Origin of the sequence: Delftia deserti (assembly GCF_042653485.1) — a bacterium.
GTDB classification, from domain to species: Bacteria; Pseudomonadota; Gammaproteobacteria; order Burkholderiales; family Burkholderiaceae_C; genus Comamonas; species Comamonas acidovorans.
This window is the reverse complement of record NZ_JBHSIH010000001.1, coordinates 5,337,686-5,394,402: the sequence shown is the minus strand read 5'-3', so window position 1 is coordinate 5,394,402 and position 56,717 is coordinate 5,337,686. Positions and strand designations below refer to the sequence as shown.

The window sequence follows — 56,717 nt, the reverse complement described above, 5'->3', positions numbered from 1 at the left end:
TGCCCAGGGGTCTGCGCAGCACGGCGCAGGCGGCCAGCGCCACCGTCAGGCCCACGTAGATATGCAAGGCGTCCTTGGACAGCCCCGAGGCACCCACGACGGCCATTTTGATGGCCTGGACAGCCGACGGCTCCATCCGCAGCTTTCAGCCGGCCAGCCTGGCCACCACGGCCGGGGCGATGACGCGGTGCGCCGGCGTCACGCCCAGCATGTAGATGCGGCCCAAGGCATTGTGCACATGGACCACGGTGGACATGGCGGCGGTGAAGGTGCCGGACGGCGCGCCCTCGGGGCCGGGCAGCCGCATGAGGGAGACCTGCACGTCCAGGTGCCGGTCGCTGTCGCCCAGCACCACTTCGCTGTCGCTCAGGGCATGGACACGGAAGATGCCGGCGCGGTCGCCCACGCGGTAGCTCGATGGCTGGCGCTGCGCATCGACGCCGCTGAGCGTGCCCAGGTCCTTGATGCCGAAGGGCGCCACCACGCGGTTGCGCAGGCGCATCAGAAAGTCGATCCAGCCCGGCGTGCGGCCCACGCAGCGCAGGTACAGCGCCATGGGACTGCTGCCGTCGTCCGGCAATTGCAGCTGGTAGCTGTCGTGGAAATAGGCGGTCTTGAGGCGGTCCTGCAGGGCGCTGCCCGCGGGAACCGGAGAGAGAATGACTTGTGCCATGGAGCGGAGGGTGATGAAAAAAGGGGGCGGTCCTGCAGCCATCATAGGCCGCAGGGCCGCCCCCTTGTCAGGGCGCCATCAACGCTGCATCAGCGCTTGTCGCCCACCTTGATGCGGGCGTTGGGAACCTCGCCGAACATCTCGGGCGCATACAGCGCCTCCACCCGCGTGGGCGGCAGCGCGAAGTCGCCGGCATTGTTCAGCCGCACGGTGTACTCCACGCGCGTATTGCCCTTGGGCAGGTACTGGTAGTAGGCGCGGTAGGCCTCGAAGCTGCGCTCTTCATAGGCCAGCCAGCCCGAGCCTTCGGCGCGCTCGCCGCCCGAGGCGATCTCCGAGTCGCGCCCCAGACCACCGCCCAGGATGGTGGCGCCCGTGGGCACGGGGTCGGTGATGGCCACCCAGGTCATGTCGGTGCGGGCCTGTACCTCCAGCGTGACGCGCAGCACGTCGCCGCGCGAGTACTGGCCTGCGGGCAGGCTCTTGTCGGCCTGCTCCACGGGCTTGACCGTGCGCGTGACGGTGTAGCCGGCACTGAACGGCGCCTTCAGCTGCACGGCCGCCACCGACTGCAGCGTGAGCCAGGGCTTGCCGGTGCCCTGCTGGGTCACCGTCAGCTGGCCCTTGCGGGCATCACCCACCGCGCTCCAGGGCAGGAACATGGTGTTGTTGCGCAGGCCGCCGACCACCGTGGTCGCGCCGAAGCTGGACGCCTGGTGGGCCGCGCCCTCGGTGTCGCTGGCGCGCATGCGCGTGACCTGGCTCCACTCCACGCGGGCCTGGGACGCGCCCAAAGCCGCCTGGGTGGCGCCCGTCACGGGCGTGGCCTCGAACTGCTGCGAGAAGCGCTGCAGTGCCAGCGCGCCCCACAGGTTGGCCGTGGTCGTGCCCCAGGCGCCGTTGCTCTGGCGCGAGATGAAGCCGTTGGCCAGGCGCGGCAGCTCTTCCTTCCACGTCGGGTCGTCCATGTTGACCAGCATCAGGCGGGCCAGGTTGACCTCGGGGCCCTGCATCAGCCACCACCACTGGTCGTCCTGCTCGTTGCTGAAGGCCACGCGCGTGCCCTGGTAGCTCAGGCGGGCGCGCAGGATCTGCTGGGCCTGGGCCAGCTGCTGTTCGCGCTGGGGCAGCTCGCGCATGTGCTTGAGCAGGGCCACCCAGTCGATGACGGCATGCGTGGGCCAGTCGTTGGGCGCGATGGTGATGCTGTCGAGCATGCGCGGATTGGCGCGGCCCGTCAGCGCCAGCGCCTGGATGGCGGCCAGCTTGCGCATGTCCAGATCCTTGCGCGGGCTCCAGAAGCTGCGCTGGATGCGGCCTTCGACGAAGGCGATCAGGCCGTTTTCCATGCGCTCGCGCTCGGCCGCCGGCAGCACGAAGCGCTTGTCCACGCCCTGCGCCAGTGCCGAGAGGTTGAGCAGGTGGGCCGTCAGCGTATCGCTGCCGCGGGCCGCACGGCCCGAGCCGTCGCCTGCCAGCGGGAAGTAGCTGGCCAGGCCGTCGCTGTCCAGGTAGCTGGGCAGTTGGCCCATGGTGGACTGCCACAGCGTGGCGTCGCTCATGCCCACGGCCTTGCTGGTGACCTGCTCCAGGCAGCTGTAGGGATAGCGCGCCCACCAGTCGCGCACGCCAGGCAGGCCTTCGGCCAGCTTGGGCGCCAGCGACATGCGCAGGCCGCCGCGGCCGGCCAGCGCATCGGCCGGCAGTTGCACGGGCAGGTTGATGCTGCCATCGACCTGCATCAGCGTGCCCTGCTGCACCGTGAGCGGCACGGCCGGGATGATGCGCTGGCTGACCTTCAGCCTGTCGCTGGCCGGCTTGTCACCGCCTGCGGTGTCGCGGGCCTCGATCTCCCAGATCAGCGCCTCTGCGCGCGTCTGGCCCAGCTGGGCCGGCGCCGTGACGTTCCAGGCCACCTCGCGCGCCTCGCCCGCGGGAATCTCCACGGTCTGCGCTGCCAGCTCCAGCAGCGTGGCACGCGGCGTGACCTGCACCTTCATGGCCTTGGCCGAGGTGTTGCGCAGCGTGACCATGGCACGGAACTGGTCCTCCTCGCGCACCAGCGGCGGCAGGCCGCTGATGATCTGCAGGTCCTGGGCCGTGCGGATGGGCGCCTGGCCCGTGCCGAACAGCGCCACGCCATGGTCGGCCACCGCCACCACCTGGAAGGTGGTCAGCGAGTCGTTGAGCGGCACGCTGACCTGGGCCTTGCCCTGGGCATCGAGCACCACGCTCGGATTCCACAGCAGCAGCGTCTCGAACAGCTCGCGCGTCTGGCTGCGGCCACCGCCGCCGCCAGCGGCCACGGCCTTGCGGCCGTAGTGGCGCCTGCCGATCACCTCCATCTGCGCGGTCGATGTCTGCACGCCCCACTCGCGGCGGCGCAGCATGGCGTCGGCCAGCTGCCAGCTGGTATTGGGCATGAGCTCCAGCAGGGCCTGGTCCACGACCGCCAGCGCCACCTCGGCGCCAGCGGCGGGCTTGCCGTCGGGCAGCGTGGCGCTGATGGTGAGCTTGGCGGTGCCGCGCACCTGGTAGCTGGCCTGGTCGGCCGTGACCTTGACGTCGATGCGATGGGCCTTGGTGCCCACGCGGATCTCGGCCATGCCCAGGCGGTAGGCGGGCTTGGACAGGTCGACCAGGGCCGTGGGCGCGATGTACTCCTTGCCCTCGTGCCAGAAGGCGTTCCACCACTCGCGCGGCGCCTTGAAGCCCCAGGTGAAGAAGCTGTACCAGGGCACCTCGCGCAGTCGCCCGCGCAGGGCCAGCACGCTCACGTAGACGTTGGGGCCCCAGTCGGGCTGGACCTTCAGCTCCACGGTAGGGTTCTGGCCATTGAGCTGCATGACCTGGGTGCTGACGATGCCTTCGCGCTCCACGGCGACCAGGGCCGTCGCATAGCGGAAGGGCATGCGCACCTGGAAGCGCGCGGTCTCGCCAGGCTCGTAGCTGCGCTTTTCGGGCAGCACGTCCATGCGGTCATGGTCCTCGCCGCCGAACCACAGTTCGCCCTGGCGCGTGACCCAGACGCTGGAGGCGGCCTGGGCGGGCCGGCCATCCTTGTCGGAGGCGGTGACGATCAGCTCCACCTCGCCGGGCTGCGACAGCTGGGCTTCGCACTGCACCATGCCCTGGGCATCGCTGTTGCCCGTGCATACCGTGCCCATGGACTTGAGCGTGGTCTGGTTGTCGTAGCTGTAAAAGCCCCCCACCAGGCGCTTGCGGCTGCTGGTGGTGACGCGGGAGATGGCCTCCACCTTGACCGGCACGCCGGCCTGGGGCTTGCCGTCCACGCCCAGCGCCAGCGCCTGGAACTGGAGCTTGCGGCCCGTGGTGATCCAGCTTTCGGCGCGCACGCCGGCCACGATGGCCGCGGGCCACAGCATCTGCGTGCTGCGCAGGGTCTGCACCTCGCCGTTGGGATCGGCATAGGTGGCCTCGATCAGCAGCTCGCGCGGCTCGCGCAGCTTGGGCAGGTTCTCGATCTTGAGCTTGCCCAGTCCTTCACGGTCCAGCGTCACGGGCAGCTTGTCGGCCACCACCTTGCTGTCCTGGGAGGCCGTGGCCTCCTCGTCATCGCTCTGGCCCGTGTCCTGGGCGCTGCGCGGTGCCGAGAAGCTGAAGCCCTGCCAGTCGCTGCGGTCCGTCCAGGTGGAGCGCACCAGGGCGGACACGCGCACCGGCAGGTTGGCCGCCGGGCCGCCGGAGACGTAGTTCACCTGCACCTGCACCGGCAGGCTGGAGACGCCGACCAGGGCCTGCTTGCCTTCGGGGCCCACACGGCCTTCGAGCACGGGCAGGCGGAATTCCTCGACACGGAAGCTGCCCGTGCCGAAGCGGTTGTTGCGCCCGCGCGAGCCGTTGCCATCGCCGCGCAGCTCCACGGAATACGAACCGAGCTTGGCGCCCTTGGGCACGGAGAAGCTGTTTTCCGCGCTCAGGCCGCCGGTGCCCGTGGAACGCCACTGCAGCGGCTGCGTGTACTGCTGGCCGCTGCCTTCATGGGTGATGACCAGTTGCGTGGGCCGCTGCTCGGGCAGCGCAAAGCCGCCCTGCCCCTGGCCGATGCCGGTCTGGGTGCGCATCAGGTGCTTCATGGACACGGTCTCGCCGGCGCGCAGCAGCGTGCGGTCGAAGATGGTGTGGGCCACTTCGTCGCGCTGGGCGCTGCGGCTGGTGGGCACGTTGAAGCGCCAGGACTCGATGCCGCGCTGCCAGTCGCTCCAGGTGAAGGCCAGCTCCTGCTGGCCGTCCTTGCCCTGGGCGCGTGCGCTGACGAAGTAGGCCGGCGAGCGGTAGCCGACACCGCCCGTGCACTGGGGCGGCTCGGGCGACAGGCCGTCCAGGCGCGCCACGCCGCTGGCGTCGGTGGTGGCCGAGGTCAGCACCTTGCCATTGCAGTCGGAGACCTGGATCTTGGCATTGGCCACGGCCTGGCCCTTGTCCAGCGTGGTCACCCAGGCGGCCGCGTTCTCGCGCCCGAGCTTGAAGTGCACGGACAGATTGGTCACCAGGGCCGAGGTGCGCACATACATGCTGCGCGCCGAGCCGTAGCGCTCATCGAGCAGCGACTGGCCCAGCAGCGGCGAGGCGATCTCGACCACGTGAAAGCCCGGCGTGAGCGGAATGCCCACCACCTCGAAGGGGCGCGGATCGCCCTTGACGGGCTTGGGCAGCTCCAGCGTCTTGACGTCGCCCTGGCCGGCCAGCAGCGACAGCATGCGCGTCTGCACATAGTCGCGGTTTTCGTTGTCGATCACGGGCGGCAGCGGGCCCTTGATGTCGCGAGAGGCGCGCTTGCGGTCCATGTCGGAGGACTCGTAGTCCGCCACACGGCGCATCCAGGCGATGATCTCGGCATCGCTGCCGGGCTGCTTGGTGCTCACGCGGCTGGCATCCAGGGACCTGGTGGCCAGCTCGGACTCCACATTGCGCAGCGTCACGGGCAGCAGGGCCGGGCCGTCCGGGCCTTCGGCATAGCGCTCGACGATGCCGAAGGGCGAGGCCGCGAACTTGGCCAGCGGCGGCAGCGCGCCCGTGGCCACCTGCAGCGGGAACATGTCGCCATTGCTCAGGCTGCGGCCCGCCGCGTCCTTGAACTGCGGCGGCAGCTCCACCGTGTAGCGCGCCTGGGCCTGCATGGTGGGCGGGAAGCTCAGGTTCTGCACCAGCGAATCCTCGCCGAGCTTTTCGCCGTATTCGCCGTCGATCACGGGCGCCACCTTGGAGGCGCCGCTGCTCAGGCGAATGCCCTCGGCCAGCTTGCGCGGCACGGGGGCATTGAAGCTCAGGCGCATGGGGCGGATCGGCAGGCAGGCGGCCTGGGCGTTCTCGCGCTCGCAACTGAACTCGGCCGCGAAGGGCTCGCGCACGCGGTACTCGAAGCGCTTGTCCTGGCGGCTGGCCACGCCGTTGGGCGTGGCAATGCCGGCACCGAAGACCAGCTTCATGGTCGTGCCCGCCGTCAGCCGGCGGTTGCAGGCCAGCGTGGCGTACTGCAGCGGGTTCTTGGCGGCGGCCTTGTCCCAGCCGCGGTGCTTGAGCAGCTCGTCGCGCTCCTTGCCGTCGATCAGGCGCACGGGAATGCGCTCGCCCACGCCTTCGGCCGTGCACCACATGTGCTGCTGCAGGCTTTGCACGGTGGCCGGGCCCGACAGGCGCAGCGCGAAGTACTGCTCCTCGTCGATCTGTTCATAGGTGTCGGGCGCCATGTCCAGCACGGCCGGGCCGCCGGTCTGGAACTGGTAGCTGGCAGCGCCCGTCACGGCCGTGCCCGCAGGCGACTTGTAGCCGGCCACCAGCTGGGCCGTGCAGCGCACGCCGGGCGGCAGGGCCTGCTTGAAGTCGAACACCCATTCGCGGTCGCTGTTCCAGCGGCCCGTGCCCTGGGTGGCCGCCGCATCGCTGCAGCTGAGCGTGACCGGCGCGGCCGCCTTGGGGTCGCCAAAGCGCACGGCCGTGCCATCGAACTGCACCACCACCTGCTCGACCTTGGCCACCTCGCCCTGCGGGCTGAACTGGCGCACGCCCACGGCCTGCGCCGTCAGCGCCACCGATCCCAGCAGCAGCCCCAACCCCCACCGGCCCCAGGGCCGGCTGTGCGCCGGAGCCCCCTGCAACCCACTGATCGCTTTCGTGCGAAGCACCCCCATGGCAATCCCTTCTGTCGGACTCAGATGGCCCGCTGTTTTCTTGGAATGAGCAGGCTTTCAGCACTGCGATGCGAGCTGCCCGCATGACACGCTGCAAATGCAAATGAAAAACCCTGCGCTGCAGGCAGGGCTCGGCGGCAAGGGCTGGAACAAGGCGCTGGCCTGTCGCCCGCATGCACCGAATGCAGGGCCGCATCCACTGCGGCTGAAAACCACTGCGCGGGATGATACCGGGCCGCATCCGCTGCAGGCCCTGCTGCGGGTGCACGGAACCGCGTCTGCGGTGTATCCATCTGTAAGACATCGACGCATGAAAGCGTCATATATGTCCGATCACAAGGATTCGCGCCACCCACTGGCGCCACCCACTGCGCTGCCGGCTCCGGCGATGGCCGTACCAAAACACGGCGCTTGCCGGCAGCGGGGACCAGTCCGCAGGTCTTACTGAGGCTGGAAGCCGCTGGTCCGGATGATGCGTTTCCAGACCTGGGTATAGGCCTGCTCGCGCTCGGCCAACTGTGCGGGCGGCATGTGGCCCACGGTCAGGCCCAGGGCGGTGAGCTGCTCGTGCACATCGGGCTGCTTGAGCACGGCGGCCACGGCGGCGGAGAAGCGGTCGACGAAGGCCTGGGGCGTGCCGCGCGGCGCGTAGATGCCGTAGTAGGGCGTGTCCTCGAAGCCCTTGACACCCTGCTCGGCCAGCGTGGGCACTTCGGACATGGTGGCCTGGCGGCGCGTGCCCAGCACGCCGATCACGCGCAGCTTGCCGGCCTTGTGGTTTTCCATCAGGTCCTGCACCGAGGCGATGCCGGCAGGAATCTGGTTGCCCAGCATGTCGGCCAGCATGGGCGCGCTGCCCCGGTAGGGCGCGGCCACCAGGTCCAGCTTGTAGTGCTCGGCCAGCAGTCTGACCAGGAATTCCGGCGTGGAGGCCGGCGCGGGAATGCCGATGCTGCCGCGCTTTGCGCCCTGGCGCACCCACTCCACATACTCGGCGAGGTTGTGCGCCGGCGTGTTGGCGGAGACCGCCAGCGCGTTCACGAAGGTGGCAAAGCCGGCCACGGGAACGAAGTCATGGGCAGGGTCGAAACCCGGCTTCTTCACCACCTGGGGCAGGATGGAGATGGTGTGGTCGTGCGTGAGGAACAGCGTGTGGCCGTCGGCCGCAGCCGCCTTGAGCTGCTGCGCCGCGATCTGCCCGCCCGCGCCGGGGCGGTTGTCCACCAGCACCGTGGTGCCCAGCACGTCCTTGAGCCGGTCGGCCAGCAGGCGCGCGATGGCATCCGTGCCGCCGCCCGGCGGAAAGCCCACCAGGATGCGTATGGCCTGCCCGGGCTGTGCCCAGGCCAGCGGAGCCAGGGCCGACGAGGCGGCAACGGCTGTCACTGCGCCGGCAGCGCGCAGCGCCCCGGTCAGCAGTTGGCGGCGGGAGGATGTCATGGCGTGGCTCCGGCGAACGGGGGAATCAGCCCAGGCGTGCGTTCAGGCGTGCATTCAAGCGCGCCTGGTGGCCAGCGAGCTGCTTGCGCACCTGGGCCGGCGCCGTGCCGCCCAGTGTGTTGCGCGCATTGAGCGAGCCTTCCAGGCTGAGCGCTTCGAAGACATCGGCCTCGATGCCGGGGTTGAAGGCCTGCAGTTCGGCCAGTGGCAGCTCGGTCAGGTCCACGCCCTTTTGCGAGGCCAGCTTGACGGCATGGGCCACGGTCTCGTGCGCATCGCGGAAGGGCAGGCCCTTCTTGACCAGGTAGTCGGCCAGGTCGGTGGCCGTAGCGTAGCCCTTGAGCGCGGCGGCGCGCATGGCTTCGGCGTTGACGGTGATGCCGCCCTTCTTGCCGCCCGTGGCCGGGTCGGCCTGGCCGCCGATCATCTCGGCGAAGATGCGCAGCGTGTCCTTCAGGGTGTCCACCGTGTCGAACAGCGGCTCCTTGTCTTCCTGGTTGTCCTTGTTGTAGGCCAGGGGCTGGCCCTTCATCAGGGTGATCAGGCCCATCAGGTGGCCGACCACGCGGCCGGTCTTGCCGCGTGCCAGCTCGGGCACGTCGGGGTTCTTCTTCTGCGGCATGATCGACGAGCCCGTGGTGAAGCGGTCGGCGATGCGGATGAAGCCGAAGTTCTGGCTCATCCAGATGATCAGCTCCTCCGACAGGCGGCTCACGTGCACCATGCACAGGCTGGCGGCCGAGGTGAATTCGATGGCGAAGTCGCGGTCGCTGACGCCGTCCAGCGAGTTCTGGCAGACGCCTTCCATGCCCAGGGTGCGGGCCACGCGCTCGCGGTCCAGCGGGTAGGTGGTGCCTGCCAGGGCGGCGCTGCCCAGCGGCAGCACGTTGACGCGGCGGCGCAGGTCCAGCATGCGCTCGGCGTCGCGCTTGAACATTTCCACATAGGCCAGCAGATGGTGGGCGAAGCTCACGGGCTGGGCCACCTGCAGGTGGGTGAAGCCGGGCAGGATCACGTCCACGTTCTTCTCGGCCACTTCGACCAGGGACAGCTGCAGCTCGCCCAGCAGGCCCTCGATGAGGTCGATCTCGCCGCGCAGCCACAGGCGCACGTCGGTGGCCACCTGGTCGTTGCGGCTGCGGCCTGTGTGCAGGCGCTTGCCGGCGTCGCCGACCAGCTGGGTCAGGCGGGCCTCGATGTTCAGGTGCACGTCTTCCAGGTCGAGCTTCCACTCGAACTGGCCGGACTCGATCTCCTGCGTGATCTGCGCCATGCCCTTGCGGATGGACTCGTGGTCGGCGGCGGCGATGATGCCCTGGGCCGCCAGCATCTCGGCATGCGCCAGGCTGCCCGTGATGTCGGCCTGCCACAGGCGCTTGTCGAAGAACACGCTGGAGGTATAGCGCTTGACCAGATCGCTCATCGGCTCTTCAAAGAGGGCGGACCAGGCCTGGGCCTTGGTGTCGAGCTGGTTGTGCGAGGCGGACGTTGGTTGATTGGCAGACATGTGAGGGCGACGGGCGTCGAAAAACCGCGGACGGCAACGCGGCCGCGCAAAGCAGGAAACCTGGATTCTATCGGTCCGCACCAGGCCGACGCGTCCAGGGGCCTGTTCAGGCGGGCATGGGGTGCTCCCCTAGAGGCCCCCGGCCCCATGCCGCGCCATCAGCGCGCGCATGCGGCGCGCCACTTGCTCCTGGCGTTCGCGGCCCATGCGCTGCTTGATCGAAGCCACGCTGATGCCGCCGACGATGTTGCCCAGCGGATCGCGCAACGCCACGCCCACGCCCACGACGCCCGAGACGGCATAGTTGCCGATCACCGCATGCCCGGCACTGCGGGCCTGCCGGACCATGTCGCGCAGGGCCGAATCGGTCAGGTTGCGGTAGTAGGCCAGCCGGTCCCGGTTGGCGCGGATCAGGGCCTCGGCATCGCGCGCGGGCATTTGCGCCAGCATGGCCAGCCCTCCTGCGCCCACGCCTATGGGCTGGCGGTGCCCGACGCTGACGGCCAGCGCCTGGATCATGTAGGTGCCGATGGCGCGCGCAATGCACAAGGTATCGAAACCGCTTTGCACCACCAGGAAGGTGGCATCGCCCGTGTCCTGGGCAATCTGCTCGAGCAGCGGCCCGTAGGTTTCCTGGATGGGCGCCTCATGGGCGGCCGCCTTCGCCAGTTGCCCGCAGTACCGGCCCAGCACGTAGCGCTTGCCCGTCTCCTGCTGGCCCACCAGCCCCTCCCGCACCAGACTGGCCAGCAGCCGGTGGACGGTGGGAGGCTCCAACCCGCTGAGTTGCACCAGATCCGTCAGCCGGACCCCCGACGGATGGTGAGCCGCCACGAGCTTGAGCAGCTCGACCCCGCGTTCCAGCGTTTGCGTTCCGTGTGCCATTTTCCAAATGCTGGAAGTTTGTGGTTGAACCAGCGACAAATTCTATTCTTGCCTTCAGGCGGAATGGCAAGTCGGGCATCAAGGCTTCCACATTCTGGAAGAAAACCCAAGGAGACAGGAAGGCATATGGAAGTTTTCATCGCAGGCATTGCGCACACCCGGCTGGGCCGGCATCCGGACCAATCGGTCAAGCAGCTGACGCGCGAGGCCGTGACGGCGGCGCTGGCCGATGCGGGCCTGTCGCGGGGCGACATGGATGCAGCCTGGTTCGCCAACGTGCGCCAGGGACAGATGGAGGGGCAGAACTCCATCCGCGGCCAGTGCGCCCTGACGGCCATGGGCTTTGGCGGCCTGCCGATCTTCAACGTCGAGAACGCCTGCGCCAGCTCCAGCTCGGCGCTGTACCTGGCCTATGCCGCAGTCAAGGCGGGACTGCACGACGTGGTGCTGGTGGCGGGAACGGAGAAGATGTACTACCCGGAAAAGCGCCAGGCCATGATGGAAGCCTTCTTCGGGGGCACGGATGTCCATGATATGCAGGGCACCTGGGATGCGCTGCAGCACCTGGGGGCGGGCGTGGGGCCGGCCACGGCCGGGGGCGGCGACTGGCGCCAGCAGAGCTTCTTCATGGACGTGTATGCCTCGCTCGCCCGCATGCACATGAAGATGTACGGGACGACGCAGGCGCATTTCGCGCATGCGGCCGCGAAGAACCACGGGCATTCGGCGCTGAACCCGCTGGCACAGTACCGCACGCCCATGAGCGTGCAGGACGTGCTCGATACACCGCCCATCGCCTGGCCTCTGACCCGGGCCATGTGCGCGCCGATCTCCGACGGTGCCGCGGCCGCCGTGGTGTGCAGCGAACGGGCGCTTGACAGGATCGCCCGCGCCCGCGCGGTGCGCATCCGGGGCATGGGTGTGTCCAGCGCCACGCACCGGCCCGCCGAGGCGCTGGCAGCCCATTGCGTCAGCCTTGCGGCCGGGCGTGCCTACGGCGCTGCGGGCATTTCGGCCGGCCAGATCGATGTCGTGGAAGTGCACGATGCCTCGAGCTTCGCCGAGATCCTGCAGATCGAGAACCTGGGCCTGTGCGCGCGCGGCGAAGGCGGCCCCTACACGGCCAGCGGCGCCACCACCCTGGGCGGCGAGTGCCCGGTCAACGTCTCGGGAGGCCTGGTCTCCAAGGGGCATCCAATCGCCGCCACGGGCCTCATACAGCTGCATGAGCTGGTCACGCAGCTGCGCGGGGAAGCCGGCGCGCGCCAGGTGCGCGGCGCCCGGATCGCGGTGGCCGAGAACGGCGGCGGTTTCCTGCGCGTCGAGGATGCGGCCGCCGTGGTCACCGTCCTCGACAACCCCTGGGAAGGCCGCCCATGACGCCCATAGACTTCCTCTGGGCCGGCGTGCGCCGACAGCCCGACGCCGATGCCGCCATCGAGCTGGCCGCCGACGGCTCCATCGCCGGGCGCCTGAGCCATGGCGACCTGGCCCGGCAGGTCCATGCCGCGGCCGCAGCCCTGCAGCGAGTCTCGGGCCGCGCCCGCCCGACCGTGGCGCTCGCCAGCCACAACAGCCTGGCCATGCTGGTGTGCATTCTCGCCACCTACCACTGCCGCGGCGTGCTGGTGCCGCTCACGCCCGGCAATCCCCAGCCCGAGCTGCGCCAGCAGATGGACACGGCCCGGCCCGACCTGGTCGTGCTGGATGGCAGCGCCCGCGAACTGGCCCGGGGCCTGGACATTCCCGTGATCCATCTGGCTCCCGTCCCCGGGCAGACGCCGGAGTTCGCGCAATGCCAGGGGCTGCAAACCCGGATCGAGGAGGCCGGCGGCGAAGACACCATGGCCATCAAGTTCACGGGAGGCTCCTCGGGACGTCCCAAGGCCGTGCTGCAGTCGGTGCGCTGCCTGAACACCATGGTCTCCTCGCTCATGCAGGTGTTCGGGTTCACACCGGACGAGCGCTTCGTGCTCGGCCCGCCGATGACGCACGGCGCGGGCACCTTCGTGCTGCCCGTGCTCGCGGCCGGGGGCTGCCTGGTCATCATGGACGGAGCCAAGGCCGACCGGCTGCTGGACGCGCTGCACGCGCACCAGGCCACGGGCTGCTGGGTACCGCCCACCCTGCTCTACCAGTTGCTGGACCTGCAGGCCGAACGGCCACGTCCCCTGCCCGGGCTGCGCAACCTGCTGTATGGCGGGGCCGGCGCCACCTTGCAGAGGCTGCGCCAGGCGCGGACCCTGCTGGGGCCGGTGGTCGGCGTCACCTACGGGCTGACCGAGGCACCGGTGATCATCGCCGGCATGCCCGGCCATGCCGGCGCCGATGACGCCAGGCTGGGCAGTGCCGGCCGCGCGGGGCCACTGACGCGGCTGGCCGTCATGGACAGGGACGGCCGGCTCTGCCCGCCGTTCGAGTCCGGCGAGATCGTGGCCCGGGGCGACCTGCTGATGAGCGGCTACCTCGGCATGCCAGAGGAGACAGAGGCGGTGCTGTCCGACGGCTGGCTGCGCACGGGCGATGTCGGCCACCTCGACGACCAGGGCTACCTGTTCATCAAGGGCCGGTCCAAGGACGTCGTCATCTCGGGCGGCTTCAACGTCTACCCCGGCGATGTCGAGGAGGCGCTGTCCCAGCACGCAGACGTCGCCGAAAGCGTGGTCTTCGGGATTCCCGATGCCCATTGGGGCGAACGCGTGGAGGCGGCGGTGGAACTGCGCCAGGGGCGCCAGGCCAGCGCCGAGGAACTGCGCAGCCATGTGCGCGCGAAGCTGGGCGCGGTACGCACGCCCAAGGCCATCCACATCGTGGAGCAGTTGCCGCGCAATACCCTGGGCAAGGTGCAAAAGCGCCAGCTCAGGAATGAATTCATCCAGAAATACAGCGCGCCATGAAGCCGCTGGCACCCGCAGGAGACCAAGACATGCAAAAGCGCACCCTCATCCAGACAGGCCTGGCCATGCTGGCCGGCGGACTGCTCGCCGCCAGCCCCGCGGCGCAGGCCCAGGACTACCCCGCCAGGCCCATCAAGTTCATCGTGGGCTTTCCCCCGGGCGGCTCCACGGACCTGGTCACGCGCATCGTCGCGGCGCAGATGTCCGAGACGCTCAGGCAGCCCATCGTGGTGGAAAACCGGCCTGGCGCGGGAGGCAACATCGCCTCGCAGTTCGTCGCGGGCTCAGCGCCCGACGGCTACACCATCTACCTGGGCACCCTGGCCACCCACGGCATCAACCCGGTGCTGCAGAAGAACCTGCCCTTCGACCATATCAAGGGCTTCACCATGATCAGCCAGATCGGCTACTACACCAACCTGGTGCTGGTGAATCCCTCCACGCCCGCCAAAACCCTGGGCGAGTGGATCAGCCTGGCGCGCAAGGCGCAACGGCCCATGAACTATGGCTCGCCGGGACCGGGCACCTCCCCCCACCTGACCGGCGAGTACTTCCGGATCCTGACCGGCGTGGACCTGACCCACGTGCCCTACAAGGGCAGCGCGCCCGCGCTCACCGATCTGGTCGGAGGCCAGCTCGACGTGATGTTCGACAACCTGCCTTCCGCGCTCGGCCTCGTGCAGTCGGGCAAGCTCAGGCCGCTGGCCATCACTTCGCGCGAGCGCGTCGCCCAGTTGCCCGAGGTTCCCACGGCCATCGAATCGGGGCTGCCCGACATGGTGGTCGATGCCTGGGTGGGCGTCATGGCACCGGCGGGACTGCCCCAGCCGATCCTGGACAGCCTGCACAAGGCCATCGTCTCCAGCGTGAACACGCCGCAGGTCCGCAGCCGACTGCAGGAGCGTGGCGTCACCATCCGCACCTCCACGCCCGCCGAGTTCCTGGCCTACGTGAAGTCGGAGAACGAAAAATGGGCCAGGGTGGTGCGCATCTCCGGAGCCCAGGGCAACTGACGCCTTGCCCGGCCAGGGGCGGCACGGGCGGCGGGCGCTGGCCAGTGCGCCGGCGCATGACCATAATCCGGGGCATGCGGCCCGTGGGCCGCGCCCATCCTGTCCGACCGCCAGCCCGCACGTGCCGCCTTCACCACCGACCGCCCCGCCGCCGGCCACCCCGCCTCCATACGCCCCGCACCCGGCGCTGGTCTTCGACGCCTGCAACGTCGGCGTGGTGCTGCGTGCCGTGCTCTTCGTGCAGGCCGTGGCGGCCACGGCTGCGATGTTCGGCGCCGACTCGCCCCTGCAGTGGCTGGAGAACATGGCCCTGCTGACCGGCGCCAGCCTGCCCGGCACCCTGGTCTGGCTGGTGGCCGCCTGCCTGCTCAAGCACCCGCTGCAGCGCCTGCCCTCCACCGGGCAGTATGCGGCCGGCGTGCTGCTGGGCATGGCGGCCGGGCTGTATGCCTGCGCCATGCTGCAACTGGCCGGCGGCACCAGCGCACCCTGGCTGGCCAGCGCCATGTCCGGCGGACTGCTGGCGGCCCTGCTGGTGGCCGCCCTGGTGCTGCGCGCACGCGGCCACACCCCAGCCGACACGCAGGCGCGGCTGGCCGAGCTGCAGTCGCGCATACGCCCGCATTTCCTGTTCAACACGCTCAACAGCGCCATCGCCCTGGTGCGTGCCGAGCCCGCCAAGGCAGAGGCCCTGCTGGAAGACCTCAGCGACCTGTTCCGCTACGCACTGGCCGAGCCGCACAGCACGACCACGCTGGCCGAGGAGATCGAGCTGGCCCAGCGCTACCTGGCCATCGAGCAGGTGCGCTTCGGCGACCGGTTGCAGGTGCGCTGGCAACTGGACCCCGGCGCCCATGGCGCCCTGCTGCCGCCCTTGCTGCTGCAGCCCCTGGTGGAGAACGCCATACGCCATGGCGTGGAGCCCAGCGCGCGCGGCGGCAAGCTGCAGGTGCGCACCGAGCGCCGTGGCGATCTGGTGGAGGTGCGCATCACCAACACCCTGCCCACCGAGACCGATTCCGCCAGCGCAGCTGGCACGCGCGGCAACGGCATTGCGCTGGCCAATGTGCGCGCCCGGCTGTCGCTGCTGCACGACCTGCAGGCCCACCTCACGGCGCGCACGCTCAAGGGCCATTTCGTGGTGCGCATCAGCCTGCCGCTGGCTGCGCCTGCCAGCCCTCCCACGAAGACCGTATCGAAGAAGAAGGACCATGCACATCCTGATCGTTGACGACGAAGCCCTGGCCCGCGCGCGGCTGCGCACCCTGCTGGCCGATGTGCAAGCCTGCACGGGCAGCGGCCCGCACCAGGTCAGCGAGGCGGCGGACGCGCGCCAGGCCATGGCCGTGCTGCAGTCACCGGGCCCGCGCGCCGTGGAACTGGCGCTGCTGGACATCCACATGCCGGGCCAGGACGGCCTGGCCCTGGCGCACGCACTGCGCCGCCTGCCGCTGCCGCCCGCCGTGGTCTTCGTCACCGCCCATGCCGGCCATGCGGTCGAGGCCTTCGACCTGGACGCCGCCGACTACCTGACCAAGCCTGTGCGGCGCGAGCGCCTGCAGCAGGCCCTGGCCAAGGCTGCACGCACGGCGGTGCACCAGACGGCAGAGCGCGACAGCGGCCCCGTGCTGCTGATACAGGACCGGGGCACCACCGTGCGCCTGCCCCTGTCCGAAGTGCTCTACCTCAAGGCCGAACAGAAGTACGTGACCGTGCGCACCGTGGGCCGCAGCTACATCCTCGACGGCGCCCTGGCCGACCTGGAAACCCGCCACGCCGACCACCTGCTGCGCGTGCACCGCAACGCACTTGTCGCCCGCAGCGCCCTGCGCAGCCTGGAGCGCCACGACGACCCCACCGAAGGCGAAGGCTGGGCCCTGCGCCTGCACGGCATCCCCGAACTGCTCATGGTCTCGCGCCGCCAGCTCCCCCAGGTCCGCGCCGCCATCCGCGACGAAGGACAGCCCGGCTGACGATGAAAGGCTGCGGACAGCGCTCCGCGCCAGAAAGCACGCCCCCAACACAAGCATGGCCCAACGCGAGGGACACCGAGCAAGGGCCGCCCCGCAGCGAGGGTGTCGTCCCCCTCCCCCGCGAAGCGGGTAGAGAGGCGCCGTGCAACGGGGGAAGGCGCGTAAGCGCCTCAGGGGGTCAAGCCATCTTTCTAGACAAATCCCACATCGCATCCACCAGCAGATCGATGTCCCGCGCGTCATGCCACAGGTGCGTGGAGACGCGCACGCCGTAGTGCTCTGCCGCCGCGCCGATCACGGGGAAGTTGGAGTTGCGGATCACGAAGCCCTGCGGATAGTCGCTGAGCATGCGCGCCACGAAGGTCGATGACTTGGTCCCGTTCATCACGTCGTCCTTGTTCTGGAACGGGTTGAAGCAGGTCAGCGCCGACAGCAGCTTGGGATCGTCCTTGGGCGAGTACAGCGAGTCCACGCCCCAGCGCTCGACGATCTTTTCCTTGAGGTAGGACGACAGCGTCAGGTCATAGGTCTCGATCTTCTTGCGGCCGATGCTGTCCCACTGCGAGCAGGCCTGAGCCAGCGCCAGGAACATGGGCGTGTGCACGCTGCCGCAGGAGGTGACCGAGGCGGCGATGTCGTAGGTCTCCTTGGCCGTGGTCGTGCGCTCCAGCGCCGGGTAGGCACTGGTGTGCACCGGGTACCACTTGGGCAGGGGCAGCGGGTTGGAGGCGCGCATCTTGTTGCGGATGATGAGGATGCCCGTCGAGCCCGGGCCGCACTGCCACTTGTGGCCCGCGCCGGACATGAAGTCCATGCCCAGCTCCGCATAGTTGTAGGCCATCATGCCCGGCAGGTGGGCGCCGTCCACGATGCTGATCAGGCCATGCGCCTTGACCACGCCCATCAGGTCGGCAATGGGCAGCATGGTGCCGGTCTTGTAGGTGGGAGAGGACCACATCATGGCGCGCACGCGCTTGCCCTGGGCCTTGAGCGCGCGGATGCGCTCGTCGAACAGGTTCACGTAGGTGGCGGCCGTCTGGTTGTTGCCCACGGGCAGGGCAATGCGCGAGACCTCGATGCCGTAGCGGTCCTGGGCGATCTTCAGGGGCGTGTCGCCGCCGCCGTGCTCGTGGTTGGTGGTGACCACCACGTCGCCGCGCTGCCAGTCGATGCCCAGGATGGCGTGGCACATGCCCGAGGAGGTATTGGCCGAGAAGGCCAGTTCGTCGGCATCCACGCCAAAGCCCGGCGCCACCTGCTTGCGCAGGTCCAGCAGGTTGCTGTAGCCGTTGCCCGAGTCGGCGGCCTTCTTGCGGTTTTCGGTATCGAACACATCGAGCACCAGCTTGGGCATGGAGCCGGCCGTGCCGATGTTCATGTAGGTCTTCTCGGGCTTGAGGATGAACATGTTCTGCACGTCCGTCCAGAAGGCCTCGTCGCGCATGAGCTGCTCGCGCAGGGCCTCGGCCGAGGTCTGGGCGTTGCTGCTGCCGCAGGCGGCCAGCAGCGGCCCCAGCGTGGCCGCGCCGGTGCCGTAGCCCAGCATGCGCAGGAAGTCGCGGCGCTTGGAAGTCCAGCGCGCGGGATAGCCGGATTCGCCGGCGGCCGCAGTGGCGGTCAGGGATGTGGCCTGCTCGGCCGCGATCTGGGGGTGTCGTGCGTTCATGCGGTCCTCCTGTCGTTGCGCAAGCGGTCAGCGGCGGCCGACGATGGCCGAGATTTCGATCTTCACATCGCGCGGCAGGCGCGCCACTTCCACCGTGGCCCGAGCGGGGGCGCCGGTCTTGAAGTACTCGCCATAGACCTTGTTCATGGCGGCGAACTCGTTGAGGTCCTTCATGAAGACCGAGGTCGAGAGCACATCCTCATAGCCCAGGCCCTGGGACTTGAGCTTGGCGCCGATGTGGTCGAGCACGGCGCGCGTCTGCTCTTCGATGGTGGCGCCCTGGATGGCCGTGCCCTGTGCGTTCAGCGGCAGCACGCCCGAGAAGTAGATGGTGTTGCCATGCGCCACCATCTGCGAGTACGGGCCGATGGCCGGGTAGATCTGCGTGGTGGACAGCACCTCGCGCTTGTTGGGCGCAGCGCAACCCACCAGCGCCGCGGCCGTCACCACCACCCCGCATGCCAGCGCCACGCGCCGCAGGTTCATTCGAATATCCATGGTATTGCCCTTCTCAAAAAAAATACAAGCTGCCACTGCCGTGCCACGCATTACTGCATCGGCACCCTGGAAACACTTTGTCACCACTAACCCACTCATCAGAGCTGACCTGAATCACCGATACAAAATGATTCAAACTCGTGATTTCACGGAGAAATTCTAGGCATGGATCAGGAGCATTCGATAATGAATTTTCCCCTACGCACCACTACGCAAACGGACCCACGCAGTGCTACGCAGCGCTTCGACATTCTTTGAAAACAAAGGCTTGGCATGGAATCTGCTGGTCTACCACCGGCACATCAGGCATCAGAGGTACGGCGCACCACAATACGGCAAAACGATTATCCAAAACCCCAAAAAGGGGAGTACGCACCAAGAAATGGCATCTCGCCTCTCCAGTATTCACGGGATATTTCTTTCGCGCCCGAAAATCATTTTCCATGGTGTTTTCCTTGGGATATTCAAACGTCTTTTCACGCGCGCGTGAATCCGCGTGAATCCGCATGGATATACAAGGCGCACAGGCCACTGGGAAATACGGCGCCCGCCATTCAAAGGCCGCCACCCTGGCGCCGGCGGCATGCGCGCAAGCCCTGTTGACAAGGCCCGGCCCCTGGGCGGAAAAGATCGTCGGTGCACCCCACACAGGCTCCCATGCAACTTCCGCTGAAACTTGCACTTCTGTCGATTGCCGCCATCGCGCTCGCCCTGGGCCTGGTCGCGGCGACCGTGCAGCACCAGACCCTGGAACTGGCCCACCAGGAACGGGAACTGGTCGAGACCGCCTACCTGCACAGCAAGGAGACGGAGCTGCGCCACTACGTCCAGCTGGCGACCACGGCGCTGACGCGCATCAAGTCCAGCGGCGAGGAGCAATCCGTGCAGCGGCGCCAGGCGCTGGAGATGCTGTCGCGCATGCAGTTCGGCGAGGACGGCTACTTCTTCGTCTACGACGAACACGGCAACGTGCTGCTGGATGCGCGCCAGATGGGCCTGTCGGGCGTGGACCTGTGCGATCCCAATAGCCCGGGCGGCGCAGGACCCGCAAGGATCATCCTGGACGCCGCGCGCAGCGGCGGCGGCCTGGTGCGCTACCAGTGGCAAAAACCGTCATCGCTGCGTACCGAGGCCAAGCTCGCCTACGTGGCCACGGTGCCCGAATGGGGCTGGTCGCTGGGCACGGGCCTGTACCTGGACGATGTGGAGCAGGCGCTGCGCCAGATCGACGAAAGCGCCCAGGCCAACATCGCGGCCACGCGCTGGCGCATCTTCGGCATTGCGGCGCTGTGCATCGTGCTCATCGGCGTGGCCGGGCTGGTCTTCAATCTCAGCGATCACCGCGTGTCCAGCAACAAGCTGCAGCGGCTGGCCCAGCGCGTGGTGCATTCGCAGGAAGAGGAACGCACGCGCGTGGCGCGCGACCTGCATGACGGCGTGGTGCAGGTGCTGGTCTCCTCCAAGTTCCTGCTGGAGACGGCCCAGGCCCAGCTCAGGCGGCTGGCCGCGCAGGACCCGGCCACGGCCCAGCGCATGGTGGACCAGGGCCTGGAGCAGCTCAATCACGCGCTGGTGGAGATACGGCGTGTCTCCCACGGCCTGCGCCCCGCCCTGCTGGACGACCTGGGCCTGGCCCCGGCCCTGGCGCTGATGAGCCAGCAAATGCAGGCCGAGGACGGCCTGCGCATGCAATTCGGCTGCCGCGGCGAGACCCGCTTTCTGCCGCCCAGCCACGCCACGGCCCTGTTCCGCGTGGCCCAGGAGGCCGTGACGAATGCGCAAAACCATGCCCAGGCCACGCGCATCGATGTCAGCCTGCACTTTCAGCGCCGCCGCGTGGTGCTGCAGGTCAGTGACGACGGGCAGGGCTTCGACATGCGCCGCGTGCAGCGCGACCGCCAGGGCGGCATCGGCCTGCGCAACATGCGCGAGCGCATCGAAGGCCTGGGCGGCCACCTGTCCATCAGTTCGGGGCGCCGGGGCACCCGGCTGGTCGCCGTGCTCTACCGCGATGGCGGCATGCCGCTGTCTCCCTCACCGGAATTCGAACTCCAACGGGCCGCTGCATGAACCCCATGATCCGCATCCTCCTGGTGGACGACCACCCTCTCGTGCGCGACGGCGTGTCCATGCGCCTGCAGGCCACGGACCATATCCGCGTGGTGGGCGAGGCCGCCAGCGTGGACCAGGCCCTGCCGCTGGCCCGTGCGCTGTCGCCCGACCTGGTGGTCACCGACATCCGCATGCCGGGCGCCAGCGGCATCGACCTGGCCGCGCTGTTCCGCGATCAATTCCCGCTGGTGCGCGTGCTGGTGCTGTCCATGCATGAGGACCCCGAATACGTGCGCCGCGCCGTGGCGCTGGGCGCGCGCGGCTATGTACTCAAGGACGCGCCTGCGCAGCAGCTCATCGAGGCCATAGACCGGGTCTACGCCGGCGGACTGTATTTCAGCCCAGGCCTGCAGCCCGTGGCTGAGGACGACGGCGATGCGGCCGGGCCCCGGCGCGCCCTCACTCCGCGCGAGGCCAGCGTGCTGCAGTGGATTTCGGAGGGCCGCTCCAACAAGGAAATCGCAGCGCTCATGGGCACCTCGGTGCGCACCGTGGAAACCCACCGGCTGCACCTGCGCCGCAAGCTGCGCATCGACGGCCATGCGGCCTTCATCAAGTACGCGGTGGATTACGCCGACCTGCTGGGGCCGGCACCCCAGGAGGCCCGCGCAAGCTAGGGCCCGCGCCTCCACATCCGCTTCAGTGCGCGTGCGCCGCGCGGCTGACCACGGTGACCAGCACGATGCCCAGAATCAGCCAGCCCACCTGAGCCATGGTCTCGCGTGCGCTCAGGCGCTTTTGCAGCTGGGGAATCAGGTCGGCCAGCGCCACGTAGATGAAGCTGCTGGAGGCCACGGCCAGGAAGTACGGCAGCAGTTCCTGCAGCTGTCCCACCAGGAAATAGCCGCCAATGCCGCCCAGCGTGGTCACGGCCCCGGCCATGGACACCTTGATCAGCGCCACGCGCCGGTTGGAACTGGACTGGCGCAGCACCACGATGTCGCCCATGTGGTGCGGCACCTCGTGGGCCAGCACCGACACCGCCGCAATCAGCCCCAGGCGCATGTCGGCCATGAAGGCGGAGGCGATCAGCACGCCATCGCCGAAGCAGTGCACGCTGTCGCCGGTCAGCACCGCCCAGCCGCCGTGGCGGTGGCCGTGGTGGTGTTCGTGGGAATGGCCATGGTCATGATCGTGGGGGTCGTGCTCATGGGCCGGCGGCGCGCCATGCTCATGCCCGTGGTGCCACAGCTCGGCCTTGGACAGCAGGAAAAAGAACACCAGGCCCACCAGCAGCGTCACGAACAGGTCATGCGCCCCGGCCTCGCTCTCGAAGGCTTCGGGCAACAGGTGCATGAAGGCCGTGGCCAGCAGCGCGCCCGCCGCCAGGCTCAACAGCCGCTGCGGCATCATGCCCGGCGAGCGATTGCCTCCCAGCCCCATCAACAACGCGGCCACCCAGACGCTGCCAATACCGGCGGCCAGGGTGGCCAGAATGATTGCTACCAATGTCATAGCGATTTGTGCTTCAACCGTATGCCCTTGCAGGCGAAACCCGCGAATTCTCGCAGAAAGACGGGTCCCATCGCAGCCGTGGCCTGCGATCCCATGAAGAAAGCAGGCCACGGTGTCGGGTGCCCTCGGTTTCAGCCTACAGAAGCTGTCAAGCCCCCCTGCGCGAATAAAGTTGAAAGCTAGTCAGCAATACCTTAAAAACTGGCGCGTCCTCACACCAGGGACACCGAGTAAGGGCCTACGCCGGCCGCACCGCCCCGCACCGAGGGTGTCGCCGGTTGCCCGGACGCCCCCCTCCCGCGAAGCGAGAGAGGGCGCCGTGCAACGGGGGAAGCGGCGCAGCCGCTCAGGGGGTCACCCCATGCTTGTTGAACCAGGCCAGCATTTTTTGCCAGCCGTCGCGTGCAGCCTGCTCGCGGTAGCTGGGCCGGTAGTCGGCATGGAAGGCGTGTGGCGCCTCCGGGTAGATCACGAACTCCGAGGCCTTGGCCGCTGCCGAGCCCTGCTTGAGCGCCTCGCGCATGCGCTCCACGGATTCCAGCGGAATGCCCGTGTCCTGCCCGCCATACAGGCCCAGCACCGGCGCCTTGAGGCTGGAGACCAGCTCCAGCGGATGGCGTGGCTGCAGCGCCGTCTTGGCGCCCTCCAGCCGGCCGTACCAGGCCACGCCGGCCTTGACCGGGCCATGGGCCGCATACAGCCAGGTGATGCGCCCGCCCCAGCAAAAGCCCGTGATGGCCACGCGTGCCGTATCGCCACCCTGGGTGCCGGACCATTGCACGGCTCCGTCCAGGTCGGCCATGACCTGCTCGTCGGGCACCTTGGAGACCAGCTCGCTCATGAGCTTGGCGATGTCGCCATAGGTCTTGGGATCGCCCTGGCGCGCATACAGATCGGGGGCGATGGCCAGGTAGCCGGCACGCGCCAGGCGGCGGCAGGTGTCGGCAATGTATTCGTGCACGCCGAAGATCTCGGAGATCACCAGCACCACCGGCACATTCTTCTTGCCCGCAGGTGCGGCGCGGTAGGCGGGCACCTTGAAGCCGTTCACGGTGAAATGCACCTCGCCGGCCGTCAGTCCGTCGGCCGGCGTGGAGATGGCGGTCTGCGCCATCAGCGGCGTGGCCGCTGCGGCATAACCCAGGCCCAGGGCGGTCTGCAATGCCAGGCGCCGCGTGGGCCCCTCTTCGCTGCTGCGCCCCGGAACCAGGGCCTTCAGGTCTTGCTGCTGATCATCGCGCATGCATCTCTCCTTGGTGGTGGTTGAGAACCGGCCAAGTCTACGATGCCTGCGTGAAGCTCAATGCGCCTTGTCCCAATTGGGTCCCAGACCCACTTCAGCAAGCAAGGGAACCTTCAGATCCGCCACGCCGGCCATCAGGCGCGGGATCTCGGTGCGCACCCAATCCGACTCGCCTTCGGGCAGCTCGAACACCAGTTCGTCGTGCACCTGCATGATGACGCGGACCTCGGACTGTCTGGCATCGAGTTCGGCCTGCACCGCCACCATGGCCTTCTTGATCAGGTCGGCTGCCGTGCCCTGCATGGGCGCGTTGATGGCCTGGCGTTCGGCCGCCTTCTTGCGCGGGCCGCTGCCGCCGTTGATGTCCACCAGGTACAGGCGGCGGCCGAAGACGGTTTCCACGTAGCCATGGTCGCGCGCGAATTCCACCGTCTCGTCCATGTAGCGCTTGACGCCCGGATAGCGCTGGAAATAGCGGTCGATATAGGCGGCCGCAGCCTTGGTCTCTATGCCCAGGTTCTTGGCCAGGCCAAAGCTGCTCATGCCGTAGATCAGCCCGAAGTTGATGACCTTGGCATAGCGGCGCTGCTCGCTGCTGACCTGCTCCAGCTCCACGTTGAAGACTTCCGATGCCGTGGCGCGGTGCACGTCCCGGCCTTCGTGGAAGGCGCGCAGCAGCGATTCGTCGCCCGACAGGTGGGCCATGATGCGCAGCTCGATCTGCGAGTAGTCGGCGCTGGCGATCACATGGCCGGGCGCGGCAATGAAGGCCTCTCGCACGCGCCGGCCCTCGGGCGTGCGGATGGGGATGTTCTGCAGGTTGGGGTCGTTGCTGGACAGGCGCCCCGTCACGGCCACGGCCTGGGCGTAGTGCGTGTGCACGCGGCCCGTGCGCGGCAGCGCCAGCTGCGCCAGCTTGTCGGTATAGGTGCCCTTGAGCTTGGACAGGCTGCGGTGCTCCAGCAGCTTGGCGGGCAGCGGATAGTCCTCGGCCAGCTTCTCCAGCACCTCTTCGTCGGTGCTGCGTGCGCCGGTGGCCGTCTTCTTGACCACGGGCATGCCCAGCTTGTCGAAGAAGATTTCGCCCAGCTGCTTGGGGCTGGCCAGGTTGAAGGGCTGGCCCGCGATGTCGTAGGCCTCCTGCTCCAGCTGCACGATGCGCTGGCCCAGGTCGTTGCTCTGCCTGGCCAGCGTGGCGGCATCGATGAGCACGCCGTTGCGCTCTATGCGGAACAGGGCCTCGCTGGTGGCGATCTCCAGCTCGTACACGCCGCGCAGGCCGTCGTTGGCCTGCAGCTGCGGCCACAGCACGCGGTGCACGTCCAGGGTCTGGTCGGCATCCTCGCAGGCATAGGCGGCAGCCTTGTCCACGGGCACCTGGGCGAACGGGATCTGGTGGGCGCCCTTGCCGCACAGGTCTTCATAGCTGATGCCCGTGCGGTTGGTGTGGCGCAGCGCCAGGCTGGCCAGGCCGTGCGGGCGGTGCACTTCCAGCACATAGCTTTGCAGCATGGTGTCGTGCACATAGCCGTGCACCTCGATGCCGGCATTGGCGAACACATGGCGGTCGTACTTGACGTGCTGGCCCAGCTTGGGCCGGGCCGCATCTTCCAGCCAGGGCTTGAGGCGCTGCAGCACCTCGTCGGCCGGCAGCTGCTCAGGGGCGTCGGGGCCCGCATGGCGCAGCGGGATATAGGCAGCGGCGCCGGGCTCCACGCTCAGCGAGATGCCGACGATCTCGGCACGCATCTCGTCCAGCGAGGTGGTTTCGGTATCCAGGGCCGTGAGCTGGGCGGCGCTGATCTTGGCCAGCCACTGGTCGAACGCTTCCCAGGTCAGCACCACGTCGTAGTCCAGCGGGCGCTGCTGGGCGGCCTCGGCCTCGGTGGTGGCGTCGTCGGACTCGGCCTGCTCTTCGGCAAACATGTCGCCCGTGGCCTGGTCGGCACGCGGCTTGGCCGCTGGCTTGCGGCCGGCCTTGACGGCTTCCAGCGCATCGGGCTCGGGCGCGGCACCGCCGAGCATGCGCGCCAGGCCCTTGAAGCCGTAGCGCTCATAGAAGTCGCGCAGCGGCGCGGTATCGGGCTCGCGCGGCGCCAGCGCGTCGAGCACCGGCAGGGTGGGCACTTCGGCGCTCAGGTCGCAGTCGGTCTTCATGGTGACCAGCTGGCGGCTCAGCGCCAGCTGGCCCGAGGCGATGGCATCGCGCAGGTTCTGGCCGGCCACGCCCTTGATGCCGTCGGCCGCAGCAATCAGGCCGTCGAGCGAGCCGTGCTCGGCCAGCCACTTGACGGCCGTCTTGGGGCCCACCTTGGACACGCCGGGCACGTTGTCCACGGCATCGCCGACCAGGGCCTGGTAGTCGATCATCTGCGTGGGCGGCACGCCGAACTCGGCCGTCACGCCGGCCACGTCGCGGCGCTTGCCGCTCATGGTGTCCATCACCATGATGTGGGAGTCCACCAGCTGGGACAGGTCCTTGTCGCCACTGGAGATCACCACGTTCACGCCCTGGGCGGCGGCCGTCTTGGCCAGGGTGCCGATCACATCGTCGGCCTCCACGCCCTGGATGGCCAGCACGGGCCAGCCCAGCAGGCGCACCACTTCATGGATGGGCTCGATCTGCGAGCGCAGATCGTCAGGCATGGGCGAGCGGTGCGCCTTGTATTCGGGGTAGAGCGTGTCGCGGAAGGTAGGTCCGCTGGTATCGAACACGCAGACCGCGTAGTCGGCCGCCACGTCCTTCCTGATCGCCTGGAGCATGTTGATCATGCCGCGGATGGCGCCCGTGGCGGGGCTTTCCGGGTTGCCGGGCTCGGCGCGCAGGTCCGGCATGGCGTGGTAGGCGCGGTAGAGATAGCTGGAGCCGTCGATCAGCACCAGGGTCTTGGAATTGCTCATGCGCCGATTGTGCACGCGCCGGCAGGGTGACAGGGCGGGACAGCGCCCGCTGCAAGTCCTACAATGGAGCCCATGCGCGCCGCTCCACTTTTCATCTTCCTGACCCTGGCCGCCAGCTCCGTGCTGGCCCAGAACCCCACGCCTGCCCCGGCTGCCTCCACCGCTCCTGCGGCGGCGACCGAGCAGACCGCGCCGGACACGGCCAAGCCCGAGGGCCGCGACCGAACCAACCAGCGCGTGGAACACATCCATGTGGAAGATGGCGGCAGCCGCGTTGACGAGCTGCGCGTGGGCGGCCAGACCCGCAGCATCACCGTGCAGCCCAAGGTCGGCGACATGCCTTCTTATGAAGTGCAGTCCAACGACGGCGCCCGTTCCTCGCGCAACCGCGGCGACGGCGACGGCACCAACGGCACGCGCGTCTGGAACCTCAAGAAGTTCTGATCCTCACCGGACTGTCCGGGCTCCCGGCCCGGCGGCATCCCACGGGGCAGCACCTGACGGCGCTGCCCTTTTTCCATATCTGAAGTCAACGATTTCCGCCGAGCCGCGAAGGCCGGAACAGCAACATGGCCGTTTTCACCGAAGTCTCCGAAAAAGACGCACGCGAGCTGCTGCGCCGCATGACCCTGGGTTCCTTCAAGGAGCTGCGCGGCATCCAGGGCGGCATAGAGAACACCAACTACTTTCTCACCACCGAGCAGGGCGAGTGGGTGCTGACGCTGTTCGAGCGCCTGACGGCCGAGCAACTGCCCTTCTACCTGTACCTGATGAAGCATCTGGCGCAGGCCGGCATTCCCGTGCCCGACCCGCAGGCCGAGACGCGCAGCGGCGACATCCTGCTGAGCGTGTGCGGCAAGCCGGCCTCCATCGTCAACCGCCTGCCCGGCAAGAGCGAGCTGGCGCCCCAGCCCGCGCACTGCGCCGCCGTGGGCGAGATGCTGGCGCGCATGCACCTGGCCGGACGCGACTACGATCGCCAGCAGCCCAACCTGCGCAGCCTGCCCTGGTGGAACGAGACCGTGCCCACGGTCATCCCGCACATCGACGCACCCACCGCCGACCTGCTGCGCTCCGAGCTGGCCTTCCAGAACCATGTGGCCGCCTCGCCGGCCTATGCGGCGCTGCCGCGCGGCCCCGTGCACGCCGACCTGTTCCGCGACAACGTGATGTTCGATGGCGAGCGCCTGACCGGCTTCTTCGACTTCTACTTCGCAGGCGTGGACAGCTGGCTGTTCGACCTGGCCGTGTGCCTCAACGACTGGTGCATCGAACACGCCACCGGCGCCCATGACGCCACCAAGGCCAAGGCCATGATCGACGCCTACCAGTCGGTGCGCCCCTTGAGCGCTGCCGAGCGCGAGCTGTTCAACCCCATGCTGCGCGCGGGCGCGCTGCGCTTTTGGATTTCCCGCCTGTGGGATTTCCACCTGCCGCGCGAGGCCTCCATGCTCGTTCCCCACGACCCCACCCATTTCGAGCGCGTGCTGCGCCAGCGCCTGGCCCACCCCGTGGCGCTGGACTGACGTCCGAAGACCGCCACAGCGCGGCTGACAGAGGGCTTTGCGGTCCACGGGCCGCGCGTCCTCGGGTACAGTCCCCGTTCGGGCGCCAGCGGCGCGGCCCATGCCAGAGGCCATGCCCCATCCAGGCGCCCCGACTTCCTCACCCCATGAAACTTCTCATCGTTCCCGCCCGTACCGGCCTGCAATGGGTGCAGCAGGGCATCCGCACCTTCCGCCAGCAGCCGCTGGCACTGGCGGCGCTGTTCTTTCTGTCGATGGCGGCCATGTCGCTGGTCACGGTGCTGCCGCTGATCGGCCCCGTGATCGCGCTGGGCCTGCTGCCGGCCACCTCGCTGGCCATGATGGTGGCGGCGGCCGAGGCATCGCACGGGCGTGCGCCCACGCCGGCCCTGCTGCTGGTGGCCTTTCGCACCGGGCGCCAGCGCCTGAACTCCATGCTCACGCTGGGCGCCATGTATGCGGCAGGCTTCCTGCTGATCATGGGCCTGTCCATGCTGGTGGACGACGGCCAGTTTGCCAACGTCTACCTGGGCGGCGAGCCGCTGACGCGCGAGATCGCCGAGTCGCCCGACTTCCAGGCCGCCATGTGGCTGAGCATGGGCCTGTACCTGCCGCTGTCACTGCTGTTCTGGCACGCGCCGGGGCTGGTGCACTGGCACAACGTGCCCCCGGTCAAGGCCGTGTTCTTCAGCCTGGTGGCCTGTGTGCGCAACATCGGCGCGCTGGTGGTCTTCGGCCTGAGCTGGATGGGCGTGTTCATCGTGGCCGGCATCGTGATGGCCCTGATCTCGGCCGTGCTGGCCCAGGTGCTGGGCAGCATTGCCAACGGCCTGATGATCGGCACGGCCATGCTGCTGGCCGCCATGTTCTTCACCTCCATCGTCTTCACCTTCCGCGACTGCTTTGCAGCGCCCGATGAAAGCGATGGCAGCGACGCCATTGGCACCGAGCCGCCTGCGCCGCCTGCGCCGCCTGCGCCGCCCGGACTGTCCGGCTGAGCGCCACGCCACTGCAACCCCAAAGCCCCTTTTCAAGGGGCTTTTTCTTTGGTTTTGACCCGTCCTGACCTGGGTTGACACCTTTTCCTCTCAGAAAAGGCAAGTCAATGGAATCAAGGGTCAAACGCACGCAGCGGGACTACACGCTGGCTTTTAAGCTGTCGGTGGTCGATCAGGTGGAAAAAGGCGATCTCACGTACAAACAGGCCCAGGAGCGCTACGGCATCCAGGGCCGTTCGACCGTGTTGGTGTGGCTGCGCAAGCATGGTCGCCAAAACTGGAGTTCGGCATCATCCGGGCTTGCCATGCCAGTACCGATCAAGAAGCCCTCATCTGCACCTGCTGCACCGCTGACTCCCGAGCAGAAGATCAAGGCCCTCGAAGTCCAGCTTCGCGAAGCCAACGAGAAGGCCCAACTGTTCGAGGCGGTGATCGATGTCCTGAAGAAGGACTACGGGGTGCGCATCGTAAAAAAGCCTTTGGGCAAGTCCTCTCGCAAAAGCTCCTCCCGGGGCTGAGCGTGGCGAGAGCTTGCCGCCATTGGGGCGTCAGCCGCCAAGCCTACTACCAGCAGTTGCAGCATCAGCAGCAACGCTGTGCGCGTGCCGACACCGTGATCGAGCTCGTTCGCGACGTGCGCCTGCGTCAGCCCCGGTTGGGCGCGCGCAAGCTGCACCATCTGCTCGCGCAGCCGCTGCAGCACGCCGGCGCGAGCCTGGGGCGCGATGCGTTGCTGGACGTGCTGCGCGAGGCGCGCATGCTGGTGGCGCCGAAGCGGGCGTATCACAAAACCACCGACAGCCATCATCGGTTTCGACGCCATCCCAACTTGCTCAAGGAGGGGCCGCATCAAGTCCGAGCGACTGCCAGCGAGCAGGTGTGGGTGGCCGACATCACGTACTTGCCCACCGACCAGGGGTTCGTCTATCTCAGCCTGGTCACTGATGCGTGGTCGCGCAAGATCGTGGGCCATCATGTGCACGACAGCCTGCACACCGGGCAGGTCAGCCGGGCGCTGAAGGTGGCGCTCAACGGCCGCCAGACGCAGCAAATGCTGGTGCATCACTCGGACAGGGGCATCCAGTACTGCTCGAATGACTATCAGGAGATTCATCGGCGCCACGGCATTGCCTGTTCGATGACTGACGGCTACGACTGCTATCAGAACGCGCTGGCCGAGCGCGTCAACGGGATCTTGAAGATGGAGTTCCTGCTGCATCGGCCTGCCGATCTGGCCCAGGCCAGCCGGATGGTCCAGCAGGCCGTGCAGATCTACAACCAGGAAAGACCGCACCTGTCCCTAAAATTGAAAACGCCCGATGAGGTTCATCGGGCGTCTCTGGCCGGCTGGATTACGCCGGATCGGTGTCCTTCATAGGTGTCAACCTATGGCAGGACGGGTCATTTTCTTGACTGGCCGTATCGCCCGGCACCCCTCGCCTGCCGGCTGTCACATGACGCTGTCACGGTTTCGTCATGCGGGTGCCATCGCTCTGTCATACCGGCTGCCTAGCATGCCGTGCGGATGTCAAGCCAGCGAGTGCGCGGCGGCATCCCGGCCCATCCCGCCCCCGATGGGTTGACGCTGACAAACCCATAACGGAAGCCCCATGTCCCAATCCACGATGCTCTCCCGCCGCAAGGCGCTGCAATTCCTGACCGGCGCCCCCTTGCTGCCGCTCGGCTCCGCCGTGTCCGCCACCGGCCTGCTGACCGCCTGCGGCGGCGGCGACGACGGCCCCGCGAAGAACTACGTGGCGGCCAGCTTCACCTCCATGGCCGCGCCCACGCTGGCCAACCCCCAGGCCATGGCCAGGATGACCGTGGCCTCGCAGCTGAAGGTGCAGTACAGCGACAACAGCGAGCAGAGCTTCGAGCTGGGCTACCAGCCGTTCTTCGTGACCGGCGATGAAGTGTCCGACGGCAAGGGCGGCAAGATCCTGGCCGGCGGCTACTACGACATCAACAACAACAAGATCATCGACCGCACCGTGGCCGGCAGCGAGCGCCACTTCTTCTCCGATTCGCCCGACGGCACCTCGCTGCTGACCGTGCCCAATGCCAAGGTGGATGGCGTCAAGGGCAAGCCCGTGTTCGCCGTGGTGCAGTTCGAATACACCACCTGGGCGCAGGACGGCAAGACCGACATGTACGGCAAGCTGCCCTCGCCCATTGCCGTGCTGACGCTGGACCAGGATCAGACCACCGGCAAGCTCAGCCTGGTCAAGTACCACAACGTGGACACCTCCAAGGTGCACGGCCTGTGGATCACCTGCGGCGCCAGCCTGTCGCCCTGGGGCACCCACCTGTCCAGCGAAGAGTACGAGCCCGACGCCTTCGCCACCGGCAATGCGCAGCTGCAGGCCTTCAGCCAGAACCTGTATGGCGACCAGAACAGGGCCAACCCCTACCACTACGGCCACATGCCCGAAGTGACGGTCAACGTGGACGGCACCGCCAGCATCAAGAAGCATTTCTGCATGGGCCGCATCTCGCACGAACTGGTCCAGGTCATGCCCGACCAGCGCACGGCGCTGATGGGCGACGATGCCACCAACAGCGGCTACTTCGTCTTCGTGGCCGACAAGGAAAAGGACCTGTCCTCGGGTTCGCTGTACGTGGCCAAGGTGGGTGCGGGCTTTTCCATCGACCCGGCATCGGGCAGCGCCGCCGCGCTGACCTGGATCAAGCTGGGTTCGGCCACCAGCGCCGAGATCGAGCAACTGGCCAACACGCTCAAGCCCACGGACATCATGACCGTGGCCAAGACCGATCCGGGCGACGCCAGCTACACCAGGATCACGGCCAACGGCAAGGTCGAGTGGATCAAGATCAACCCCGGCATGGACAAGGCCGCCGCCTTCCTGGAAACCCACCGCTACGCCGCCTTCAAGGGCGCGAGCATGGGCTTCACCAAGATGGAGGGCACGACCGTCAACGCCAAGGACAAGGTCGCCTACTCGGCCCTGCAGAACTGCGAAAAGTCCATGGTGGCCGGTGATGCGCTGAACGTGGCCGGCAACGGCGTGTCCATCCCCAAGCAGCTCAAGGCCGGCACCGTGATGGCACTGAACCTGCGCGGCGGCCAGAAGGACACGGCAGGCGCCGCCATCAACAGCGAGTGGATGCCCGTGGACACCAAGGCCCTGCTGGCCGGCGAGGACATCAGCGCCGACGCGCTGGGCAACACCGGCAACCCGAACAAGATCTGCAACCCCGACAACCTCAAGTTCTCGGAGAAGATGCGCACCCTGTTCATCGGCGAGGACAGCGGCCAGCACGTGAACAACTTCCTGTGGGCCTACAACATCGACACCAAGCAGCTGTCGCGCCTGATGTCGATTCCCGCAGGCGGCGAATCCACGGGCCTGCATGCCGTGGACGAGATCAACGGCTGGACCTACATCATGAGCAACTTCCAGCACGCCGGTGACTGGGGCGCCATCCACAACGTGGTCAAGCCCACGCTGGACCCGCTGATCAGCGCCAACTACCGCGGCAAGTTCGGCGCCGCCGTCGGCTACCTGACCGGCACCGCTGCCCAGCCCAAGCTGTCGGCCTGACCGCCGCCACGGCGCCCCGCCGCCCTGCGGCGGATGGCGCAGCAACACAAAGGCCATGGATTTCCATGGCCTTTTTGCATGCCTGCGCCGCGACTCCATGGATGTCATGACCCCGACTCTTAGCGTGCAAAACAAGAGTCATTCTCACCTGGTCGCTATAATTTCTGATGCACTGCGAGGCCCATCACCGGGCATTGCGCCCCATTCAGCCCCGCCCGGACCCCAGCCTTCAAGGCCCGGCTGGCGGACGCAGAACCACACCACAGGAGAGACTCCATGAACCCAGCTTCCCGCATCCTTCGCAGCACGGCCTGCGCATGGCTGGCAGCCGCTGCCGCCCTGGCAGTGCCGGCCGCACATGCCGACTATCTCTGGCTGCAGCAGGACGCAGGACAGGCCCGGGCCTATGCCGGAGAACTGCGCAAGCCGCTGGAACAGCTGCCGGCCCTGGAAGATGCCAAGCAGGTCCTGCCCGACGGCAAGAGCCTTCCCCTGAAGGCCGACGCCAGTCATTTCACCGTGGACGCAGGCCAGGGCGATGTGCGCATCGCCGCCACGCGCCCCGGCGCCAATGGCGTGCTGACCTACTACCAGGCCCGTTTCGGCCGCAACGACACCAAGGCCGTGAACGACCTGGAGCTGGTGCCGACCACGGCGGGCGGCGATACGTTCCAGCTGGTGTTCAAGGGCCGCAAGGTCGCGGCCAGCCAGGTCAACGTGCAGACCGGCGAGGGCTGGTACCGCACGCTCACGCCATCGCAGGACGGCACGGTGAGCTTCAAGCCCTACTTCCCGGGCCTGTACGTGCTGGAGGTGACGGCGCGCGTGGACAACGGCTCGGTCACGCTGGACGGCAAGAAATACACCGACGTGCGCCACACCACGACGCTGAGCTTCGAAGTCAGGCCCTGAGCGCCGCGCGCGGCAGCGCGCGCCTCACTCCACGACCGTGAGCTTGGCAATGGACAGCGCCAGCCACTTCGTGCCGTGGCGCCCAAAGCTGACCTGGGCGCGCGCGTCGTCGCCCGTGCCCTCCAGGGCCAGCACCTTGCCTTCGCCGAACTTGTTGTGGAACACGTCCAGGCCCACGCGCAGGCCGTGGCCCGGAGCGGCCTTTTGCGGCGGCACGGGCGGGCTGGCGAAGACCTCGCTGCGCCAGCCTTCGGCCTTGTTGCCGAAGCCGCCGCGATCGCGTGAACCATAGCCGCCACCACCACCACCGCCGCCACCGGGCCGGGGCGCGTAGCTGCCAAAGCCGCCCTGCTTGGGGGTGATCCACTTGAGCGCCTCATCGGGCAGCTCGTCGAAGAAGCGGCTCTTGACGTTGTAGCGCGTCTGCCCGTGCAGCATGCGCGTCTGCGAATGGCTCAGGTACAGGCGCTTGCGCGCGCGGGTGATGGCCACATAGGCCAGGCGGCGCTCTTCCTCCAGGCCGCCGCGGTCCATCATGGCGTTCTCGTGCGGGAACAGGCCCTCTTCCACGCCGCCGATGAAGACGGCATCGAACTCCAGCCCCTTGGAGGCATGCACGGTCATCAGTTGCACGGCGTCCTGGCCGGCCTGGGCCTGGTTGTCGCCGGCCTCCAGCGCCGCGTGCGTCAGGAAGGCAGCCAGCGGCGACAGCGTCTCGCCGGTATCGGCATCGACCATGCCGGCCACGGTGCCGGCCGGCGGCGTGAGCGGCGTGTCCAGCAGCGGCAGCGCAGGGTCCAGGCCCTGGCTGGCCGGGCTTTGCGTCAGCGCCCTGGCGCCGTCGTGCTCGTCCAGCGGCAGGGCCACGGCATCGCGGCCAAAGCCTTCCTGGGTGACAAAGCTCTCGGCCGCGTTCACGAGTTCCTGCAGGTTCTCGATGCGGTCGGCGCCTTCCTTTTCGTTGCGGTAGTGCTCGAGCAGGCCGCTTTCTTCCTCGATGGCCTCGATGATCTCGCGCAGGGTGCGGCCCTGGGTCTGCTCGCGCAGCACGTCGATCTTGGCGACAAAGCCTGCGAGCTTGGTGCCCGGCGCGCCCGGCACCGCCGAGACGGCATCGTGCAGCGAGCAGCCCGCGCTGCGCGCCGCATCCTGCAGCGTCTCCACGCTGCGCGCGCCTATGCCGCGCGGCGGGAAGTTCACCACGCGCAGAAAGCTGGTGTCGTCGTGCGGGTTGTCCAGCAGGCGCAGGTAGGCCAGCGCATGCTTGATTTCGGCGCGCTCGAAAAAGCGCAGCCCGCCGTACACGCGGTAGGCAATGGCGGCATTGAACAGCTGCGATTCGATCACCCGGCTTTGCGCATTGCTGCGGTAGAGCACGGCGATTTCCTGGCGCTGCCAGCCGTCCTTTTTCACGAGCTGCTGGATTTCCTCGACCATCCACTGCGCCTCGGCCATGTCGGTGGGCGCCTCGTAGATGCGCACGGGCTCGCCCGGGCCCTGGGTGGTGCGCAGGTTCTTGCCCAGGCGCTGGCTGTTGTGGCTGATGAGCGCGTTGGCGCAGTCGAGGATATTGCTGTAGGAACGGTAGTTCTGCTCCAGCTTGATCTGCTGGCGCACGTCGAACTCGCGCACAAAGTCCTGCATGTTGCCCACGCGCGCACCGCGAAAGGCGTAGATGCTCTGGTCGTCGTCGCCCACGGCGATCACGCTGCCCGTGGCCTGCAGGCGGCCATCCACCATGTCGCCCGCCAGCTGCTTGAGCCACTGGTACTGCAGCTTGTTGGTGTCCTGGAACTCATCGACCATGATGTGGCGAAAGCGCCGCTGGTAGTGGGCGCGCAGCGCGGCGTCGTCGCGCAGCAGCTCGTAGGAGCGCAGCATCAGCTCGCCGAAATCGACCACGCCCTCGCGCTGGCACTGCTCCTCGTAGAGCTGGTAGATCTCGACCTTCTTGCGCGTATCGGGATCATTCGCCACCACGTCGCCGGGGCGCATGCCCTCTTCCTTGCAGCCGGCAATGAAGTACTGCAGCTGCTTGGGCGGGAAGCGCTCGTCGTCCACGTTGAACTGCTTGCACAGGCGCTTGACGGCCGACAGCTGGTCCTGCGTGTCCAGGATCTGGAAGGTGGACGACAGCCCTGCCGCCTGGTGGTGGGCGCGCAGCAGCCGGTTGCACAGGCCGTGGAAGGTGCCTATCCACATGCCGCGCACGTTGTAGGGCAGCATGGCCGACAGGCGGGCCAGCATCTCCTTGGCCGCCTTGTTGGTGAAGGTCACGGCCAGGATGGAGCCCGGCGTGGCCTGGCCCGTCTGCAGCAGCCAGGCGATGCGCGTGGTCAGCACCCGCGTCTTGCCCGAGCCCGCGCCGGCCAGAATCAGCGCGTGGCCGGCCGGAAGCGTGACGGCAGCAAGCTGCTCCTCATTGAGGTTGGCCAGCAAAGGGGAGTTGGGGGCGGGCGCGGCACCGGAGGTGCCGTCGAGCAGATCGATCGGAAACATCCTGGCATTGTAGAAAGCAGCTCGCTCCCCAGGGAAACCGATGCCGCATTTCCCGCAATAGGCCCGCAATCGGCCCGCAATCGGCACACGCAGCGCGCCCTTGCAGGCCCATAACGCCATCCCTATAACCGCTATATCGACAGGGAGCCCAGGCCCGCCGCCGGCAACGTATAGAATCAATCACCGGGCCCAAGTTTCTTGCGGTCCGGTTTTTTGTGCCCGGGCCACAGCCGCCCTGGCGACGCGGCCCGCCCGCGCCGCCCGCAAGACCGGCCTCCAAGCCAAGCGCCCCATCGCGGAGGGATGTTCCTGCCGCGACCTTTCATGGAGCTTGGAATCAAATGGAAATCTTCGACTACGACAACATCCTGCTGCTGCCGCGCAAGTGCCGCGTGGAAAGCCGCTCGGAGTGTGATGCCAGCGTGGAGCTGGGCGGTCGGTCCTTCCGCATCCCGGCCGTGCCGGCCAACATGAAGACGGTGGTGGATGAGAGCATCTGCACCTGGCTTGCCCAGAACGGCTACTTCTATGTGATGCACCGCTTTGACCTGGACAACGTGCAGTTCGTGCGCGAGATGCAGGGCAAGGGCTGCTTCGCCTCCATTTCGCTGGGCGTCAAGCAGCCCGACTACGACACGGTGGACCGCTTCGTCGCCGAAGGCCTGTGCCCCGAATACATCACCATCGACATTGCCCACGGCCATGCCGACAGCGTGAAGAACATGATCGGCTACCTCAAGGAAAAGCTGCCCAGGTCCTTCGTGATCGCCGGCAACGTGGGCACGCCCGAAGCCGTGATCGACCTGGAGAACTGGGGCGCTGACGCCACCAAGGTAGGCATCGGCCCCGGCAAGGTCTGCATCACCAAGCTCAAGACGGGCTTTGGCACGGGCGGCTGGCAGCTGTCGGCGCTCAAGTGGTGCGCGCGCGTGGCGACCAAGCCCATCATTGCCGATGGCGGCATCCGCAGCCACGGCGACATCGCCAAGAGCGTGCGCTTTGGCGCCACCATGGTGATGATCGGCTCGCTGTTCGCGGGCCACGAGGAATCGCCAGGCCAGACCGTCGAGGAAAACGGCCAGCGCTTCAAGGAGTACTACGGCTCGGCCTCGGACTTCAACAAGGGCGAGTACAAGCACGTGGAGGGCAAGCGCATCCTCGAACCCGTCAAGGGCCCTCTGGCCAACACCCTGATCGAGATGGAGCAGGACGTGCAAAGCTCGATCAGCTACTCCGGCGGCAAGAAGTTGATGGACATCCGCAAGGTCAACTACGTGATCCTGGGTGGTGACAACGCAGGCGAACATCTGCTGATGTAGGCGCACTGCGCGCCAGCACCCAAAGGCGGCCTCGGCCGCCTTTTTTGCGGCGGCACACAGGGTGGCAGGCGGGCCCGGCTCAGCGCCGCCACGCCATGAACTAAAAATTTGGCGCTTCTTCCTGCAAGCGCACAAAAAATGCCGCATAATTGCGGTCTCGTTTGCAGCGCAGACTTGTTTTGGGGCTCTTAGCTCAGCTGGTAGAGCAGCGGACTCTTAATCCGTTGGTCGAGTGTTCGAATCACTCAGGGCCCACCAAAAATTCCTTTTCAGCCTGGATCCGTCCAGGCTGATTCCTTCGGAATATCCGAGGGGGCTCTTAGCTCAGCTGGTAGAGCAGCGGACTCTTAATCCGTTGGTCGAGTGTTCGAATCACTCAGGGCCCACCAAGAATTTTTTTGCCTGATTCCATCAGGCATCCACGCAGGAATACGTGGGCTCTTAGCTCAGCTGGTAGAGCAGCGGACTCTTAATCCGTTGGTCGAGTGTTCGAATCACTCAGGGCCCACCATCAATACCCGGAACAAGGCACTCGGCGCGACGGCGCTCAGTGCCTTTTCTTGTTGTATTCCATCAGCACAGACATATTGCTGCTGCCCGCCTTGGCCACCCACTCCCGGCCAAAGCGCTCGCCCATCAAGTCCAGCATGCGGCGCAGGTCCGCCGATGGCGCGGCCACGGACATCTTGTTGTCGACAAGAACCTTCTTGCCCAGCTCATCAGCCTGCTGGGCCAGCGCCCAGCCTTCCTTCTCGGCCAGCACGGCGGCGCGGCTGATGGCCTGGCGTTCGGGCTCGGCAAACCCCTTCCAGGCGAGTTCGCTGACGCACAACATGTTCTTGGGAATCCAGGCCTTGATGTCCAGAAACACCTTCATGGTCTTCCAGGCCTGGCTATCGGCACCCGTGGTGCTGGACGAGATCATGGCGTCGAGACTCCCCTGCTCCAGCACCGTACCGAGATCACCCGCGCCAATCACCACCGGCTGAGCACCCCAGAGTTCAGCCAGCCGCTTGGTCGCATCGCTTTGCACGCGCAGCTTCAGGCCCTTGAGATCCACGATGCTGTTGACCGGACGCCGGCAGAACAGGCCCTGCGCCGGCCAAGGCACGGCAAACAGCAGCCGCACGCCCTGCTGGGCCAGCAAGAACTCCTGCAGCACGGGACGGGTCAGTTGCCACAGGCGCGCAGCCTCGTCAAAGCCACGCACCATGAAAGGCAACGAGTCCATGGCCAGCAGCGGATGGATATCCGCACAGGACGACATCAGCACTTCGCCAAACTGGATGTCATTGCGCCTGAGCGCAGGCAGCACCTGCGCCATGGGCTTGAGCGCCGAGTTGGACATCACCTCGATCTCCAGCGATTGCCGGGTGTCGGCACCCACGCGTGCCGCAAAGCTGCGCAGGTTCTGCGTGTGAAAGATGCCATCGCCATAGGCCGCCGAGAGCTGCAGTCGGCGGCCCTTGGACCAGGCCGCTGCGGCAGTCAGTTGCAACGCGGCCGTAGCCAGACCCGATATCAACGTGCGGCGAGAAACAGTCATGGAAGATCCTTGGCGAAAGCGCCTTGGACCATGCCCTCCACCCCACGGCGAACCCCTGCATGCCGGCGCAAAAGATAAATTCTATCGATATTTATATCATTTAGATACAAACTATCAATCCACTCCATCGCCCAGATCATTCGCCAAGCCATCCGTCACACCGGATTCCAGCCAAGCCGCTACAGTGTCACCCTGCCGCAGGCGCAAGTGCGCGCGGCCTTTTCCTGCGCCTGCGGCCGCCCGCAACGCACAACCGCCTCGCCTGCATGCCACAAAATGTTTCCCCGCTATGGCAGGGCCCGCGCTGGGCCCTGGCCGTCCTGCTTGCCATCCTCGGCATGCTGGGGCCGTTCTCGATCGACACCTACATCCCCGCCTTCTCCGGCATCGCACAGGCCCTGAACGCCACGCCGCTGCAGATGCAGCAGACGCTGTCGGCCTATCTGTTCGGCTTTGCCTTCATGAACCTTTTCCACGGCGCCCTGGCCGACAGTTTCGGCCGCCGCCCCGTGGTGCTGTGGGGACTGGCCGTGTTCACGCTGGCATCGGCAGGCTGCGCGCTGTCGCAGAACATCACGCAGCTGGTGCTGTTCCGCGCGTTGCAAGGCCTGTCCACGGGTGCCGGCATCGTGGTGTCGCGCGCCGTGGTGCGCGACCTGTTTCCACCTGCCCAGGCCCAGCGCGTGATGGCGCAGATCACCATCTTCTTTGGCATCGCGCCAGCCCTGGCCCCGGTGATGGGCGGGTGGCTGTTCATACACCTGGGCTGGGCGGCAGTGTTCTGGTTCCTGACCCTGGTGGGCGTGCTGCTGTGGGGCATCAACTGGCGATTCCTGCCGGAATCCCTGCCCGAAGCGCAGCGCCAGCCCTTCCGCTTCAAGCCTCTGATGCAGGGCTACAAGGAGCTGTGCAGCGATCCGCGCTTCGTGCTGCTGGCCTTTGCCAGCGGCGTGCCGTTCAACGGCATGTTTCTGTATGTGCTGTCGGCGCCCGCCTTCCTGGGCGATCTGCTGCACCTGCAGCCGCAGCAGTTCTTCTGGTTCTTCGTGATCTCGATCTCGGGAATCATGGGCGGCGCCTGGGTGAGCGGCCGCCTGGCCGGGCGCATTCCGCCCAAGCACCAGATCCGCCATGGCTTTCTGATCATGTTCGTCGTGTCCATCATCAACCTGGTCGCCAACCTGATCTGGCCTGCCCACGTGAGCTGGGCGCTGATTCCCGTGGGCGTGTTCGCCTTCGGCTGGGCCATGATGGTGCCCGTGGTCACGCTGCTGGTGCTGGACATCCACCCGGAGCGGCGCGGCCTGGCCTCATCGCTGCAGGCCGTGGTCGGCTCCACGGCCAATGGCATCGTGGCCGGCATGATTGCACCGCTGGTGATGCATTCGACCGTGCTGCTGGCCCTGGGCTCGATCAGCATGATGCTGATCGGGCTGGCGTCCTGGATCTACCTGCACCACCGCTGGCCCGAAATCGGGCGGCACGCCTCGGAGGCCTGACAGGCACTGCGGGGCAAGACCGCTAAGCGCCGCCCGCGCGGCGGTCCAGCATTCTTTCCTTGTAGTAGCGCGCCTTTTCGGCATACATGGCCTGGTCGGCGCGCGAGACGGTGGCCTCGACCTGGCTGCCCGAATCGCAGCAGGCCACGCCCATGGACAGGCTGACCGCCTGGCCCGGATAGAACTGGTTGTTGAGCTCCAGCAGCGAGAGGATGCGCTCCTTGATCGCCTCGGCGCCGCGCTCGTCCGAAGCCGGCAAAAGCACCATGAATTCGTCGCCGCCTATGCGCGCCGCGCAGGCAGGCGCATCCACGGCCTTGGTCAGCACTTCGCCCACGCGGCGCAGCATGTCGTCGCCTGCGGCATGGCCATGCTCGTCATTGGCCTCCTTGAGGCCATTCATGTCGATGGCAATCACCGCCAGCGGCCAGGGCCCCTTGCGCGCCAGGCGATTGAGTTCCTCGATATAGAAGGCGCGATTGCGCAACTGGGTCAGCACATCGTGCTTGCCCAGGTATTCGAGGTAGGCCTCGGCCTTCTTGCGCGCCGTGATGTCCACCAGCGACAGCAGCACCAGCCCCCAGTCGTCGGCATGGCCATCGAGCACGGCCAGCTGCATGTGGATGTGCAGCGCGTCGCCTGACAGGGCGTAGTTCACCACTTCGCGGTGCTGCACGAGCTTGCCGCTCCACAGGTCCTGCAGCTGATCGGCAAAGGAGTCGATCATCTCGTCGCGGAAGATGCGGCCCAGCCGGCTCAGCAGTTGCAGCTTGTCGGTGGCGCCGAACATGCGCAGCGTCTGGCGGTTCACGTCCACGACGCGAATCTCCTGCATGCAGCGCGAGACGAATTCCGGGTGCACCTTGAGGAAGGTGGCGAAGTCGCTGATGCCCTGGGCGCGCACATCGTCGAGCAGGCGCTTGATGGCGCTGAAATCCTCGACCCACAGCGATACGGGCGAGTACTCGAACAGGTCGCGCGAGTACTGTTCGCTGCGGTGCAGCTGGCGCGCGCTGCGCATCTCGGCCGTCACGTCTTCCAGCGACACCAGCACGCAGTCCCAGAGATTTTCATGGCCGGGCAGGATGCGGCCACGGATCTGCACATCGAGCCGCCGCCCGTCCAGCGTGTAGTTGGCGGTGCGGTTGGCAAAGCTCAGAGAGCCCTGCCAAAGATCCTCCAGCTCGCAGGCCAAGCCCGCATGCATGTCATCGCGGAACACCTGGCCCAGGCTGGCAAGAAAGGTCTGCTGGTCACTGGCGCCGAACAGGTCCAGCGTGCGCTGGTTGACGCGCACCACCTTGAGCGCCGCGCTGCACTGCTGCAGTGCCTGGGGGTGGGCGAGGAAATGTGCCTGCAGATCGGTCACGCCCTGTGCACGCCACTGGTCTAGCAACTGCTTGAGCGCGCTGTAGTCCTCCAGCCATAGCGAGACGGGGGCCAGCTCGAACATGTGTTCAAAATCCACACTGGACGCGATCAAAGACTCCACAGGGCACCTCCGCGCCGCGATTATGGCAGTCACAGAGCCCGCCAGACAGCAGGTTCTGCACCATCAAGGGCAGGCCGCACCACGCGAGGACGCAGATGGCCGAAAAAAAACCGGCCCCGAAGGGCCGGTCTGCATGCAATGCCGAGATCGATCAGCGCACGACGCGCTTGCGATCACCGCCCTGGGGCGAGTAAGGCTTGGGAGCGCTCTTGCCGAAGGCAGGACGGCGCTCGCCGCCGCCGAAGCCGCCACGGGATTCGCCGCCGCCAAAGCCGCGCGACTCGCCGGATGCACCACGGAAGCCGCCTTCGCGGGGAGCGCCGTCACGGCGATCGCCGCCACGCGGAGCGCCGCGGTCGCCGCTGAAGCCACGGCCTTCACCGCCACGGCCAAAGCCGCCTTCGCGCGGGGCCTGGCTGTAGCCGCCTTCACGCGGAGCCTGGCTGTAGCCGCCTTCGCGCTGACCTTGGCCCTGGCCGAAGCCGCCTTCGCGCTGGCCACCGCCGAAGCCACCGAAGCCAGCCTTGCGGCCATAGCCTTCGGAATCACGGCGTGCGCCGAAGCCACGATCGCCACCGCGATCACCGAAGCTGCGCTCGCGATCGCCGCCAAAGCCACGATCACCACCGAAACCGCCACGGCCACCGCCGCCGGCGCCGCGGCGATCGCCGCCACGGCTTTCAAAACCGCCGCCGCCACGACGGCCGCCACGGCCTTCGTTGCTGCTGGGGGCGCGCTGTGCAGGTTCCAGGCCAGGAATCACTTCGGCCTTGAATTGCTGGCGGCTGTAGGCCTCGATATCGAAAATGCGACGACGGTCACGGAATTCCGCGAACGTGACGGCCACACCTTCGCGACCGGCACGGCCCGTGCGGCCGATGCGGTGGGTGTAGTCCTCCGCCTTCATGGGCAGGCCGTAGTTGAAGACGTGGGTGATGGTGGGCACGTCAATGCCGCGCGCCGCCACATCGGTAGCCACCAGCACCTGCACCTGACCGCTGCGCAGCGCCATCAGGCGGCGGTTGCGCAGGCCCTGGCTCAGGGCGCCGTGCAGTGCCACGGCGGAGAAGCCGTCTTGCTGCAGGTCATTGGCCAGGCCGTCGCACTCGACCTGGGTCGATGCGAAAACGATGGCCTGGTTGATCGTGGTGTCGCGCAGCCAGTGGTCCAGCAGCTTGCGCTTGTGCTGGGAGTTGTCGGCCCAGAACAGCACTTGCTTGATGCTGGCGTGCTTTTCCTGGGGCGTGTCGATGGTGACCTTCTTCACGCCGGAGCCGCCGTCATGCATCACGCGCATGGCCAGTTGCTGGATGCGGGGCGCGAAGGTGGCGCTGAACATCATGGTCTGCTTGCGCTGTGCCGTCAGGTCGTTGACTTCGGCCAGATCGTCCGAGAAGCCCAGGTCCAGCATGCGGTCGGCTTCGTCCACCACCAGGAACTGAACCTGGTCGAGCTTGATCTGCATCGAGCGCTGCAGGTCCAGCAGACGGCCGGGAGTGGCCACCACGAGGTTGGCGTTCTGCAGCTTGGCGATCTGCAGCTGGTAGGGCATGCCGCCCACCACGTTGGCGATGCGGATGCCGCGGCAGTGCTTGACCAGCTCGATGGCGTCATGCGCCACCTGCTGTGCCAGCTCGCGCGTGGGGCACAGGATCAGGGCGCCGGGAACGGCTGCCTTGAAGTTGCGGGGATTCGTGGGGTCCTTGCGCTTGTTGCGCTTGGGCGTGGGCTGGCCGCTGGCCGTTGCTTCGGCGCACTGGCGGTCATATTCGGCGCGGATGGCGGCTTCTTCGTCGGCCTTTTGCTGGATCAGCGTGTGCAGCACGGGCAGCAGGAAGGCTGCGGTCTTGCCCGAGCCGGTCTGGCTGGACACCATCAGGTCGATGAAGGCCTGGTCATCACTGCCCATGGCCAGGGGAATGGCTTGCGCCTGCACGGCCGTGGGCTGGGTGTAGCCCAGATCGGCAACGGCGCGGACCAGCTCTTCAGCCAGGCCCAGCTCGATGAAGGCATTGGGCAGTTCGGGGGCTGCTTCAACGGCCTCGGCGCCTTCGGCGATTTCGGCGATTTCCACGACTTCGGCGGCGGCCAGGGATTCGGCGGCCTGCTCGGCGCTGGCAACGGCGGCGTTCAGCACGGAAGATGCTTCAGCGGCGGAAGCAAAAGAAGAATCGGCAGCGGCAATGATGCCCTGCTCTTGAGAGATATCGTTCATGAATGGCTCTAACGAAAAGCACGCGCAGTCAGCGATCTGGCACGCTTTTCTCGACGGTTGGGTCAACATCCACCGTCAGACTTAACCGGCCCTTCGCAAAAGGGCGGATGGGCATTTTCGGCTGGTCCGAAACCGATGGTCCCGCCATCCATGAAAGCCTTCATGGTGGTCTATGGACACCGACCGCAGACACACAGCGCAGGGGGCCCTTGTGTGATGGAGATGTGCAAATTGCCCCTTGTTGATGGGGGCAAGCTGGAGATTGTCGCACTCCCCGGGTTTTCCCGCAAGCCCCTGGCACAAAAAATGGCCGGGACCGCCAGATTCAGACGTTCAGCAGGCGCGCGCGGTAGTGCGCCAGTTCATCGATGGACTCGTGCACATCGGCCAGTGCCGTGTGGCGCTGGGCCTTCTTGAAGGAGGCATAGGCGTCGGGCTTCCAGCGCCTGGCCAGTTCCTTGAGGGTGCTGACATCGACATTGCGGTAGTGGAAGAAGTTGTTGAGCCTGGGCATGTAGCGCTCCATGAAGCGCCTGTCCTGCCCGATGCTGTTGCCGCACAGCGGGGCCTTGGCCTTGGGAACGTACTGCGAGAGGAACTTGATCAGCGCAGCCTCCGCATCGGCCTCGCTGGTGGTCGATGCCTTGACGCGATCGATCAGGCCGCTCCTGCCGTGCGTGCCCTTGTTCCAGGCATCCATGCCATCGAGCAGCGCATCTGCCTGATGGATGGCAAATACCGGCCCTTCGATGCGAATGGCCAGGTCCGGACTGGTGACGACCACGGCGATCTCGATGATGCGATCGGTATCGGGCTGCAGCCCGGTCATCTCGCAGTCGAGCCAGACAAGGTTGAGATCGGATTTGGCCAGGGTGATGGACGTGCCGGGTTCGGCGGGGACGGGAATGCAAGCGCTGGCGGCTTCGGAGGCTTCGGACATGGCCCAAATTGTCGCCTACACTGCGGCCACATGGCCTTCAACCCCGATTTTTCCTCGACGCTGTCCCTGCTGTTTGCCGCCGCCGTGCTGGCCCAGTGGCTGCTGCGCGCCTGGCTGGCCTCGCGCCAGGTCCGCCATGTGGCACGCCATCGGTCCGAGGTGCCTGAGGCCTTTGCGCAACGCATCAGCCTCGCGGCCCATCAGAAGGCCGCCGACTACACGCTGGCCAAGGCCCGCATCGCCCTGATCGAGATGACGCTGGGCGCCGTGGTGCTGCTCGCATGGACGCTGCTGGGCGGGCTCGACGCGCTCAACCAGTGGCTGCTGGAACTGATGGGCCCCGGCCTGTGGCAGCAACTGGCACTGCTGGCCGGCTTTGCCCTGATCTCCGCACTGGTGGAGCTGCCGCTGTCGCTCTACCAGACCTTTGTGCTGGAGCAGCGCTTTGGATTCAACCAGATGACGCTGCGGCTGTGGCTGACCGATGCCATCAAGTCCACCGCCATGGGCACGGCCATCGGCCTTCCACTGGCGGCCCTGATCCTGTGGCTCATGGGATCGGCCGGCGACCTGTGGTGGCTGTGGGCCTGGGCCGTGTGGACGGCGTTCAACCTGCTGCTGATGTGGATCTTCCCGACCTTCATCGCACCGCTGTTCAACAAGTTCGAACCCCTGGCCGAGGGCACGCTCAAGGAGCGCGTTAGCGCGCTGATGCAGCGCTGCGGCTTCACGGCCAAAGGCCTGTTCGTGATGGACGGCAGCCGCCGCTCGGCCCATGCCAATGCCTATTTCACGGGCTTCGGCCATTCCAAGCGCGTGGTGTTCTTCGACACCTTGCTCAAGCAGCTCGACGCCGACGAGGTGGAGGCCGTGCTCGCGCACGAGCTGGGCCACTTCAAGCACCGCCACATCCTCAAGCGCATGCTGCTGATGTTCGCCGCCAGCCTGGCCGGCTTCGCACTGCTGGGCTGGCTGTCGCAGCAGCTGTGGTTCTACCTGGGCCTGGGCGTGCGCCCGGGTCTGGACCTTGCGCTGGGCCATGGCGGGATAGGCGCCGGCAACGAGGCCGTGGCACTGCTGCTGTTCCTGCTGGCCGTGCCGGTGTTCAGCTTCTTCGTCACCCCGCTGTTCTCGGCCCTGTCGCGCCGCGACGAGTTCGAAGCCGATGCCTATGCCATGCAACAGGCCAGCGGCGCCCATCTGGCCTCGGCACTGCTCAAGCTGTACGAGGACAATGCGTCAACGCTCACGCCCGATCCCTGGTACGTGGGCTTTTACTACTCGCATCCGCCCGCCCTCGCCCGGCTGGCGCGCATGCCTTCTCCGACCTGAACCTTTCACATCCACCATGAGCACACAACGCTTGCAACAACAGGACTGGTCCACGCAGCAGCGCCGCGCGCTGACGCCGGACGAATTGCGCACCGCACTGGCGGCCCTGCCGGGGTGGCAGCTCGATGGCGATGCCATCGCCAAGAGCTACGCCTTTGCCAATTACTACGAGACCATGGCCTTCGTGAACGCGCTGGCCCTGATCGCCCACCAGCAGGACCACCACCCCGACCTGACCGTGAGCTACGGCCGTTGCGGTGTGCGCCTGAACACGCATGACGTGAACGGCATCTCGTCCACCGACATCGAGTGCGCCCGCCGCATCGATGCGCTGCTGGAGCGTCCATGAATCCCACCCCGGCATCCCATGGCTGAGCGCTCCGCATTGCGAGAAGGTCTGGTCGTCTCCAGCCATGGCCGCCACTGCGTGGTCGAGACCGAAGAAGGCGCACGCCACATCTGCCATCCGCGCGGCAAGAAGAGCCAGACCGTGGTCGGCGACCGCGTGCGCTGGCAATTGCCACCCGCCGGCCAGGGCGAGGAGGGCACCATAGAGAAGGTGCTGGAACGGCGCAACCTGTTCTACCGCCAGGACGAGATACGCACCAAGTCCTTTGCGGCCAACATCGACCAGGTGCTGATCCTGATCGCGGCCGAGCCGGTGTTCTCCGAAAGCCAGCTGGCCCGTGCCCTCATCACCGCCGAAGCCACCCACATCAAGCCCCTGATCGCCCTGAACAAGCGCGATCTGGCCGAACCCTTCGCCGATGCCTGGGAGCGCCTGAAGCCCTATCGCGAGATGTACCTGGGCCAGGAAACGCCGCACTACGAGGTGCTGTCGCTGTCGCTGGCCAACGAAGGCGAGGCCGACCGGCAATTGCTGATGCAACACCTCAAGGGCAAGGCCACCTTGGTCCTGGGCCCGTCCGGCTCGGGCAAAAGCACCTTGATCAACCTGCTGGTGCCCGGCGCGCGCGCGGCCACCAACGAGATCTCGCAGGCGCTGAACTCCGGCAAGCACACGACCACCACCACCAGCTGGTACTGGATGGACGAAGAGCGCACCACGGCGCTGATCGACTCGCCGGGCTTCCAGGAATTCGGCCTGCGCCACATAGAGCCCACGGACCTGCCCCGCTGCATGCCCGACATCGGCGCCCATGCGCAGGAATGCAAGTTCTACAACTGCACCCACCTGCACGAGCCGGGCTGCGCCGTCATGCCGCGCGTGGAAGACGAGGAAACCGGAATGGATGCCGACCACGACATCAGCGCCAACCGGTACTACATCTACGCCGAACTGTTCGATGAATTGAGCCAGGCGCACAAGTACTGAGCTCCTCAAAACAACGACCCGGCTGCATCAGGAAGGGCGGGCTGCTGCCTGGCAAGACAGGCAGGGCTTCGCCTCCTGCGGCGCAGCGATCAGCCCAGCAAACGCGCCAGCGACAGCAGGGCCAGCAGCAGCAGCCAGACAACGACCGAGCGCCAGACCAGGCCGACCACGCTGCGCAGATGGCCGATCTCGGGCTCTCGGCCCGGCGTGGCTTCGCTGTCCACATCGAGATCGATCTCCTCGCCATCGTCGCGCGTCACCGAGATGCCTTCGCGGCGCTTGAGCGCCTCGCCGCCCAGGCGCACGTTGATGGCACCAGAGGTGGCGGCCAGGATCACGCCATCGTTGTCGTTGGGAAAGCGCTGGGCATGGAAGCGCCAGCCCTCGATGGCCTCCTCGAAGCTGCCGACCACGGCAAAGGACAGCGCCGTCAACCGTGCAGGCAACCAGTCGATCACGGTCCAGGCCAGCCGGGAGGTGTGCTGCAACTGGGGACTGACCTGGGTGCCCCCCACCAGGCCCTTGCGCGACCAGGAGCGCGACAGATGCTCCGTCATGCGGTAGAACACGGCGCCGAGCGGACCCAGCCCCAGCGCTGCCAGCGCAGAGAACCAGAACAGAACGCCAAACACATGGCGATGGGCGGCCAGCACCGAGTACTCGATTACATGGCGCACGACCTCGCTGCGCGGCACCTCGCTGGCATCGACCTGCTGCCAGTGAGCGAGCGCCTCGCGCGCCGCATACTCGTCGCCTGCATCCAGCGCATCGCGGATGCGTGTGAAGTGGTGGCTGAACTGGCGAAAGCCCAGCGTCACATAGAGAACGGCCACATTCCAGACCATGGCCAGCGGCCAGCCCACACCCCACAGCAGCAGCAGATAGATGCCCATCACCAGCACACACGGCAGTGCCACCGCCACGGTCCAGGCCAGCCAGCCATGGTGTGCCTGGCCGGCATCGAAGTTGCGGCGCACCGAAACCGTCCAGGCCCTGTAGCCTGTGTGCACGAGATTGGCCGGCGTCAAGGGGCGCGCCTGCTCGATCAGCAAGGCGATCAGAATGGCAAAGAAACTCATCCGGCCATCATACTGGCGCATGCAGACAGGTCAGTGACCCCGGGGTGGCGCAGCCCCCGTTCCGGGCATCAGGCCGACAGGAATCGGTAAAGATTTCGCAGCATGCCGGCTGTGGCGCCCCAGATGTAGCGCTGGCGATCGCCATCCTGGTAGGGCATGGCAAACCATTCGCGCGGCACGCCGTTCCAGACCATGGAGTGGCGCTCATGGTTGGCAGGATCGAGCAGGAAGGCCAGCGGCACCTCGAACACATCCGCCACTTCGTAGGGATTGGGATTGAGGTGCGCCCGGGGATCGACCAGGGCCACCACCGGCGTGATCAGGAAGGCCGTGCCCGTGATGTAGATGGGCAGCGTGCCCAGCACTTGCACATCGCTGGCGGCCAGTCCGACTTCCTCATGCGCCTCGCGCAGGGCCGTGGCCTGGGCAGAGGCATCCTCCGGATCGCGCTTGCCGCCCGGAAATGCCACCTGCCCCGAATGCGTGGACAGGTGGGCCGTGCGCTCGGTCAGCAGCACCGTGGGTTCGGGGCGCAGCACGATGGGCACGAGCACGGCGGCATCGGTGGGCTGGCGATCGCTGAAGCGCTTCTCGCGCACCACCTCGGGAGCCCACTGCGGCGGCAGCGCAAAGCGCTGGCGCAGGGCCTCGGGCGTGCGGGCTTCGGGGGGCACGGCAGGCAGGTGGCTGTCCTTGCCAATCAGTTGCGCCATGCGCGGGTCGGCGATCGACGGCACGGCTGCGGGCGCTGGGCCACCGGTCGGCACGGGAATGGCGGTATCGGGCTGTGAGGACACGAATGAAGGGCTGTGATGGAAGACGGCCGGACAACAAAAAAGCCGCTACAGGCGACTGTAGCGGCTTTCCAGCTGTGACGCAGGTGCTTAGGCTTCGGCAGAAACCTTGACACGCGACGGCAGCTTTTCCTTGATGCGGGCCGACTTGCCGCTGCGCTCGCGCAGGTAGTACAGCTTGGCACGACGCACATCACCGCGACGCTTGACTTCGATGCCGGCGATCAGGGGCGAGTAGGTCTGGAACGTACGCTCCACGCCTTCACCGCTGGAGATCTTGCGCACGGTGAAGCCGCTGTTCAGGCCACGGTTGCGCTTGGCGATCACCACGCCTTCGTAAGCCTGCACGCGCTTGCGGCTGCCTTCGACCACGTTCACGCTCACGATGACGGTGTCACCGGGGGCGAACTGGGGGATGGTCTTGTTCAGACGGGCGATTTCCTCTTGCTCGAGGATCTGGATCAGATTCATGGTCAACATCCAATCGATCTTGTCCGCGCCAGGATTGGCAAGCGCCGGGATTGGCGCCATGGCTGCTTTGTTCGTAGCAGCGGCCGGATAGAGGATCGAAGAATCGCGGATTATAGCCCGGAGACGTTTTTTGCCAAAAACCCCTCGTCCTTGGCGTTGAGCAGGCCCTGGGCGCGCGCCTGCTCTATCAGCTCGGGCCGGTGCCTGGCCGTGATGGACAGGCGCTGGTCGCGGCGCCAGCGCTCGATCTGCGCGTGGTGACCGGACAACAGTGGCGCCGGCACTTCCCGCCCTTCCCAGACTTCGGGGCGGGTGTAGTGCGGGCAATCGAGCAGGCCGTCGAGCGCCGGATTGAAGCTGTCCTGCTGGAAACTGCCTTCGTCATTGAGCACGCCGGGCTGCAGCCGTGCGACGGCATCCAGCAGGGCCATGGCAGCGATCTCGCCGCCAGAAAGAACGAAGTCGCCCAGGCTCAACTGGTGCGTGACATGGGTATCGATGAAGCGCTGGTCCAGGCCCTCGTAGCGGCCGCACAGCAAGATTGCGCCCTGCCCCTGCGCCCAGTCGGCCACCACGGCATGGCGCAGCGTGGTGCCGATCGGCGAGAACAGCACCACGGGAGCCGGCTCGGGCTCGCCGGCCTCGCGGCGCGCCTGCCGGGCCGCCTCCAGGCAGCGCTGCAGCGGCTCGGCCATCATCACCATGCCGGGGCCGCCGCCAAAGGGGCGATCGTCCACGCGCCGGTAGTTGCCCTGGGCATGGTCTCGCGGATTCCACAGGTGCACGCCGACCTGGCCCGAGGCATAGGCTCGGCGCGTGACGCCGCTTTCAAGAAACGGCGTGAACAGCTCGGGGAACAGCGTGATGATGTCGAAGCGCATGGAGGTCGGCGATCAATAGTCGGGCTGCCAGTCGGCAACGATGGTCTTGCCCGGCAGATCCACCTTGTCCACATAGGCATCGACGAAGGGAATCATGCGCTCGCGCTCCTTGCCATCCTCTTCATAGGCCAGCACCAGCACGGTCTGCGGGCCGGTGGACAGCAGGTCGCGGACGACGCCCAGGGCCACGCCCTCGCGGTTGACCACGGACAGGCCCAGCAGATCGACCCAGTAATACTCGCCATCTTCGGGCTGCGGGAAATCGCTGCGCGCCACGAAGATGCGCGCGCCACGCAGGGCCTCGGCGGTATTGCGGTCGTTCACGGCAGGCGATGTGGCGACGACGGAATCGGAGTGGACGCGCGCCTGCTTGACCGGCAGCAGCACCGTACCGGTGAACTGCCGCGCACCCTTCTCGGGGGGCTGCAGATACCACTGCTTTGCGGTGAACAGGGCCTCGGGGTCGGCGCTGAAGGCGGCCACCTTGAACCAGCCCTTGATGCCCCAGGCATCGGCGATGCGCCCGACCTCCACGGCATCGGCGGGCAGTACGCTGGCTTCGAGTTCAGGCATGTGGCTCATGGCAGTCGGTAGGCAGTAGATGGACAGTCGATGCAGATCGTTGCAGATTCCTGCAAGGCGATCCGGAGGGGAAAACAAAAACGGGCTCCGTCAGACAAGCCAACGGAACCCGATTTCAGAAGGGATGCTGAATTAGGCAGCAGTCTTCTGGGTGGCCTGCTTGATCAGGCGCTCTGCGGTCTCGGAAGCCTGCGCGCCAACGCCCTTCCAGTAGTTCACGCGGTCCAGAGCGACGCGCAGACCCTCTTCGCCGCCACGGGCGTTGGGGTTGTAGAAGCCCAGGCGTTCGATGAACGAACCATCGCGGCGCACGCGCTTGTCGGCGGCAACGATGTTGTAGAACGGACGGGCCTTGGAACCGCCGCGAGAGAGTCGAATGACGACCATGATTTTCCTTCGGGTGGGCGCAGCCACCACACAATTAACTAGACAATGAATGGCTGCACATGTTTTGCGGCGTTTGAGACACGCGACATGGCCACCCGGCCAGCGACACGCCGTAAAACCAGCGATTATATCCAACTTCCCTTTCCATGCCTACCATTCGCTCAAGCCTGGACGGCGATCTCGCCGCCATCACCGCCATTTACCGCCACCACGTGCTGCACGGCACGGGCACGTTCGAGACCGATCCCCCTGCCGAATCGGACATGGCCACGCGCCGCGCGGACGTGCTGGCCAAGGGCCTGCCCTATCTGGTCGCCGTGGACGAACAGGGCCAGGTGCTGGGCTTTGCCTATGCCAACTGGTTCAAGCCGCGCCCGGCCTATCGCTTCTCCGCCGAGGATTCCATCTACGTGCATGACGCGGCGCGCGGCCAGGGCGTGGGCCGACTGCTGCTCGATGCGCTGTCGCGCGAATGCGAGGCGGCCGGCGTGCGCAAGCTGCTGGCGGTGATCGGTGACTCGGCCAATGCCGGCTCCATCGGCGTGCACCGCGCCGCGGGCTTCACCCCGGCGGGCACGCTGAGCTCCATGGGATGGAAGTTCGGCCGCTGGCTGGACATCGTCCTCATGGAGAAGACCCTGGGAGACGGCAACCGCAGTTCGCCCGAATAATGGGTGCATGAACCGACCCAGCACGCCTTTGCCTCAGCCCGCTCAAGCACAGCAGGGGGCTGCGCGCTCCAAAAGCAAGACCCTGACGACCTGGCTGGCCTTTGTCGGCGGGCCGCTGGGGCTGCACCGCTTCTACCTGCATGGCTTCGGCGACTGGCTGGGCTGGCTGCTGCCCGTGCCCACGGCGCTGGGCGTGTACGGCATCGAGCGCGTCCAGCAACTGGGGCAGGACGACCAGCTCAGCTGGCTGCTGATCCCGCTGCTGGGCTTCACCATCGCCGGCTGCGCGCTGCGCGCCATCCTCTACGGGCTGACCGACACCGAGGCCTGGAACCGGCGCCACAACCCCGGCGTTGACTTGCAGGCGCAGGCCGGGCGCACGGGCTGGTCAACCATCTTTGCCATTGCGCTGTCCCTGATGCTGGGCGCCGCCGTGCTCATGGCCAGCATTGCCTACAGCTTCCAGCACTACTTCGAGCACCAGGTGGAGGAAGCGCGCAAGATTTCCCAGTGATGCGCAATGCCTCTCCTAAAAAGAAAGACCGCCATTGGCGGTCTTTCTTTTTGGCGGTGGCTCTAGCTCAGTACAGCTGGAGACTGATCCAGTAGGCAATGGAAGCCACGAAGGCGCTGGCAGGAATCGTCAGCACCCAGGCCCAGACGATGTTGCCTGCCACGCCCCAGCGCACGGCGCTGGCACGCTGGGTGGAGCCCACGCCGACGATGGCACCCGTGATGGTGTGCGTGGTCGAGACCGGCACGCCCAGGAAGGTCGCGAAGAACAGCGTCAGCGCGCCACCGCTTTCGGCGCAAAAGCCTCCCACGGGCTTGAGCTTGGTGATCTTCTGGCCCATGGTCTTGACGATGCGCCATCCGCCGAACATGGTGCCCAGGCCGATGGCCAGGTAGCAGCTGACGATGGTCCACAGCGGCGGCTCCGCATCGCCGGCATTGGCATAGCCGGTGGCGATCAGCAGCAGCCAGATGATGCCGATGGTCTTTTGCGCATCATTGCCGCCGTGGCCCAGGCTGTAGGCGCCGGCGGAGACCAGCTGCAGCCGGCGGAACCAGCGGTCCACCCGGTTGGGAGCGGCGCGGCGGCAGATCCAGGCCACCAGCACCATCATCAGCGAGCCCAGCAGGTAGCCCAGCAGCGGCGAGACGAAGATGAAGGCCACGGTCTTCCAGATGCCGCTGGCGATCAGTGCGCCCGCGCCGGCCTTGGCGATCACGGCGCCCACGATGCCGCCGATCAGCGCATGCGAGGAGCTGCTGGGGATGCCGTAGTGCCAGGTGATCACGTTCCAGGCAATGGCGCCGACCAGGGCGCCGAAGACCACGTGCGTGTCCACGATGCCGGGCTGGACGATCCCCTTGCCCACGGTGGCCGCCACGCTGAGGTGGAAGACAAAGACCGCCACCACGTTGAAGAAGGCCGCGAAGGCCACGGCCTGCGTGGGCTTGAGCACGCCCGTGGAGACCACGGTGGCGATCGAGTTGGCAGCATCGTGGAAGCCGTTCATGAAGTCGAACAGCAGGGCCAGCACCACCAGCAGGATCACGACCCACAGGGCCGCTTGTACGGATTCCATAACGAAACGACTCCGCGAGGGCTCAGGAATTCTCGAGGACGATGCCCTCGATCAGGTTGGCCACGTCCTCGCAGCGGTCGGTCACCGTCTCCAGCAGCTCGTAGATGGCCTTGAGCTTGATGACTTCGCGCACATCGGGCTCTTCGCGGAACAGCTTGCTCATGGCCGAGCGCATCACGCGGTCGGCATCCGATTCGAGGCGGTCGATTTCCTCGCAGGTCTTCATCGCCGCGTCCACCACCGATGGATCGGAGATGCGCGACAGCAGCTTGACCGCATCGCGCAGCCGCTCGCAGCAGCGCACGCACAGGTCGGTCAGGCGCGTGATCTCATCCGTCATGTGGCGCACGTCGTACAGCGCCATGGTCTCGGCCGAGTCCTGGATCAGGTCGGCCACGTCGTCCATGGTGTTGATCAGCGAGTGGATGTGCTCGCGGTCCAGCGGCGTGATGAAGGTCTTGTGCAGCGCCTTGGTGACGTCATGCGTCACGCGGTCGGCGGCACGCTCGGCGTTGTTCACGTCCTCGTTGTACTTCTCGCGAAGATGAGGATCGTTGTAGTTGGCGACAAGCTGCGAGAAGGCATGCGCGGCATCGACGATGCGGTCGGCATGCTGGTTGAACATCTCGAAGAAATTGCCTTCGCGTGGCAATAGTTTGCCAAAAAGCATGAATGCTCCTTACCGGGAAAAGTGGGAACCAGGCGACTCACTGCGTCACATTGCGGATGCTTGGCATGGCTTCCCGGCTTGAACGGGGCGAAGTGTACTCTTGAGTCCCAAGCGCGTTTTTGCGCGTCGGCGCGCCGCCTTGTCAGCCGCTGCGAAAAATAAAATACACCGCGCCCACCATGCACAGGCCGGCCCAGAGGAAGTCCCATTTGAGGGGCTGGTTCAGGTAGAGCACGGCAAAAGGCGCGAACACCGACAGCGTGATCACCTCCTGGATGATCTTGAGCTGCGCCACGCTGAACTGCGTGTGGCCTATGCGGTTGGCGGGCACCTGCAGCAGGTACTCGAACAGCGCAATGCCCCAGCTGACAAGGGCTGCCACGTACCAGGGCGACGAGGCGTGGTTCTTCAGGTGCCCATACCAGGCAAACGTCATGAAGACATTGCTCATGGCCAGCAGGACCACGGTCTGCAGCCCGACGGGGATGTGTTGGAGCCAGTTCATGCGAGGTGCGCCCGGGTGCTGGAAGGCCTGAATTATCGCGCCCGCAGCGCCAGAAGCTGGATTTTCGATTTCTTTCCAAAAATTGCCTTTTTGCGCGAATTCTCTCGAAAAACCTGCTTCATCGCACAGATACGCAATATTTCGCATCGATTGGCATTCGATGAATCTTCATCAAATCGTCATATTTTTGCCATATCCCGTCGATGGCACGGGACATTCCAGCAACCTGTGCGCAGGCGGCAGCCCCGCAGCTCACTCGCCCAGGTAGGCGGCCCGCACGCGCGGATCGCTGAGCAGGGTCTGGCCGGGCCCGGTCATGGTGATCAGGCCGGACTCCATCACATAGCCGCGGTCGGCCAGCGCCAGCGCACGGCTGGCGTTCTGCTCGACCAGCACCAGCGTCACGCCCAGCGCATGCACATCGCGCACCACCTCGAAGATCTTGTCCACCATGATGGGCGACAGGCCCATGGAGGGCTCGTCCAGCAGCAGCACCTTGGGCTGGCTCATCAGCGCGCGCGCCATGGCCAGCATCTGCTGCTCGCCACCCGACATGGTGCCGGCCAGCTGGTCGCGGCGCTCCTTCAGGCGCGGGAAGATGCCGAACATGCGCTCGATGTCGGCGGCAATGCCGGCCTTGTCGTTGCGCGTGTAGGCGCCCATGAGCAGGTTCTCGGTGATGGTCATGCGCGCGAACACGCCGCGCCCCTCCGGCACCATGACCAGGCCCTGGGCCACCAGATCCCAGGCGCCCACGTTGCGGATGCTGCGGCCCAGGTAGTGCACGTCGCCGTCCGCCATCTGCAGGCTGCGCGTGACGGCCTTCATGGTCGTGGTCTTGCCCGCACCGTTGGAGCCGATCAGCGAGACCAGCTCGCCCTGGCGGACCTCGAAGTCCACGCCCTTGACGGCCTGTATGCCCCCATAGGCCACCTTCAGTCCCTGGACCTTCAACAGCACCGGCGCGGACACGCCCTTGTCTTGCACTTGCTCACCCATGGTTCAGTGTCCTCCGGTGCCCAGATAGGCTTCGATCACCTTGTCGTTCTTCTGCACCTCGGCCGGCGTGCCTTCGGCGATGGGCTTGCCATAGTCCAGCACGGTGACGCGATCGCACAGGCCCATGACCAGCTTCACATCGTGCTCGATCAGCAAGATGGTGCGCTGGTCCCGGCGGATGCGGTCGATCAGCTCGCGCAGCTGCACTTTCTCGGTGGCGTTCATGCCGGCGGCAGGCTCGTCCAGCGCGATCAGTTGCGGGTCGGTGGCCAGCGCCCGCGCGATCTCCAGCCGGCGCTGGTCGCCGTAGCTCAGCGTGCGGGCCTTGAAGTCGGCGTATTTGGAAATCCCCACGTAGTCCAGCAGTTCACGGGCCCGCGCGCGGATCGCGGCTTCCTCGGCCTTGAAGCCTGGCGTGCGGAACACCGCGCCGATCAGGCCCGAATGCGTGCGCACATGGCGCCCGACCATCACGTTCTCCAGCGCCGTCATCT

General features: G+C 66.8%; 48 protein-coding genes and 3 tRNA genes (2 of these 51 running past the window's edge). 23 read left to right on the top strand and 28 right to left on the bottom strand.

The features are described from left to right. The 6 genes from ACFPFG_RS25530 to ACFPFG_RS25505 all read right to left on the bottom strand — a co-directional run. Window positions 1–106, bottom strand: the 5' end (the start) of a protein-coding gene (locus tag ACFPFG_RS25530; protein WP_084027320.1) for a hypothetical protein. Its footprint begins 191 nt before the window's first position; 106 of the gene's 297 nt are visible here — the first part of the coding sequence; the start codon lies at window positions 104–106; its stop codon lies off the left edge, out of view. A 39-nt stretch (window positions 107–145) separates the two neighbouring features. Continuing rightward, window positions 146–673 (bottom strand): DUF2867 domain-containing protein, encoded by a 528-nt coding sequence (locus ACFPFG_RS25525; protein WP_183019894.1) that lies wholly within the window; start codon window positions 671–673, stop codon window positions 146–148. Window positions 674–762: 89 nt separating this feature from the next. Further along, a complete protein-coding gene (locus ACFPFG_RS25520) occupies window positions 763–6,825 on the bottom strand; it encodes an alpha-2-macroglobulin family protein (RefSeq protein WP_380108767.1) in 6,063 nt (2,020 codons plus the stop codon). A 441-nt stretch (window positions 6,826–7,266) separates the two neighbouring features. Further along, the gene (locus ACFPFG_RS25515; RefSeq protein WP_380108765.1) at window positions 7,267–8,265 is read right to left on the bottom strand and encodes a Bug family tripartite tricarboxylate transporter substrate binding protein; all 999 of its coding nucleotides are present in this window, start codon (window positions 8,263–8,265) and stop codon (window positions 7,267–7,269) included. 25 nt (window positions 8,266–8,290) lie between these two features. Continuing rightward, on the bottom strand, window positions 8,291–9,772 hold the full coding sequence (argH, locus tag ACFPFG_RS25510) for an argininosuccinate lyase (RefSeq protein WP_012207114.1): 1,482 nt from the start codon (window positions 9,770–9,772) through the stop codon (window positions 8,291–8,293). A 129-nt stretch (window positions 9,773–9,901) separates the two neighbouring features. After that, on the bottom strand, window positions 9,902–10,657 hold the full coding sequence (locus ACFPFG_RS25505; RefSeq protein WP_183019900.1) for an IclR family transcriptional regulator: 756 nt from the start codon (window positions 10,655–10,657) through the stop codon (window positions 9,902–9,904). A 126-nt stretch (window positions 10,658–10,783) separates the two neighbouring features. Between ACFPFG_RS25505 and ACFPFG_RS25500 the strand changes: the two genes are divergently transcribed. The 5 genes from ACFPFG_RS25500 (at window position 10,784) to ACFPFG_RS25480 (ending at window position 16,540) form a co-directional block, all read left to right on the top strand. Further along, window positions 10,784–12,037, top strand: a complete 1,254-nt coding sequence (locus tag ACFPFG_RS25500; RefSeq protein WP_380108762.1) for a thiolase family protein — start codon at window positions 10,784–10,786, stop codon at window positions 12,035–12,037. Continuing rightward, window positions 12,034–13,554 carry a class I adenylate-forming enzyme family protein gene (locus ACFPFG_RS25495; RefSeq protein ID WP_183019902.1) on the top strand — a complete coding sequence of 507 codons (1,521 nt, stop codon included), beginning with the start codon at window positions 12,034–12,036 and terminating at the stop codon, window positions 13,552–13,554. Before ACFPFG_RS25500 ends, ACFPFG_RS25495 begins: the two co-directional genes overlap by 4 nt. A gap of 29 nt (window positions 13,555–13,583) precedes the next feature. Continuing rightward, on the top strand, window positions 13,584–14,567 hold the full coding sequence (locus ACFPFG_RS25490; protein ID WP_312372810.1) for a Bug family tripartite tricarboxylate transporter substrate binding protein: 984 nt from the start codon (window positions 13,584–13,586) through the stop codon (window positions 14,565–14,567). Between the two features lie 121 nt (window positions 14,568–14,688). Further along, entirely contained in the window at window positions 14,689–15,798 is a 1,110-nt protein-coding gene (locus tag ACFPFG_RS25485) for a sensor histidine kinase (RefSeq protein ID WP_183019904.1), read from the top strand. Beyond that, complete coding sequence (locus ACFPFG_RS25480; RefSeq protein WP_183019905.1) at window positions 15,779–16,540, top strand: LytR/AlgR family response regulator transcription factor; 762 nt, start codon at window positions 15,779–15,781, stop codon at window positions 16,538–16,540. The genes ACFPFG_RS25485 and ACFPFG_RS25480 overlap by 20 nt, the downstream gene beginning before the upstream one ends. Before the next feature lie 178 nt (window positions 16,541–16,718). Here the strand turns inward: ACFPFG_RS25480 and ACFPFG_RS25475 are convergent, their stop codons facing one another. The 3 genes from ACFPFG_RS25475 to ACFPFG_RS25465 all read right to left on the bottom strand — a co-directional run bounded on the left by ACFPFG_RS25475 (window position 16,719) and on the right by ACFPFG_RS25465 (window position 19,149). Then, window positions 16,719–18,206, bottom strand: coding sequence for an aminotransferase class V-fold PLP-dependent enzyme (locus tag ACFPFG_RS25475; RefSeq protein WP_197955334.1), 1,488 nt, complete (start codon window positions 18,204–18,206; stop codon window positions 16,719–16,721). Window positions 18,207–18,233: 27 nt separating this feature from the next. Next, a complete protein-coding gene (locus ACFPFG_RS25470) occupies window positions 18,234–18,704 on the bottom strand; it encodes a Rid family detoxifying hydrolase (RefSeq protein ID WP_183019907.1) in 471 nt (156 codons plus the stop codon). 232 nt (window positions 18,705–18,936) lie between these two features. Then, entirely contained in the window at window positions 18,937–19,149 is a 213-nt protein-coding gene (locus tag ACFPFG_RS25465; protein ID WP_183019908.1) for a hypothetical protein, read from the bottom strand. A 212-nt stretch (window positions 19,150–19,361) separates the two neighbouring features. Between ACFPFG_RS25465 and ACFPFG_RS25460 the strand changes: the two genes are divergently transcribed. After that, on the top strand, window positions 19,362–20,774 hold the full coding sequence (locus ACFPFG_RS25460; RefSeq protein WP_197955330.1) for a cache domain-containing protein: 1,413 nt from the start codon (window positions 19,362–19,364) through the stop codon (window positions 20,772–20,774). Continuing rightward, the gene (locus ACFPFG_RS25455; protein ID WP_197955327.1) at window positions 20,771–21,433 is read left to right on the top strand and encodes a response regulator; all 663 of its coding nucleotides are present in this window, start codon (window positions 20,771–20,773) and stop codon (window positions 21,431–21,433) included. Before ACFPFG_RS25460 ends, ACFPFG_RS25455 begins: the two co-directional genes overlap by 4 nt. 22 nt (window positions 21,434–21,455) lie before the next feature. Here ACFPFG_RS25455 and ACFPFG_RS25450 read toward each other — a convergent pair whose 3' ends face one another. The 3 genes from ACFPFG_RS25450 to polA form a co-directional block, all read right to left on the bottom strand. Continuing rightward, entirely contained in the window at window positions 21,456–22,271 is an 816-nt protein-coding gene (locus tag ACFPFG_RS25450; RefSeq protein ID WP_183019911.1) for a ZIP family metal transporter, read from the bottom strand. Window positions 22,272–22,617: 346 nt separating this feature from the next. Next, the gene (locus ACFPFG_RS25445; RefSeq protein ID WP_380108757.1) at window positions 22,618–23,514 is read right to left on the bottom strand and encodes a dienelactone hydrolase family protein; all 897 of its coding nucleotides are present in this window, start codon (window positions 23,512–23,514) and stop codon (window positions 22,618–22,620) included. A gap of 57 nt (window positions 23,515–23,571) precedes the next feature. After that, window positions 23,572–26,415 (bottom strand): DNA polymerase I, encoded by a 2,844-nt coding sequence (polA, locus tag ACFPFG_RS25440; protein WP_183019913.1) that lies wholly within the window; start codon window positions 26,413–26,415, stop codon window positions 23,572–23,574. A gap of 72 nt (window positions 26,416–26,487) precedes the next feature. On the opposite strand from polA, the gene ACFPFG_RS25435 reads away from it, so the two are divergent. From ACFPFG_RS25435 to ACFPFG_RS25410, 6 genes are all read left to right on the top strand, one after another. Next, window positions 26,488–26,859, top strand: a complete 372-nt coding sequence (locus ACFPFG_RS25435; RefSeq protein WP_013800945.1) for a hypothetical protein — start codon at window positions 26,488–26,490, stop codon at window positions 26,857–26,859. Between the two features lie 125 nt (window positions 26,860–26,984). After that, window positions 26,985–27,941, top strand: a complete 957-nt coding sequence (locus ACFPFG_RS25430) for a homoserine kinase (RefSeq protein ID WP_183019914.1) — start codon at window positions 26,985–26,987, stop codon at window positions 27,939–27,941. 146 nt (window positions 27,942–28,087) lie between these two features. After that, window positions 28,088–28,939, top strand: coding sequence for a BPSS1780 family membrane protein (locus ACFPFG_RS25425; RefSeq protein ID WP_096913843.1), 852 nt, complete (start codon window positions 28,088–28,090; stop codon window positions 28,937–28,939). Between the two features lie 107 nt (window positions 28,940–29,046). Further along, a protein-coding gene (locus ACFPFG_RS25420; protein ID WP_380106692.1) for an IS3 family transposase occupies window positions 29,047–30,317 on the top strand; the annotation gives its coding sequence in 2 pieces (ribosomal slippage) (window positions 29,047–29,406 and window positions 29,409–30,317; 1,269 coding nt in all). Between the two features lie 232 nt (window positions 30,318–30,549). After that, window positions 30,550–32,502, top strand: a complete 1,953-nt coding sequence (locus ACFPFG_RS25415) for a PhoX family protein (RefSeq protein WP_380108754.1) — start codon at window positions 30,550–30,552, stop codon at window positions 32,500–32,502. A 276-nt stretch (window positions 32,503–32,778) separates the two neighbouring features. Continuing rightward, complete coding sequence (locus ACFPFG_RS25410) at window positions 32,779–33,414, top strand: hypothetical protein (RefSeq protein ID WP_380108752.1); 636 nt, start codon at window positions 32,779–32,781, stop codon at window positions 33,412–33,414. 24 nt (window positions 33,415–33,438) lie between these two features. On the opposite strand, the gene ACFPFG_RS25405 is transcribed toward ACFPFG_RS25410, so the two are convergent. Further along, window positions 33,439–35,913, bottom strand: a complete 2,475-nt coding sequence (locus ACFPFG_RS25405; RefSeq protein ID WP_380108750.1) for a UvrD-helicase domain-containing protein — start codon at window positions 35,911–35,913, stop codon at window positions 33,439–33,441. A gap of 341 nt (window positions 35,914–36,254) precedes the next feature. On the opposite strand from ACFPFG_RS25405, the gene ACFPFG_RS25400 reads away from it, so the two are divergent. The 4 genes from ACFPFG_RS25400 (at window position 36,255) to ACFPFG_RS25385 (ending at window position 37,743) form a co-directional block, all read left to right on the top strand. Then, window positions 36,255–37,232 carry a GMP reductase gene (locus ACFPFG_RS25400; protein ID WP_197955319.1) on the top strand — a complete coding sequence of 326 codons (978 nt, stop codon included), beginning with the start codon at window positions 36,255–36,257 and terminating at the stop codon, window positions 37,230–37,232. A 182-nt stretch (window positions 37,233–37,414) separates the two neighbouring features. After that, window positions 37,415–37,490: transfer RNA gene (locus ACFPFG_RS25395), tRNA-Lys, on the top strand. 55 nt (window positions 37,491–37,545) lie between these two features. Further along, window positions 37,546–37,621, top strand: a tRNA-Lys gene (locus tag ACFPFG_RS25390). 46 nt (window positions 37,622–37,667) lie between these two features. After that, window positions 37,668–37,743 (top strand) — tRNA-Lys (locus ACFPFG_RS25385). Window positions 37,744–37,779: 36 nt separating this feature from the next. On the opposite strand, the gene ACFPFG_RS25380 is transcribed toward ACFPFG_RS25385, so the two are convergent. Next, window positions 37,780–38,778: a TRAP transporter substrate-binding protein gene (locus tag ACFPFG_RS25380; protein WP_197955318.1), complete on the bottom strand. Its 999-nt coding sequence runs from the start codon at window positions 38,776–38,778 to the stop codon at window positions 37,780–37,782. A gap of 266 nt (window positions 38,779–39,044) precedes the next feature. Here ACFPFG_RS25380 and ACFPFG_RS25375 point away from each other — a divergent pair, with 266 nt between their 5' ends. Beyond that, window positions 39,045–40,277 (top strand): multidrug effflux MFS transporter, encoded by a 1,233-nt coding sequence (locus tag ACFPFG_RS25375; RefSeq protein WP_183019921.1) that lies wholly within the window; start codon window positions 39,045–39,047, stop codon window positions 40,275–40,277. A gap of 22 nt (window positions 40,278–40,299) precedes the next feature. Here ACFPFG_RS25375 and ACFPFG_RS25370 read toward each other — a convergent pair whose 3' ends face one another. The 3 genes from ACFPFG_RS25370 to orn form a co-directional block, all read right to left on the bottom strand. Further along, entirely contained in the window at window positions 40,300–41,769 is a 1,470-nt protein-coding gene (locus ACFPFG_RS25370) for a sensor domain-containing diguanylate cyclase (RefSeq protein WP_332259033.1), read from the bottom strand. Between the two features lie 151 nt (window positions 41,770–41,920). Continuing rightward, window positions 41,921–43,984 (bottom strand): DEAD/DEAH box helicase, encoded by a 2,064-nt coding sequence (locus ACFPFG_RS25365; RefSeq protein WP_183019922.1) that lies wholly within the window; start codon window positions 43,982–43,984, stop codon window positions 41,921–41,923. Window positions 43,985–44,309: 325 nt separating this feature from the next. Further along, entirely contained in the window at window positions 44,310–44,924 is a 615-nt protein-coding gene (gene orn, locus ACFPFG_RS25360; RefSeq protein WP_312372789.1) for an oligoribonuclease, read from the bottom strand. 30 nt (window positions 44,925–44,954) lie between these two features. Here orn and ACFPFG_RS25355 point away from each other — a divergent pair, with 30 nt between their 5' ends. The 3 genes from ACFPFG_RS25355 to rsgA are packed head-to-tail and all read left to right on the top strand — an operon-like array spanning window position 44,955 to window position 47,592. Further along, window positions 44,955–46,256 (top strand): M48 family metallopeptidase, encoded by a 1,302-nt coding sequence (locus ACFPFG_RS25355; RefSeq protein WP_183019923.1) that lies wholly within the window; start codon window positions 44,955–44,957, stop codon window positions 46,254–46,256. A 16-nt stretch (window positions 46,257–46,272) separates the two neighbouring features. Further along, window positions 46,273–46,605, top strand: a complete 333-nt coding sequence (locus ACFPFG_RS25350) for a 4a-hydroxytetrahydrobiopterin dehydratase (protein WP_034396758.1) — start codon at window positions 46,273–46,275, stop codon at window positions 46,603–46,605. 18 nt (window positions 46,606–46,623) lie between these two features. After that, the gene (rsgA, locus tag ACFPFG_RS25345; RefSeq protein ID WP_183019924.1) at window positions 46,624–47,592 is read left to right on the top strand and encodes a ribosome small subunit-dependent GTPase A; all 969 of its coding nucleotides are present in this window, start codon (window positions 46,624–46,626) and stop codon (window positions 47,590–47,592) included. 89 nt (window positions 47,593–47,681) lie between these two features. Here rsgA and ACFPFG_RS25340 read toward each other — a convergent pair whose 3' ends face one another. The 6 genes from ACFPFG_RS25340 to rpsP all read right to left on the bottom strand — a co-directional run bounded on the left by ACFPFG_RS25340 (window position 47,682) and on the right by rpsP (window position 51,786). Further along, a complete protein-coding gene (locus ACFPFG_RS25340) occupies window positions 47,682–48,671 on the bottom strand; it encodes a CobD/CbiB family protein (RefSeq protein ID WP_183019925.1) in 990 nt (329 codons plus the stop codon). Between the two features lie 68 nt (window positions 48,672–48,739). Further along, on the bottom strand, window positions 48,740–49,468 hold the full coding sequence (locus ACFPFG_RS25335) for a CoA pyrophosphatase (RefSeq protein ID WP_312372783.1): 729 nt from the start codon (window positions 49,466–49,468) through the stop codon (window positions 48,740–48,742). A gap of 87 nt (window positions 49,469–49,555) precedes the next feature. Continuing rightward, window positions 49,556–49,936 (bottom strand): 50S ribosomal protein L19, encoded by a 381-nt coding sequence (gene rplS, locus ACFPFG_RS25330; RefSeq protein WP_013800930.1) that lies wholly within the window; start codon window positions 49,934–49,936, stop codon window positions 49,556–49,558. 110 nt (window positions 49,937–50,046) lie between these two features. Further along, on the bottom strand, window positions 50,047–50,817 hold the full coding sequence (gene trmD / locus ACFPFG_RS25325) for a tRNA (guanosine(37)-N1)-methyltransferase TrmD (protein ID WP_034364112.1): 771 nt from the start codon (window positions 50,815–50,817) through the stop codon (window positions 50,047–50,049). A gap of 12 nt (window positions 50,818–50,829) precedes the next feature. Next, window positions 50,830–51,399, bottom strand: coding sequence for a ribosome maturation factor RimM (gene rimM, locus ACFPFG_RS25320; protein WP_183019928.1), 570 nt, complete (start codon window positions 51,397–51,399; stop codon window positions 50,830–50,832). A gap of 132 nt (window positions 51,400–51,531) precedes the next feature. Then, the gene (gene rpsP, locus ACFPFG_RS25315; protein WP_012207143.1) at window positions 51,532–51,786 is read right to left on the bottom strand and encodes a 30S ribosomal protein S16; all 255 of its coding nucleotides are present in this window, start codon (window positions 51,784–51,786) and stop codon (window positions 51,532–51,534) included. Window positions 51,787–51,932: 146 nt separating this feature from the next. On the opposite strand from rpsP, the gene ACFPFG_RS25310 reads away from it, so the two are divergent. Next, complete coding sequence (locus ACFPFG_RS25310) at window positions 51,933–52,457, top strand: GNAT family N-acetyltransferase (protein ID WP_034364110.1); 525 nt, start codon at window positions 51,933–51,935, stop codon at window positions 52,455–52,457. Between the two features lie 7 nt (window positions 52,458–52,464). Then, on the top strand, window positions 52,465–52,971 hold the full coding sequence (locus tag ACFPFG_RS25305) for an NINE protein (RefSeq protein ID WP_088163932.1): 507 nt from the start codon (window positions 52,465–52,467) through the stop codon (window positions 52,969–52,971). A gap of 67 nt (window positions 52,972–53,038) precedes the next feature. Here the strand turns inward: ACFPFG_RS25305 and ACFPFG_RS25300 are convergent, their stop codons facing one another. From ACFPFG_RS25300 to ACFPFG_RS25280, 5 genes are all read right to left on the bottom strand, one after another. Further along, window positions 53,039–54,049: an inorganic phosphate transporter gene (locus tag ACFPFG_RS25300; protein WP_012207146.1), complete on the bottom strand. Its 1,011-nt coding sequence runs from the start codon at window positions 54,047–54,049 to the stop codon at window positions 53,039–53,041. A gap of 22 nt (window positions 54,050–54,071) precedes the next feature. After that, entirely contained in the window at window positions 54,072–54,719 is a 648-nt protein-coding gene (locus ACFPFG_RS25295; protein WP_012207147.1) for a DUF47 domain-containing protein, read from the bottom strand. Window positions 54,720–54,861: 142 nt separating this feature from the next. Further along, window positions 54,862–55,224 carry a DMT family protein gene (locus ACFPFG_RS25290; protein ID WP_012207148.1) on the bottom strand — a complete coding sequence of 121 codons (363 nt, stop codon included), beginning with the start codon at window positions 55,222–55,224 and terminating at the stop codon, window positions 54,862–54,864. A 252-nt stretch (window positions 55,225–55,476) separates the two neighbouring features. Continuing rightward, entirely contained in the window at window positions 55,477–56,223 is a 747-nt protein-coding gene (locus ACFPFG_RS25285; protein WP_012207149.1) for an ABC transporter ATP-binding protein, read from the bottom strand. Window positions 56,224–56,226: 3 nt separating this feature from the next. After that, window positions 56,227–56,717: the 3' portion of an ABC transporter ATP-binding protein gene (locus ACFPFG_RS25280; RefSeq protein ID WP_012207150.1), read on the bottom strand. Its footprint extends 304 nt past the window's final position; only the last 491 of its 795 coding nucleotides appear in the window; the start codon falls outside the window, past its right edge; it ends in the stop codon at window positions 56,227–56,229.

Bases quoted from the DNA above. Each gene is read 5' to 3' on its own strand.
- ACFPFG_RS25525 (WP_183019894.1), bottom strand. From the start codon at position 673: ATGGCACAAGTCATTCTCTCTCCGGTTCCCGCGGGCAGCGCCCTGCAG.
- ACFPFG_RS25520 (WP_380108767.1), bottom strand. From the start codon at position 6,825: ATGGGGGTGCTTCGCACGAAAGCGATCAGTGGGTTGCAGGGGGCTCCG.
- ACFPFG_RS25515 (WP_380108765.1), bottom strand. From the start codon at position 8,265: ATGACATCCTCCCGCCGCCAACTGCTGACCGGGGCGCTGCGCGCTGCC.
- argH (WP_012207114.1), bottom strand. From the start codon at position 9,772: ATGTCTGCCAATCAACCAACGTCCGCCTCGCACAACCAGCTCGACACC.
- ACFPFG_RS25505 (WP_183019900.1), bottom strand. From the start codon at position 10,657: ATGGCACACGGAACGCAAACGCTGGAACGCGGGGTCGAGCTGCTCAAG.
- ACFPFG_RS25500 (WP_380108762.1), top strand. From the start codon at position 10,784: ATGGAAGTTTTCATCGCAGGCATTGCGCACACCCGGCTGGGCCGGCAT.
- ACFPFG_RS25495 (WP_183019902.1), top strand. From the start codon at position 12,034: ATGACGCCCATAGACTTCCTCTGGGCCGGCGTGCGCCGACAGCCCGAC.
- ACFPFG_RS25490 (WP_312372810.1), top strand. From the start codon at position 13,584: ATGCAAAAGCGCACCCTCATCCAGACAGGCCTGGCCATGCTGGCCGGC.
- ACFPFG_RS25480 (WP_183019905.1), top strand. From the start codon at position 15,779: ATGCACATCCTGATCGTTGACGACGAAGCCCTGGCCCGCGCGCGGCTG.
- ACFPFG_RS25475 (WP_197955334.1), bottom strand. From the start codon at position 18,206: ATGAACGCACGACACCCCCAGATCGCGGCCGAGCAGGCCACATCCCTG.
- ACFPFG_RS25470 (WP_183019907.1), bottom strand. From the start codon at position 18,704: ATGGATATTCGAATGAACCTGCGGCGCGTGGCGCTGGCATGCGGGGTG.
- ACFPFG_RS25465 (WP_183019908.1), bottom strand. From the start codon at position 19,149: ATGGAAAATGATTTTCGGGCGCGAAAGAAATATCCCGTGAATACTGGA.
- ACFPFG_RS25460 (WP_197955330.1), top strand. From the start codon at position 19,362: ATGCAACTTCCGCTGAAACTTGCACTTCTGTCGATTGCCGCCATCGCG.
- ACFPFG_RS25455 (WP_197955327.1), top strand. From the start codon at position 20,771: ATGAACCCCATGATCCGCATCCTCCTGGTGGACGACCACCCTCTCGTG.
- ACFPFG_RS25450 (WP_183019911.1), bottom strand. From the start codon at position 22,271: ATGACATTGGTAGCAATCATTCTGGCCACCCTGGCCGCCGGTATTGGC.
- ACFPFG_RS25445 (WP_380108757.1), bottom strand. From the start codon at position 23,514: ATGCGCGATGATCAGCAGCAAGACCTGAAGGCCCTGGTTCCGGGGCGC.
- polA (WP_183019913.1), bottom strand. From the start codon at position 26,415: ATGAGCAATTCCAAGACCCTGGTGCTGATCGACGGCTCCAGCTATCTC.
- ACFPFG_RS25435 (WP_013800945.1), top strand. From the start codon at position 26,488: ATGCGCGCCGCTCCACTTTTCATCTTCCTGACCCTGGCCGCCAGCTCC.
- ACFPFG_RS25430 (WP_183019914.1), top strand. From the start codon at position 26,985: ATGGCCGTTTTCACCGAAGTCTCCGAAAAAGACGCACGCGAGCTGCTG.
- ACFPFG_RS25425 (WP_096913843.1), top strand. From the start codon at position 28,088: ATGAAACTTCTCATCGTTCCCGCCCGTACCGGCCTGCAATGGGTGCAG.
- ACFPFG_RS25415 (WP_380108754.1), top strand. From the start codon at position 30,550: ATGTCCCAATCCACGATGCTCTCCCGCCGCAAGGCGCTGCAATTCCTG.
- ACFPFG_RS25410 (WP_380108752.1), top strand. From the start codon at position 32,779: ATGAACCCAGCTTCCCGCATCCTTCGCAGCACGGCCTGCGCATGGCTG.
- ACFPFG_RS25405 (WP_380108750.1), bottom strand. From the start codon at position 35,913: ATGTTTCCGATCGATCTGCTCGACGGCACCTCCGGTGCCGCGCCCGCC.
- ACFPFG_RS25400 (WP_197955319.1), top strand. From the start codon at position 36,255: ATGGAAATCTTCGACTACGACAACATCCTGCTGCTGCCGCGCAAGTGC.
- ACFPFG_RS25380 (WP_197955318.1), bottom strand. From the start codon at position 38,778: ATGACTGTTTCTCGCCGCACGTTGATATCGGGTCTGGCTACGGCCGCG.
- ACFPFG_RS25375 (WP_183019921.1), top strand. From the start codon at position 39,045: ATGCCACAAAATGTTTCCCCGCTATGGCAGGGCCCGCGCTGGGCCCTG.
- ACFPFG_RS25365 (WP_183019922.1), bottom strand. From the start codon at position 43,984: ATGAACGATATCTCTCAAGAGCAGGGCATCATTGCCGCTGCCGATTCT.
- orn (WP_312372789.1), bottom strand. From the start codon at position 44,924: ATGTCCGAAGCCTCCGAAGCCGCCAGCGCTTGCATTCCCGTCCCCGCC.
- ACFPFG_RS25355 (WP_183019923.1), top strand. From the start codon at position 44,955: ATGGCCTTCAACCCCGATTTTTCCTCGACGCTGTCCCTGCTGTTTGCC.
- ACFPFG_RS25350 (WP_034396758.1), top strand. From the start codon at position 46,273: ATGAGCACACAACGCTTGCAACAACAGGACTGGTCCACGCAGCAGCGC.
- rsgA (WP_183019924.1), top strand. From the start codon at position 46,624: ATGGCTGAGCGCTCCGCATTGCGAGAAGGTCTGGTCGTCTCCAGCCAT.
- ACFPFG_RS25340 (WP_183019925.1), bottom strand. From the start codon at position 48,671: ATGAGTTTCTTTGCCATTCTGATCGCCTTGCTGATCGAGCAGGCGCGC.
- rplS (WP_013800930.1), bottom strand. From the start codon at position 49,936: ATGAATCTGATCCAGATCCTCGAGCAAGAGGAAATCGCCCGTCTGAAC.
- trmD (WP_034364112.1), bottom strand. From the start codon at position 50,817: ATGCGCTTCGACATCATCACGCTGTTCCCCGAGCTGTTCACGCCGTTT.
- rimM (WP_183019928.1), bottom strand. From the start codon at position 51,399: ATGAGCCACATGCCTGAACTCGAAGCCAGCGTACTGCCCGCCGATGCC.
- rpsP (WP_012207143.1), bottom strand. From the start codon at position 51,786: ATGGTCGTCATTCGACTCTCTCGCGGCGGTTCCAAGGCCCGTCCGTTC.
- ACFPFG_RS25310 (WP_034364110.1), top strand. From the start codon at position 51,933: ATGCCTACCATTCGCTCAAGCCTGGACGGCGATCTCGCCGCCATCACC.
- ACFPFG_RS25305 (WP_088163932.1), top strand. From the start codon at position 52,465: ATGAACCGACCCAGCACGCCTTTGCCTCAGCCCGCTCAAGCACAGCAG.
- ACFPFG_RS25300 (WP_012207146.1), bottom strand. From the start codon at position 54,049: ATGGAATCCGTACAAGCGGCCCTGTGGGTCGTGATCCTGCTGGTGGTG.
- ACFPFG_RS25295 (WP_012207147.1), bottom strand. From the start codon at position 54,719: ATGCTTTTTGGCAAACTATTGCCACGCGAAGGCAATTTCTTCGAGATG.
- ACFPFG_RS25290 (WP_012207148.1), bottom strand. From the start codon at position 55,224: ATGAACTGGCTCCAACACATCCCCGTCGGGCTGCAGACCGTGGTCCTG.
- ACFPFG_RS25285 (WP_012207149.1), bottom strand. From the start codon at position 56,223: ATGGGTGAGCAAGTGCAAGACAAGGGCGTGTCCGCGCCGGTGCTGTTG.